Origin of the sequence: Aliiroseovarius sp., assembly GCF_030148435.1 — a bacterium.
GTDB lineage: Bacteria > Pseudomonadota > Alphaproteobacteria > Rhodobacterales > Rhodobacteraceae > JASBTN01.
The window spans coordinates 1-57,216 of the sequence record NZ_JASBTN010000061.1 but is presented as its reverse complement, the minus strand read 5'-3'; the positions used below and the strand labels follow the sequence as shown (position 1 = coordinate 57,216).

The 57,216-nt window shown below is 64.0% G+C and carries 50 protein-coding genes, 2 tRNA genes and 2 pseudogenes (1 of these 54 only partly in view); 30 read left to right on the top strand and 24 right to left on the bottom strand.

The genetic code is table 11. From position 1 onward, the window contains the following. The 6 genes from Q1V43_RS11185 to hflX form a co-directional block, all read left to right on the top strand. Positions 1 to 331: the 3' end of a PAS domain-containing sensor histidine kinase gene (locus Q1V43_RS11185; protein ID WP_300517801.1), read on the top strand. The gene continues 1,907 nt to the left of window position 1, outside the view; the window shows 331 of its 2,238 coding nt (coding positions 1,908–2,238); the start codon falls outside the window, past its left edge; it ends in the stop codon at positions 329 to 331. Positions 332 to 385: 54 nt separating this feature from the next. Next, positions 386 to 1,810, top strand: a complete 1,425-nt coding sequence (locus Q1V43_RS11180; RefSeq protein WP_300517799.1) for a sigma-54 dependent transcriptional regulator — start codon at positions 386 to 388, stop codon at positions 1,808 to 1,810. A gap of 94 nt (positions 1,811 to 1,904) precedes the next feature. Continuing rightward, positions 1,905 to 3,281 carry a Trk system potassium transporter TrkA gene (gene trkA / locus Q1V43_RS11175; protein WP_300517796.1) on the top strand — a complete coding sequence of 459 codons (1,377 nt, stop codon included), beginning with the start codon at positions 1,905 to 1,907 and terminating at the stop codon, positions 3,279 to 3,281. A 22-nt stretch (positions 3,282 to 3,303) separates the two neighbouring features. Next, positions 3,304 to 4,824, top strand: coding sequence for a potassium transporter TrkG (locus Q1V43_RS11170; protein WP_300517795.1), 1,521 nt, complete (start codon positions 3,304 to 3,306; stop codon positions 4,822 to 4,824). 122 nt (positions 4,825 to 4,946) lie between these two features. Next, the gene (gene hfq, locus Q1V43_RS11165) at positions 4,947 to 5,183 is read left to right on the top strand and encodes an RNA chaperone Hfq (protein WP_300517794.1); all 237 of its coding nucleotides are present in this window, start codon (positions 4,947 to 4,949) and stop codon (positions 5,181 to 5,183) included. Further along, entirely contained in the window at positions 5,180 to 6,478 is a 1,299-nt protein-coding gene (hflX, locus tag Q1V43_RS11160) for a GTPase HflX (RefSeq protein ID WP_300517892.1), read from the top strand. Before hfq ends, hflX begins: the two co-directional genes overlap by 4 nt. Before the next feature lie 57 nt (positions 6,479 to 6,535). Here hflX and Q1V43_RS11155 read toward each other — a convergent pair whose 3' ends face one another. Then, entirely contained in the window at positions 6,536 to 9,007 is a 2,472-nt protein-coding gene (locus Q1V43_RS11155) for a penicillin acylase family protein (protein ID WP_300517793.1), read from the bottom strand. 184 nt (positions 9,008 to 9,191) lie between these two features. Between Q1V43_RS11155 and Q1V43_RS11150 the strand changes: the two genes are divergently transcribed. Next, positions 9,192 to 10,064 carry an NAD(P)-dependent oxidoreductase gene (locus tag Q1V43_RS11150; RefSeq protein ID WP_300517792.1) on the top strand — a complete coding sequence of 291 codons (873 nt, stop codon included), beginning with the start codon at positions 9,192 to 9,194 and terminating at the stop codon, positions 10,062 to 10,064. Between the two features lie 12 nt (positions 10,065 to 10,076). Beyond that, positions 10,077 to 10,763, top strand: a complete 687-nt coding sequence (locus tag Q1V43_RS11145; protein ID WP_300517790.1) for an HAD family hydrolase — start codon at positions 10,077 to 10,079, stop codon at positions 10,761 to 10,763. Positions 10,764 to 10,820: 57 nt separating this feature from the next. Here Q1V43_RS11145 and Q1V43_RS11140 read toward each other — a convergent pair whose 3' ends face one another. Further along, complete coding sequence (locus Q1V43_RS11140) at positions 10,821 to 11,414, bottom strand: hypothetical protein (protein ID WP_300517788.1); 594 nt, start codon at positions 11,412 to 11,414, stop codon at positions 10,821 to 10,823. Between the two features lie 176 nt (positions 11,415 to 11,590). Here Q1V43_RS11140 and Q1V43_RS11135 point away from each other — a divergent pair, with 176 nt between their 5' ends. The 6 genes and pseudogenes from Q1V43_RS11135 to Q1V43_RS16620 all read left to right on the top strand — a co-directional run bounded on the left by Q1V43_RS11135 (position 11,591) and on the right by Q1V43_RS16620 (position 16,658). After that, the gene (locus Q1V43_RS11135; RefSeq protein WP_300517786.1) at positions 11,591 to 13,156 is read left to right on the top strand and encodes a trimethylamine methyltransferase family protein; all 1,566 of its coding nucleotides are present in this window, start codon (positions 11,591 to 11,593) and stop codon (positions 13,154 to 13,156) included. Positions 13,157 to 13,281: 125 nt separating this feature from the next. Then, on the top strand, positions 13,282 to 13,866 hold the full coding sequence (locus Q1V43_RS11130; RefSeq protein WP_300517784.1) for a heme NO-binding domain-containing protein: 585 nt from the start codon (positions 13,282 to 13,284) through the stop codon (positions 13,864 to 13,866). A 2-nt stretch (positions 13,867 to 13,868) separates the two neighbouring features. Further along, the gene (locus Q1V43_RS11125; RefSeq protein ID WP_300517782.1) at positions 13,869 to 14,948 is read left to right on the top strand and encodes a diguanylate cyclase; all 1,080 of its coding nucleotides are present in this window, start codon (positions 13,869 to 13,871) and stop codon (positions 14,946 to 14,948) included. A 273-nt stretch (positions 14,949 to 15,221) separates the two neighbouring features. Further along, positions 15,222 to 15,350: a hypothetical protein gene (locus tag Q1V43_RS11120; protein ID WP_300517780.1), complete on the top strand. Its 129-nt coding sequence runs from the start codon at positions 15,222 to 15,224 to the stop codon at positions 15,348 to 15,350. Between the two features lie 110 nt (positions 15,351 to 15,460). After that, positions 15,461 to 15,913 (top strand): annotated as a pseudogene (locus Q1V43_RS11115) (TRAP transporter large permease subunit); the annotation flags it as partial. A gap of 385 nt (positions 15,914 to 16,298) precedes the next feature. Further along, complete coding sequence (locus Q1V43_RS16620; protein ID WP_366146218.1) at positions 16,299 to 16,658, top strand: tyrosine-type recombinase/integrase; 360 nt, start codon at positions 16,299 to 16,301, stop codon at positions 16,656 to 16,658. Here Q1V43_RS16620 and Q1V43_RS11110 read toward each other — a convergent pair. Beyond that, a tRNA-Glu gene (locus Q1V43_RS11110) sits at positions 16,618 to 16,692 on the bottom strand. The two genes, Q1V43_RS16620 and Q1V43_RS11110, sit on opposite strands and share 41 nt — an antisense overlap. 167 nt (positions 16,693 to 16,859) lie before the next feature. Between Q1V43_RS11110 and Q1V43_RS11105 the strand changes: the two genes are divergently transcribed. Next, positions 16,860 to 17,513: a DsbA family oxidoreductase gene (locus Q1V43_RS11105; RefSeq protein WP_300517777.1), complete on the top strand. Its 654-nt coding sequence runs from the start codon at positions 16,860 to 16,862 to the stop codon at positions 17,511 to 17,513. A gap of 93 nt (positions 17,514 to 17,606) precedes the next feature. After that, positions 17,607 to 18,272: pseudogene (locus Q1V43_RS11100) on the top strand (aminotransferase class III-fold pyridoxal phosphate-dependent enzyme); the annotation flags it as partial. A gap of 19 nt (positions 18,273 to 18,291) precedes the next feature. Here the strand turns inward: Q1V43_RS11100 and Q1V43_RS11095 are convergent. Further along, positions 18,292 to 19,299, bottom strand: a complete 1,008-nt coding sequence (locus Q1V43_RS11095; protein ID WP_300517774.1) for an AraC family transcriptional regulator — start codon at positions 19,297 to 19,299, stop codon at positions 18,292 to 18,294. Between the two features lie 120 nt (positions 19,300 to 19,419). Between Q1V43_RS11095 and Q1V43_RS11090 the strand changes: the two genes are divergently transcribed. Continuing rightward, positions 19,420 to 20,565, top strand: a complete 1,146-nt coding sequence (locus Q1V43_RS11090; protein ID WP_300517771.1) for an acyl-CoA dehydrogenase family protein — start codon at positions 19,420 to 19,422, stop codon at positions 20,563 to 20,565. A gap of 154 nt (positions 20,566 to 20,719) precedes the next feature. On the opposite strand, the gene zwf is transcribed toward Q1V43_RS11090, so the two are convergent. The 15 genes from zwf to Q1V43_RS11015 form a co-directional block, all read right to left on the bottom strand. Then, positions 20,720 to 22,171: a glucose-6-phosphate dehydrogenase gene (gene zwf / locus Q1V43_RS11085; protein WP_300517769.1), complete on the bottom strand. Its 1,452-nt coding sequence runs from the start codon at positions 22,169 to 22,171 to the stop codon at positions 20,720 to 20,722. Positions 22,172 to 22,346: 175 nt separating this feature from the next. After that, complete coding sequence (locus tag Q1V43_RS11080; protein WP_300517765.1) at positions 22,347 to 23,273, bottom strand: carbohydrate kinase; 927 nt, start codon at positions 23,271 to 23,273, stop codon at positions 22,347 to 22,349. Beyond that, positions 23,270 to 24,787: a mannitol dehydrogenase family protein gene (locus Q1V43_RS11075; protein WP_300517764.1), complete on the bottom strand. Its 1,518-nt coding sequence runs from the start codon at positions 24,785 to 24,787 to the stop codon at positions 23,270 to 23,272. Before Q1V43_RS11075 ends, Q1V43_RS11080 begins: the two co-directional genes overlap by 4 nt. Before the next feature lie 42 nt (positions 24,788 to 24,829). Continuing rightward, positions 24,830 to 25,837, bottom strand: coding sequence for an ABC transporter ATP-binding protein (locus Q1V43_RS11070; protein WP_300517763.1), 1,008 nt, complete (start codon positions 25,835 to 25,837; stop codon positions 24,830 to 24,832). A gap of 12 nt (positions 25,838 to 25,849) precedes the next feature. After that, a complete protein-coding gene (locus Q1V43_RS11065) occupies positions 25,850 to 26,680 on the bottom strand; it encodes a carbohydrate ABC transporter permease (protein WP_300517762.1) in 831 nt (276 codons plus the stop codon). A gap of 12 nt (positions 26,681 to 26,692) precedes the next feature. Then, positions 26,693 to 27,559, bottom strand: a complete 867-nt coding sequence (locus Q1V43_RS11060; RefSeq protein ID WP_300517761.1) for a sugar ABC transporter permease — start codon at positions 27,557 to 27,559, stop codon at positions 26,693 to 26,695. Between the two features lie 115 nt (positions 27,560 to 27,674). Further along, entirely contained in the window at positions 27,675 to 28,979 is a 1,305-nt protein-coding gene (locus Q1V43_RS11055; RefSeq protein ID WP_300517760.1) for a sugar ABC transporter substrate-binding protein, read from the bottom strand. Between the two features lie 114 nt (positions 28,980 to 29,093). Then, positions 29,094 to 30,125 carry a LacI family DNA-binding transcriptional regulator gene (locus Q1V43_RS11050; RefSeq protein ID WP_300517759.1) on the bottom strand — a complete coding sequence of 344 codons (1,032 nt, stop codon included), beginning with the start codon at positions 30,123 to 30,125 and terminating at the stop codon, positions 29,094 to 29,096. 336 nt (positions 30,126 to 30,461) lie between these two features. After that, positions 30,462 to 30,536, bottom strand: a tRNA-Glu gene (locus tag Q1V43_RS11045). 74 nt (positions 30,537 to 30,610) lie between these two features. Next, on the bottom strand, positions 30,611 to 32,365 hold the full coding sequence (gene recJ, locus Q1V43_RS11040; protein WP_300517757.1) for a single-stranded-DNA-specific exonuclease RecJ: 1,755 nt from the start codon (positions 32,363 to 32,365) through the stop codon (positions 30,611 to 30,613). Further along, entirely contained in the window at positions 32,362 to 32,919 is a 558-nt protein-coding gene (locus Q1V43_RS11035; RefSeq protein ID WP_300517755.1) for a cysteine hydrolase family protein, read from the bottom strand. Before Q1V43_RS11035 ends, recJ begins: the two co-directional genes overlap by 4 nt. Continuing rightward, a complete protein-coding gene (glpX, locus tag Q1V43_RS11030; RefSeq protein ID WP_300517753.1) occupies positions 32,919 to 33,890 on the bottom strand; it encodes a class II fructose-bisphosphatase in 972 nt (323 codons plus the stop codon). Before glpX ends, Q1V43_RS11035 begins: the two co-directional genes overlap by 1 nt. Positions 33,891 to 34,267: 377 nt before the next feature. Beyond that, positions 34,268 to 35,203 carry a homocysteine S-methyltransferase family protein gene (locus tag Q1V43_RS11025; RefSeq protein WP_300517752.1) on the bottom strand — a complete coding sequence of 312 codons (936 nt, stop codon included), beginning with the start codon at positions 35,201 to 35,203 and terminating at the stop codon, positions 34,268 to 34,270. 178 nt (positions 35,204 to 35,381) lie between these two features. Next, positions 35,382 to 36,668 (bottom strand): homoserine dehydrogenase, encoded by a 1,287-nt coding sequence (locus Q1V43_RS11020; protein ID WP_300517751.1) that lies wholly within the window; start codon positions 36,666 to 36,668, stop codon positions 35,382 to 35,384. 92 nt (positions 36,669 to 36,760) lie between these two features. Continuing rightward, on the bottom strand, positions 36,761 to 37,048 hold the full coding sequence (locus tag Q1V43_RS11015; RefSeq protein ID WP_300517750.1) for a hypothetical protein: 288 nt from the start codon (positions 37,046 to 37,048) through the stop codon (positions 36,761 to 36,763). Between the two features lie 354 nt (positions 37,049 to 37,402). Here Q1V43_RS11015 and Q1V43_RS11010 point away from each other — a divergent pair, with 354 nt between their 5' ends. From Q1V43_RS11010 to rpoD, 8 genes are all read left to right on the top strand, one after another. Next, the gene (locus tag Q1V43_RS11010; RefSeq protein ID WP_300517749.1) at positions 37,403 to 37,990 is read left to right on the top strand and encodes a TetR/AcrR family transcriptional regulator; all 588 of its coding nucleotides are present in this window, start codon (positions 37,403 to 37,405) and stop codon (positions 37,988 to 37,990) included. 169 nt (positions 37,991 to 38,159) lie between these two features. After that, positions 38,160 to 39,413, top strand: a complete 1,254-nt coding sequence (locus Q1V43_RS11005) for a sarcosine oxidase subunit beta family protein (protein WP_300517748.1) — start codon at positions 38,160 to 38,162, stop codon at positions 39,411 to 39,413. Further along, a complete protein-coding gene (locus Q1V43_RS11000; RefSeq protein WP_300517747.1) occupies positions 39,391 to 39,894 on the top strand; it encodes a hypothetical protein in 504 nt (167 codons plus the stop codon). Before Q1V43_RS11005 ends, Q1V43_RS11000 begins: the two co-directional genes overlap by 23 nt. Before the next feature lie 3 nt (positions 39,895 to 39,897). Next, entirely contained in the window at positions 39,898 to 40,149 is a 252-nt protein-coding gene (locus tag Q1V43_RS10995; protein WP_300517746.1) for a sarcosine oxidase subunit delta, read from the top strand. A 2-nt stretch (positions 40,150 to 40,151) separates the two neighbouring features. Next, the gene (locus tag Q1V43_RS10990) at positions 40,152 to 43,097 is read left to right on the top strand and encodes a sarcosine oxidase subunit alpha family protein (RefSeq protein WP_300517745.1); all 2,946 of its coding nucleotides are present in this window, start codon (positions 40,152 to 40,154) and stop codon (positions 43,095 to 43,097) included. After that, a complete protein-coding gene (locus tag Q1V43_RS10985; RefSeq protein ID WP_366146217.1) occupies positions 43,090 to 43,626 on the top strand; it encodes a sarcosine oxidase subunit gamma in 537 nt (178 codons plus the stop codon). Before Q1V43_RS10990 ends, Q1V43_RS10985 begins: the two co-directional genes overlap by 8 nt. A 91-nt stretch (positions 43,627 to 43,717) precedes the next feature. After that, positions 43,718 to 45,679: a DNA primase gene (gene dnaG / locus Q1V43_RS10980; protein WP_300517744.1), complete on the top strand. Its 1,962-nt coding sequence runs from the start codon at positions 43,718 to 43,720 to the stop codon at positions 45,677 to 45,679. A 153-nt stretch (positions 45,680 to 45,832) separates the two neighbouring features. Beyond that, positions 45,833 to 47,842, top strand: a complete 2,010-nt coding sequence (gene rpoD / locus Q1V43_RS10975) for an RNA polymerase sigma factor RpoD (protein ID WP_300517743.1) — start codon at positions 45,833 to 45,835, stop codon at positions 47,840 to 47,842. Here the strand turns inward: rpoD and Q1V43_RS10970 are convergent. Continuing rightward, on the bottom strand, positions 47,836 to 48,405 hold the full coding sequence (locus tag Q1V43_RS10970) for a hypothetical protein (protein WP_300517737.1): 570 nt from the start codon (positions 48,403 to 48,405) through the stop codon (positions 47,836 to 47,838). The genes rpoD and Q1V43_RS10970 overlap by 7 nt on opposite strands. Before the next feature lie 36 nt (positions 48,406 to 48,441). After that, positions 48,442 to 49,332 carry a YghX family hydrolase gene (yghX, locus tag Q1V43_RS10965; protein ID WP_300517736.1) on the bottom strand — a complete coding sequence of 297 codons (891 nt, stop codon included), beginning with the start codon at positions 49,330 to 49,332 and terminating at the stop codon, positions 48,442 to 48,444. 157 nt (positions 49,333 to 49,489) lie between these two features. Between yghX and Q1V43_RS10960 the strand changes: the two genes are divergently transcribed. The 5 genes from Q1V43_RS10960 (at position 49,490) to ribD (ending at position 52,408) form a co-directional block, all read left to right on the top strand. Next, positions 49,490 to 49,768 (top strand): HlyU family transcriptional regulator, encoded by a 279-nt coding sequence (locus Q1V43_RS10960; RefSeq protein ID WP_300517735.1) that lies wholly within the window; start codon positions 49,490 to 49,492, stop codon positions 49,766 to 49,768. A 139-nt stretch (positions 49,769 to 49,907) separates the two neighbouring features. Next, positions 49,908 to 50,201 carry a hypothetical protein gene (locus tag Q1V43_RS10955; RefSeq protein WP_300517734.1) on the top strand — a complete coding sequence of 98 codons (294 nt, stop codon included), beginning with the start codon at positions 49,908 to 49,910 and terminating at the stop codon, positions 50,199 to 50,201. Between the two features lie 63 nt (positions 50,202 to 50,264). Then, positions 50,265 to 50,681, top strand: a complete 417-nt coding sequence (locus Q1V43_RS10950; RefSeq protein WP_300517733.1) for a secondary thiamine-phosphate synthase enzyme YjbQ — start codon at positions 50,265 to 50,267, stop codon at positions 50,679 to 50,681. A 159-nt stretch (positions 50,682 to 50,840) separates the two neighbouring features. Next, complete coding sequence (gene nrdR / locus Q1V43_RS10945) at positions 50,841 to 51,311, top strand: transcriptional regulator NrdR (RefSeq protein ID WP_300517732.1); 471 nt, start codon at positions 50,841 to 50,843, stop codon at positions 51,309 to 51,311. Continuing rightward, complete coding sequence (ribD, locus tag Q1V43_RS10940) at positions 51,308 to 52,408, top strand: bifunctional diaminohydroxyphosphoribosylaminopyrimidine deaminase/5-amino-6-(5-phosphoribosylamino)uracil reductase RibD (protein WP_300517731.1); 1,101 nt, start codon at positions 51,308 to 51,310, stop codon at positions 52,406 to 52,408. The genes nrdR and ribD overlap by 4 nt, the downstream gene beginning before the upstream one ends. 22 nt (positions 52,409 to 52,430) lie before the next feature. On the opposite strand, the gene Q1V43_RS10935 is transcribed toward ribD, so the two are convergent. The 3 genes from Q1V43_RS10935 to Q1V43_RS10925 form a co-directional block, all read right to left on the bottom strand. Next, on the bottom strand, positions 52,431 to 54,467 hold the full coding sequence (locus Q1V43_RS10935; RefSeq protein ID WP_300517730.1) for a capsular polysaccharide biosynthesis protein: 2,037 nt from the start codon (positions 54,465 to 54,467) through the stop codon (positions 52,431 to 52,433). Between the two features lie 4 nt (positions 54,468 to 54,471). Next, positions 54,472 to 55,569: a polysaccharide biosynthesis/export family protein gene (locus Q1V43_RS10930; protein WP_300517889.1), complete on the bottom strand. Its 1,098-nt coding sequence runs from the start codon at positions 55,567 to 55,569 to the stop codon at positions 54,472 to 54,474. A gap of 122 nt (positions 55,570 to 55,691) precedes the next feature. Continuing rightward, entirely contained in the window at positions 55,692 to 56,984 is a 1,293-nt protein-coding gene (locus tag Q1V43_RS10925; protein ID WP_300517729.1) for a capsule biosynthesis protein CapA, read from the bottom strand. Positions 56,985 to 57,216: the final 232 nt, after the last annotated feature.

Here is a 57,216-nt window from a genome sequence, read left to right as displayed (position 1 = left end):
CGCCGGAGAAGCAATTGAAAGCCTTCAGGAAAAAGGCGCACCCAAGGGCCATTCGCCAGAAATCCGCGTGCTGATGACCGTGGACGATAAAATGGCGGAAATCCGCATTTCGGATAACGGGATCGGCCTGCCGGAGGACCGGACGCGCCTGTTCGAACCCTATGTGACGACGCGGGACAAGGGCACCGGCCTGGGCCTGCCGATCGTCAAGAAGATCATCGAGGAACATGGCGGCAGCCTGGTTCTGGAAGACGCCGCACCCTTCACCGAGGGCGCGCGGGCCGGGGCCATGGCGGTGATCCGTCTGCCGGTCGGGGAGGAAGCCGCATGAGACATGAAGACAGAGTGGGAATTCGAGTGAGTGGGCATAGGAGAGGGCAAGGTCATGGGTGACATTCTGATCGTGGATGACGAACGCGATATTCGCGAGCTGATCTCGGATATCCTGGAGGACGAAGGCTACGCGACGCGCAAGGCGGGCACCTCGGACGAGGCGGTGGCGCAGGTCAAGTCCGAACTGCCCGCGCTGATGATCCTGGACATCTGGCTGAAGGACTCGGCCATGGACGGGATCGACATCCTGAAGATGGTCAAGCGCGAACATCCCGAGGTGCCGGTGGTGATCATCTCGGGCCACGGCAATATCGAGATCGCCGTCGCCGCCATCAAACAGGGCGCCTATGACTTCATCGAGAAGCCTTTCAACATCGACCAGCTGATGGTGGTGATCGGCCGCGCGATGGAGACCTCGCGCCTGCGCCGTGAAAATGTCGAACTGAAGCGCAAGGACACGGTCTCGGCCGATATGATCGGATCAAGTTCTTCCTTCAAGGCGTTGAAGTCACATCTGGAAAAGGTCACGAAGTCGAACGGTCGGGTGCTCCTGACCGGGCCCGCCGGATCCGGCAAGGAAATCGCGGCGCGGTTCATCCACTCCAATTCCGACCGGGCCAATGCGCCTTTCGTGTCCGTCAACTCCGCCTCCATCGACGCCGAGCGCATGGAGGAGGTCCTGTTCGGCCGCGAAAGCGCCGATCGGGGGGTGGAGCAAGGTCTGCTGGAGCAGGCCAATGGCGGCGTTCTGTTCTTCGACGAGGTGGCCGACATGCCCGCCGGCACCCAGTCGAAGATCCTGCGCGTGCTTGTGGACCAGGCATTCCAGAGGGTTGGCGGCAGCGACAAGGTCAATGTGGATGTGCGGGTGGTTTCCTCCTCGAACCGTGACCTTGAGGCAGAGATCACGGCGGGCAACTTCCGCGAAGAGCTCTTTCACCGCCTGAACGTGGTCCCGATCCCGGTGCCCGCCCTGTCGGAACGGCGCGAGGACATTCCGGAACTCGCGGCCTATTTCATTGACGAGTTCAACAAGTCTCAGGGCCTGCCGTTGCGCGACCTGTCGGACGAAGCCGCAGCGATGATGCAGACCATGACCTGGCCGGGCAATGTGCGCCAGTTGAAGAACGTGATCGAACGGGTGCTGATCCTGGGCGAGGGCACCGGGCCGATCGAAGCCGCCGAACTGCCGGGCAACGAGGGCACCGAGGAAAGCAGCGGGCAAGGCATCGTCGTGTCCGGACAGCTGGCCATGCTGCCCCTGCGCGAGGCGCGCGAGGCCTTCGAACGCGAATACCTGCTGACCCAGATCAACCGGTTTGGTGGCAATATCAGCCGCACCGCCAATTTCGTCGGCATGGAACGGTCCGCGCTGCACCGCAAACTCAAAAGCCTGGGTGTTGTCACCTCGGCCAAGGCGGGCGGTCGCGTGGCCCATGTTGCGGAAGATGCGGCCGAGGGCGAGGTCGGGGCCTGACGGTCGCAGCCACAAATCCGGGGCAGGGCAGGCAGTTGACGCCGCTCGCCCCGTCTGCCATGCCAGCAGGGCCGGTCATTGAAAGGGCACAGCGATGAAGGTCATCATCTGTGGCGCGGGCCAGGTCGGCTGGCAGATCGCGCGCCACCTGTCGGGCGAAAAGAACGACGTTACCGTCGTCGACAACAACCCCGAATTGGTGCATCGCGCCACCGATACGCTGGACGTGCAGGGCATCGCCGGGCACGCCTCCTACCCGGACATCCTGGAACGTGCAGGTGCGCGGGACGCGGACATGATCATTGCCGCGACCCATTCCGACGAGGTCAACATGGTCACATGTCAGGTGGCCCATTCGGTCTTTGCCGTGCCGCGCAAGATCGCCCGCCTGCGCGCGCAGAGCTACCTGGACGCGATCGTCGCCGACCTCTACCGGCGCGAACACCTGCCGATCGACGTGGTGATCAGCCCCGAACGCGAGGTCGCCGATGCCGCCCTGCGCCGCCTCTCGGCGCCCTCGGCCTTTGACACCGAAAGCTTCCTGGACGGACGCGTCCAGCTGATGGGCGTGGCGCTGGACGAGGACTGCCCGGTGCTGAACACGCCGCTGCGCCAGCTCACTGACCTGTTTTCCACCCTGCGTGCCATCGTGGTCGGGGTGCGCCGCAAGAACTCGCTCTTTGCGCCGGAACCGGGCGACCAGCTGTTCGAGGGCGATCAGGTCTATGTCATTTCGGTTGCCGAAGACGTCGAACGCACGCTGGAGATCTTCGGCAAGTCGACCAAGCGCCAGGAACGTGTGGTGATCCTGGGTGGTGGCAACGTCGGCCTGGCCGTGGCCCAGGCGCTGGAGAACCGCACCGACCGGATCCGCGCCAAGGTGGTCGAACTCAACCGCGACGTGGCCGAGCGCGCGGCGGATGAGCTGGAACGCACCGTGGTGCTGCATGGTGACGGGATGAACATCGACATTCTGAAGGAGGCCGGCGTCAACCGCGCCGACGCGATCCTGGCGGTGACGGATGACGACAAGGTCAACCTGCTGGCGTCGGTCCGGGCCAAGGCCGAAGGCTGCCCGATGTCGATCTGCCTGATCAACGACCCTTCGCTGACCTCGCTGATGGGGCCGCTGGACGTGGACGCCTATATCAACCCGCGCACCACCACGGTCAGTTCGATCCTGCGCCACATCCGCCATGGGCGGGTGCGCGGCGTCTATTCGATCGGCGATGCCGAGGCCGAGGTGATCGAGGCGCAGGTCCTGTCGACCTCGCCCATCGCGGGCCAGCAAGTGCGCAACATCGACTTTCCCGAAGGTGTGCTGGTCGGTGCGGTGCAGAAAGGGGACAAGGTGGTCAAGCCCACGGGGTCTCTGCGCATCGACGAGGGCGACGTGATCGTGCTGTTCGCCATGTCGCCGGATGTGCCCGAGGTCGAACGCCTGCTCCAGGTTTCGATCGACTTCTTCTGAGCCGAAAGGGGCCGCGCGCGCCATGTTCGATCGCATTGCCAAACTGCCGCTTCTGGTGATCCTGATGGGGATCGGCGTGCTGGCCATGCTGGTGCCCGGGATATATGGGCTGTTGGTGCGGGACCATTATGTTGGACGGGTGTTTCTGTATGGCGCGCTGTTTTTCGGATTCCTGACCAGCTTCATGGCGCTGGCGCTGATGGGACGGCCGCGGATCAATCACCCCTCGCGCCACCTTCTCGCGCTTCTGGGCCTGTTCGTGATCCTGCCCCTCATGCTGGCGGTGCCGTTCCACCAGGCGGTGCGCAACACCTCCTTCCTGAACGCCTATGTGGAAATGGTTTCGGCCCTGACCACCACCGGCGCGACGCTGTTCGACGATCCGGGACGCCTGCCTGACAGCGTGCATCTTTGGCGCGCTCTGGTGGGATGGATGGGCGGGCTGTTCATCTGGGTGGGCGCGATTGCGATTCTTGCCCCCATGGCCCTGGGCGGGTTCGAGGTGCGCGCGCAGCGCACCATGGGGGCGGAAAGCAGGGGCACCAGCCAGATTACCCACGTGGCGGATCTGGGCCAGCGCATTCGCGTCTACGGGGCGCAGCTTCTGCCGGTCTACACGGGGCTGACCCTGATCCTCTGGCTCGGGCTGGTTCTGGCCGGAGAAAGCCCCTTCGTGGCAATTTCCCATGCCATGTCCACGCTGGCGACCAGTGGCATTTCTCCGGTCGGCGGACCGGGCGGCGGAAATGCGGGCGTGGGCGGCGAGCTCATGCTGGCCGTATTCATGTGTTTCGCCATCTCGCGCCTGACCTTTACCCGCGACCGGATGAGCACGGACCTGACCAGCCTGGCAGCGGATCCCGAGGTGCGCCTGGCCGCCGTACTGATCCTGGCCGTACCGGGATTCCTGTTCGCCCGCCACTGGGTCGGGGCCTTCGAGGTCGACGAGGAAATGAACCTGCTCGCGGGCCTTGCCTCGCTTTGGGGGTCGGTCTTTACGGTGTTGAGCTTTCTCACCACCACCGGGTTCGAAAGCCGCGCCTGGGAGGCCAGCCAGACCTGGTCCGGGCTGGATACCCCGGGGCTGATCCTGATGGGTCTGGCCCTGGTCGGTGGCGGCGTGGCAACCACGGCGGGCGGGGCAAAGCTGCTCAGGGTCTATGCGCTCTACAAACACGGGATGCGCGAGATGGACAAGCTGGTGCATCCGTCCTCGGTCGGCGGGCACGGTGGCGAAGCGCGCCTCATGCGCGGGCGCGGGGCCTATATGGCCTGGGTGTTCTTCATGCTGATGACCCTGTCGGTGGCCCTGGTCATGGTGCTGTTCTCGCTGACCGGGGAAGGGTTCGAAAGCGCCATGGTGCTGACCATCGCGGCGCTGACCACCACCGGGCCGCTCGCCGGTATCGCCGCGGTCGAGCCGATCTCCTACGCCGATCTCTCCACCCCGGCCAAACTGGTGCTCACGGGGGCCATGGTTCTGGGCCGCCTGGAGACACTGGCCATCGTCGCGCTTCTGAACCCGGAAACGTGGCGCGGGTGATACATCCCTTTCCCAGCGCCTCATTTTTGGGCTGGTAACATCCGGAATAGTTTTTCATACTCGCGTGAAAGGTTAATTCCCTGCCGGGGTCCGGCAGTCCGATAGAAAAAAGGAAACAAGCGATGGCTGCCGACAAACAGAACCTGCAGGACGCCTTCCTCAATCACGTCCGCAAGACCAAGGTGCCGGTCACGATCTTCCTGATCAACGGCGTCAAATTGCAGGGCGTGATTTCCTGGTTCGACAATTTCTGTGTCCTGCTGAAGCGGGACGGCCAGTCGCAGCTCGTGTACAAGCACGCGATCTCGACCATCATGCCGACCCAGCCGATCAACCTCTATGACGGCGACGAAAACTGACCGATCCAACCCCGCGCGAGGCCACGCCCACACGGGCCTGGGTTCTCCATCCCGATATCAAATCCGAGCCTGACCGGCGTAAATCCGGTCCGGCGCTTGACGAGGCCGTGGCGCTTGCCGCGGCGCTCCCGCATCTGGAGGTTGCGGGGCAGGAAATCGTCCCCCTGCCGCGCCCACAGCCCGGCTACCTGTTCGGGTCCGGCAAGATCGAGGAGCTTGGTCAGCGGTTCAAGGCCGCCGAGATCGGGCTGGTGCTGATCGACGGTCCGGTGACACCGGTACAGCAGCGCAATCTGGAAAAGGCGTGGAAGGTCAAGATCCTGGACCGCACCGGGCTGATCCTTGAAATCTTCTCGGACCGCGCGCGCACCCGGGAAGGCGTGTTGCAGGTGGAAATGGCCGCGCTTTCCTACCAGCGCACCCGACTGGTGCGCGCCTGGACCCACCTGGAACGCCAGCGTGGCGGGCTCGGTTTCGTGGGCGGCCCCGGCGAAACCCAGATCGAGGCCGATCGCCGCGCGATTGACGACCAGCTCACCCGCCTGCGCCGCCAGTTGGAAAAGGTCGTCAAGACCCGCGAACTGCACCGCGCCGCCCGCGCCAAGGTGCCGTTCCCGATCGTCGCGCTGGTGGGCTACACCAATGCGGGGAAATCGACCCTGTTCAACCGGGTCACGGGCGCGGATGTCATGGCCAAGGACATGCTTTTTGCCACGCTGGACCCGACCATGCGCCAGGTCGAACTGCCCGGCACCGGGCAGGGTGCCGGACGCAAGGTGATCCTGTCCGATACGGTGGGCTTCATCTCGGACCTGCCGACGCAGCTGGTCGCCGCGTTCCGCGCCACGCTGGAAGAGGTGCTGGGCGCCGATCTGGTGCTGCATGTGCGGGACATTTCGGCCGAGGAAACCGACGAACAGGCGCGCGACGTGGAAACCATCCTGGCCGAGCTGGGGCTGGACGAAGACACGCCCAGGATCGAGGTCTGGAACAAGCTCGACCTGCTCGACCCCGACGCGGCCGAGGCGCGCCGGATCGAGGCCGCCCGCAACGATCATGTCTTTGCCACCTCCGCCATCACCGGCGAAGGGCTGGAGGCGTTGTTCGAAGCCATCGAGGCGGCGCTGCATGAGCCGCGTACGACCGAGACCCTGCATCTCGCCTTTGCCGAAGGGCGCCAGCGCGCCTGGCTGTTCCAGAAGGGCGTCGTGGAAAACGAAGCCCAGGACGAGACCGGCTGGCAGCTGACCGTGACCTGGACGGAGCGGCAGAAGGCGGAATACGCGGCACTTTGACACCGTTGATCTCCCGCGCGGGCGGGGACCAGGCGTGCCCGGGTCAGTCCGCCGGGGTCAGTCCGCCGGGGTCAGCACGGTCACGCCCACCGCCGCCGCGCGGGCCAGGTCCGGGTCCAGCGACATCGGGATATATTCGCCCCGCCGCCACAGTTCGCCCAGATCGTCGTAGTTGCGGCTCAGGAAATGGCCCGACTGTCCGGTCGACGTTATGAAGAGCGAACTGTCGGGATCGGCGAAATCATAGACCCCCCGATACCCCGCCGCATGCACGTTGCGGAACGGATCGCGCCCGGTGCCGCTGGTCAGGCCGCGGTTCAGCGTATTGTCCCCGCCCGATGTGGACTGGCGGATGTTCACCAGCCAACGCAGGCCCGGCACCTGACCCAGCACCGGGTGATCCTGGTAGGCCTGGTGCGCATCGCCCCAGCGCAATGCCTCCCAGGTGTCGCCATAGCGTTCGGCGATCCACAGAAGCGCATCGTCCAGCGCGGCCCGGGCCATCTCGGTGCAGGTCTCGGTCGCGGCCGATTGCACCACGTCGCACCAGATGCCGGCCCCGTCCACGTCGCGGTAGACGCGTTCGATGAACAGGGGCTCGACTTGGGTGAACTCGGCGGCCAGCGGGCCCAGCTCGTCGCGGATCAGGCGCGTCTGCAGCGCGCGCATCCAGGCGGCATAAAGCAGCGGTTCGGGCATGTGCTCGTTCATTTCGCCGTTCCAGTCGGCCAGCAGGGTCAGGGCACGCTGGCGGTTGCGCTCGGGTGTGCCCTCGGGGGCGGCGGCGCCGGTGAACCAGAGGTCCGCCCCGACCAGTGGCAGAAGCGTGCGCGCCGTGGTCGAGACCGTGTCGAGCTGCGCCTCGATGAAGCTTTCGCGCGTATGCACCTTGCGCCCCTGCATCAGGCGTTCCCAGCGCTGCACACGCTGGCTGTCACCCCAGTTGAAACTGACGTGGCGCGGGAAGGGGCGGTCGACGATCTTGTTGTTGGTATTGCCGACAATACCGCCGCGCGGGGCGATATATTGCGGATTGGCAGCATAGGGTTCGATGCCCAACCATTGGTTTTCCACGCGCCAGCCGGGGGCGGGCAGGCGGCCCATCGACTGGTGGCCCGCATCGCGCCGGGGCATCGCGCCGATGGTCTTCATCGCGATGTTTTCCGTGTCCACCATCACCAGGTTCTGGCTGGGGGCCGTGTACATGCGCCCCGCTTCGATACCCTCCTCGATCGACCCCGCGCGCATCAGGGCGAGCCCCGCGCTCATCGAGCGGTCTTCGCCGGTCAGAAGCGTCCAGCCAACCGCCGCGACATGGCCGCGTGGGGTCACAGTGTCGAGACCATAGAGATTGCCGGGCAGCACCGGGCCGTTGGCGCTCCATTGCAGGGTGATGGTGACAGGCGGGGCGTCTTTGACCCGGATGATCGTCGGACGTGTTTCCAGCGCGGCCCAGCCGTCAGGGGTGCGAACCTTGGAGGGATCCGCCGGGTTCAGTTCCTCGATGAAAATGTCCTGATCGTCGAGATAGGAGCTGGTCACGCCCCAGCCGAAATCGGCGCTGCGCCCGGCGAGCACCAGCGGCATGCCGGGAATCGTGCCGCCGATCACCCCGCCGGAAGAGAGCTCCAGCCGGGCCAGGTACCAGATCGAGGGGGCGGAGAGGCCCAGATGCGGGTCATTGGCCAGGAGCGTGCCCCCGGCGGCCGAACGGGAGGGGGCCGCGGCCCAGGCGTTGGAGGCGCCGGCCAGCCCGCGCGGCGCAACGGGAGAGAGAAAGGGTCGCGGCGCGGGCGTGTAGGCAGCAAAGTCGCGGGCCGGATCCACGCCGGGAAAGAGGCTGGCGAATTCGGGCAGCGCAGCCACGCCGTTGCCGGGCATGTCTGGCAGGATGTCGGCCAGCCGGGCAGGGGACAGGGCCAGCCCCACCCGGGCGCGCAGCACTTCCTCTTGCAGCTGGCCTGCCAGTTGCACCCCCATCAGCTTCTGGATTGCGATACTGTCGGCGGGCTGCCAGGGGGCGATCTCGGGCGAGAAGAGGAAAAACTCGGGCGCGCCACGGCCGAGCGCCTCGTCATTCACGCGCTGCAACCAGGCGTTCACCCCACGGGCATAGGCGCGCAGGGCGGATTTGGTGTCCTCGTCCTGCACCGCCACGGCCTGCTGCGCCAGTTGGTAGATGTCCAACCGGCGCATCAGCTCGTCCACCTCCAGGGTGCGCGGGCCGAACAGTTCGGACAGGCGGCCCTGGGCGGTGCGGCGCATCATGGTCATCTGCCACAGCCGGTCCTGCGCATGGGCATAGCCGAGGCCAAAGAAGACATCCTCGTCGTTCGAACCGAAGATATGCGGCACATTGGCATTATTGCGCACGATCTCGATCCCGTCGTTCAGTCCGCGGGCCGGTCGGGTGGTGTCATAGTCGGGCAGGGATTGTGCGGCGAGGTAATAGACCATCAGGACAGCCACGACCGACAATGCGATGAGGGTCACAATGATCCTGACAAGCCAACGAAAAAGGAGCGCCATGAGTTCTCTGTCCATCCCGGGGAAACACCTCTTTCCATAGCGGCCTTCGCGGGGTGTTTCAATCGGTTGGGCGAGGGGGCGGCGACAAGCGGTGCCTGCGCGCCCGTGCCGGAAAGCCCGGCTTGACCTTTGGTCCCGGCAAGCTAGGTAGGAAGCAAGTCGGATACACGCGGAGGAGGGCAAGATGGCGAAATGTGCATTTCTGGGGCTGGGGGTCATGGGCTACCCGATGGCCGGGCACCTGGTGAAGGCGGGCCACGAGGTGGCGGTCTACAACCGCAGCTTCGCCAAGGCCGAGGCCTGGGCAGGGGAACATGGCGGCAGCGCCCACCGGACACCGCGCGAGGCGGCCGAGGGGGCCGACTTCATCATGATATGCGTCGGGAACGACGATGACCTGCGCTCGGTTTGCAAGGGTGCGGACGGGGCGTTTTCCGGCATGGGGTCTGGCGCGGTCGTGGTCGATCACACCACCGTATCCGCCGAAGTGACCGAGGAGCTTGCCGCCGAGGCCGCCGCCCTGGGCGGGCAATTCGTCGATGCGCCGATTTCGGGCGGGCAGGCCGGGGCCGAGAATGGTGTTCTGGTAATCATGTGTGGCGGCGAGCAAGCGGCCTTTGACGCGGCCAAGCCGGTGATGCAGGCCTATGGCCGGGTGATCAAGCGTCTGGGCGACACGGGGGCCGGGCAGTTGACCAAGATGGTCAACCAGATCTGCATCGCAGGTCTGGTGCAGGGCCTGTCCGAGGGGCTGAACTTCGCCGAAAAGGCCGGGCTGGACATTCGTGAAGTGGTCGATGTGATCCAGGGGGGCGCGGCGGGTAGCTGGCAGATGGTGAACCGGCACGAGACCATGGCGGACGACCATTTCGAGCATGGGTTCGCGGTGGACTGGATGCGCAAGGATCTGCGCATCTGCCTGGACGAGGCCGAACGCAACGGCGCGGCCCTGCCCATGACCGCGCTGGTCGATCAGTTCTACAAGGACGTGCAGAAGCTGGGCGGCGGACGCTGGGATACCTCGTCGCTGATCAAGCGCCTGCGCGCGCTGGACTGAGGGGGAACAGCCATGCGCGTGGACGGAGTTCTTTTCGACAAGGATGGCACACTGTTTCAGTTCGGCGCCACCTGGGAGGCCTGGGCGCGCGCGGTGCTGGATCGTCTGTGCGGGGGGGATGCCGACCGGGCCCGGTCCGTGGGGGCGGCGATCGGCTATGATTGTGACGGCGCGGTGTTCGATCCTTCCAGCGTGGTCATTGCTGGAACGCCCGAAGAGGTCGTCACCGCCCTGGGCGACCATTTCGACATGCCGGGCGACGCGCTGGAACAGGTGCTGAACGAAGAAGCCGCCAATGCGCCCCAGGCCGAGGCGGTGCCGCTGGCGCCGTTCCTCGATGTGCTGCGGTCACTGGGGTTGAAGCTGGGCGTGGCCACCAATGACGCCGAAGCCCCCGCACTGGCGCATCTGCGAAGCGCCGGTGTGACCGAGAAATTCGATTTCATCGCGGGCTATGACAGCGGCCACGGATTCAAACCCGAACCGGGGCAGTGTCTTGGTTTTGCCGCCAAGCTGGGCCTGGATCCGTCCCGCGTGGTCATGGTGGGCGACAGCCTTCATGACCTGCACGCAGGCCGCGCCGCCGGGATGCAGACCGCAGGCGTGCTGACCGGCATGGCGGTCGAGGCAGAGCTGGCCCCGTTCGCCGATGTGGTCCTGCCTGACATCGGCCACCTGTTGGACTGGCTGCGGAGCTGACCTGAACCGGGCCGTCGCGTCCGCTTAAAAACACCTCCGGCTTTCCGGAGGGCGGTCCTACACCGCCCATCCCGCCTTCAATCCCTCCAGCACCGCTTCCTCCGCCGTGCGCGGAGCCAGGCAGTCGCCGATGCCGGTGACAGGCAGACCTGCGGCCTCGCATTGGGTCAGAAGCGCGTCCTGCGCGCGGTGTGCCTGGGCCAGGATCAGCGTGTCCATCTCTTCAAGGATCATGGCCTCGCCGGTGGCGATGTTCTGGAAATACCCGGTGGTGCCATCGGTTCCGAACAGGCGCGCATAGGGGATCACCTCGACCCCCAGCGACAGGGCCCGTTTCAGCATCGTGTCACGCACATAGCTCTGCAACAGCTCCCCCGGCCTGTACCGCCCGCGCCAGCCGCTCGAACCCGGGGATGCAGCCGTCCTCCACCCCATCAGCACATGCGAGGTATAGCGCGCGCTTTCATGCACGCCAGTGACCTGGGCAACGATCAGCCCGACACCGCCCGCCGCCCGTGCCCGGTGATAGGCGACCAGCGCCTCGTTGACCTTGTCATCTGTCGGCAGGGTCGTGTCGTGGCCGGTCGAGACGATGCGGTTGCGGATGGTCATCGGTCCCAGGTCGAGCGGGGCGAATAGCCTGTCTGTCATGGCGGTCCTCCTGACGCGTATCAAGAGATCTGGAGGTGCCGAAGGCAAGACATATTCGAAATGCCGGCGGCCCGGAGCGGCGCATCAATTGCCAAAAGCGACACCTTCTGTCGGAAACCGAATTGGCGTGGGCGGCGGCTCCGGCCATCGTGGAAGAAACGAACAGGAGACACGACATGTGTTCAGACCGACCCAAACGCCGCCGCTCCGCGACACGGAAGGGAGGCCGCGCGGGCCACGCCCGCCCCACCGGGGCCATCCAGCAGATGGATTGGCGTCTGCCGGTCAACATGGACCGGCCAACGGAACCCTTGAGCGAGGAGGGCGTGCAGGCGATCCACGACGGGGCGATGCGCATCCTGGAAGAAATCGGTATCGAGTTCTATAACCCCGAAGCCAAGGCGCTCCTGCGCGAGGCGGGCTGCATCATCGACGGCGACAATGTGCGCATGGGCCGTGACTGGATCATGGAAATGGTCGCCAAGGCCCCGTCGCAGTTCGACATCACCCCGCGCAACCCGGACCGCAAGATCACCGTGGGAGGCGGGCATATCCTGTTCGGAAATGTGTCCAGCCCGCCCAACTATTGGGACATGGAGATCGGCAAGAAGGTGCCCGGCAATCGCGAACAATGTGCCAATCTTCTGAAACTCAGCCAGTATTTCAACTGCATCCATTTCGTCGGCGGCTACCCGGTGGAGCCGGTGGACATTCACGCCAGCGTGCGCCACCTGGACGTCCTTTTCGACAAGCTGACCCTGACCGACAAGGTGGCCCATGCCTATAGCCTCGGCAAGGAGCGGGTCGAGGACGTGATGGAGATGGTGCGCATTTCCGGCGGCTGGAGCCACGAGGAATTCGACGCAAGCCCGAAGATGTACACCAACATCAACTCCACCTCGCCCCTGAAACACGACTTCCCGATGATGGATGGCTGGCTGCGCCTGGCGCGGCGCGGGCAGGGGCTGGTGGTCACGCCCTTCACGCTTGCCGGTGCCATGGCCCCTGTAACCATGGCTGGTGCCGTGGCGCAATCGCTGGCCGAGGGGCTTTGTGCCATCGCGCTGGCGCAATATGTGAACCCGGGGGTGGCCTGTGCGATCGGGACTTTTACCTCGAACGTGGACATGAAGACCGGCGCGCCCGCCTTTGGCACGCCGGAATACATGCGCTCGACCCAAATGACCGGGCAGATGGCGCGGTTCTATGGTCTGCCGATGCGCTCATCGGGCGTCTGTGCGGCAAACGTGCCCGATGCCCAGGCGACATGGGAAACCTCGAACAGCCTCTGGGCGGCGGTGCAGTCGGGCACCAACATGGTCTATCACGCCGCCGGATGGCTTGAAGGCGGGCTGATCGCCAGCCCCGAGAAATTCGTCATGGATTGCGAGATCCTGCAGCAGATCCAACGCTATATGGACCCGCAGATATGGGCTACGACACCCGATGACATCGCGCTGGACGCGATCCGCGAGGTTGGAGGCGACGGGCATTTCTTCGGCACCCAGCATACCCAGGATCGCTATACCACCGCCTTCTACCAGCCTTTCCTCTCCGATTGGGCCAACTATGAAGCCTGGGAGGCCAACGGCGGCGCGTGGACCGCCGAACGGGCGCATCGCAAGTTCAGGGAAATCATCGCCGAATTCGAAGCCCCGCCCATGGACGAGGCCATTCGCGAAGAGCTTGCCGACTTCGTGGCCCGGCGCAAGGCCGAGGGGGGGGCGCCCACGGACTTCTGATCCATTGCGCATGTGGTGATCTTCCGGTGGCCCCGCGGCGATCGGCATATATCCATATGAAAGGAAAGAACTGTTTCTTAACACCTGGTCCGTAATCTGCCGGAAAGAAGCAGAGGGTGAGACACATGCACGGTCTGATCAACAGGTCGTTGGAAAACTTCCTCCGCCGCACCTATGGCAACGGACTCTGGGTCGCCGTGATGGAGGATATTGATTGCGAGTTCGAAAGCTTCGAACCGATGTTCGTCTATGAGGATGCGCTGACGAACCAGGTGCTGGACGCGGCTTCTCTGCGGCTTGAGAAGACGCGCGCGGACCTGCTTGAGGATCTCGGGACCTTCATGGTGACGCACGAAAGCTCGGAGCGGGTGCGCCGACTGTTGCGATTCGGCGGCGTGGACTACGAGGATTTCCTGCATTCGCTGGATGAGCTGCCCGGGCGCGCCCGTTTGGCGGTGCAGGAGCTGGAATTGCCCGAACTGGAGCTGTTGGAGCACGGCAATGGCGAATTCACCCTGACCGTGTCCTGTCGGATCGCCGGCTTCGCCCATGCATTCATCGGCATGATGCGTGGTCTCGCAGATGATTATGGTGCCCTGGCGTTGCTGGATTACGTCGGCCGCTCGGGGGGCGTGGAAACGATTTCGATCCGTCTGCTGGACACCGGTTTCCAGAAAGGCCGGACCTTCAACCTGGCAGCGGGGACATGAGGATGAGCACACCCGTAATGCAGACCGGCAACATCGTGATGGGGGTCGCCAATCTCGACCGGTTGATGCCGATGCACCTGTTGGTGGATGCGCGTGGCCTGATCCGGCATGTCGGCCCCACATTGGCAAAGGTGCTGCCCCTGCCAGACATGGTGGGGCAGAGCTTTCTGCGTGCCTTCGCCCTGCGCCGCCCGCGTAAAATCCGGTCGATAACCGATGTCCGTGAAAACGAGGGGGTCAAGATTCATGTGCGCCTGCATGACGAACATGCAACCCAGCTGGTTGGCACAGCGGTCTGCCTGCCCGGTGAGGGCATGGTCCTGCTGAACCTCAGTTTCGGGATTTCGGTGGTAGAGGCCGTGGCCCGCTACGGGTTGGCGGGGTCGGATTTTCCCGCCACGGACCTGACGCTGGAATTGCTCTATCTGGTCGAGTCCAAGTCGGCTGCACAGGCCGCCAGCGGCCAGCTGTCCACGAAGCTGCGGGGCGAGAAGGACGCGGCCGTCGCGCGGGCCGGATCGGACATGTTGACCGGGCTGGCCAACCGTCTGTCGCTGAACGAAGTGCTGCATCGGTTGATCAGCCGGCGGATGCCCTTCGCGCTGGTGCATCTCGACCTGGATCACTTCAAGGCGGTAAACGACACGCTGGGGCATGCAGCCGGGGATCACGTATTGCAGGAAGTGTCCCGGATTCTGCTCGAAGAAACCCGTGCCGACGACACGGTCGCCCGGGTCGGGGGGGATGAATTCGTCCTGGTGTTCCCGGGCCTGACCGAACGTGCTCTTCTTTTGACCATCGCGCAGCGCATGATCTTCCGACTTGAACAGCCGTTCGACTTCCGAGGGGAACCCTGCCGCATCTCGGCCAGTATTGGCATGGTTGAAAGCACGCTCTATGCCCGACCGGTCGCCGAACAGATGCTCGAGGATGCGGATATTGCGCTCTACGCTTCTAAATATGGGGGACGGGCGCAGGCCACATTTTTCGAAAAGGCGATGGCGGGCGGCGAAGGCCATGCTGCCGGCCGGGAGGATGTCATTCTTTCGGATCTTGCCGACGGCAACGAAGCGGCCGTATAGGGGCGGAGACCCGAAAGAGGCTGCATCGTCAGGCGGGCGCAACCGGGATGCCCGGGTGTTGGATCACCCCGGCAAGCGCGGGACGTGAACAGGCGTGCGTTTGCATGCGGCCCCTTGACCCGTTTCTCAGGAATATTTTCTGTCGGGACAAAACGACCAACCCAAGCCGGATTGGCTGGCCGGTTGAGCGGCAGGAGCGGAATTGGCACCAGGACGCGATTTCCTTCATGCCAGACGGGCAGTTGCGGGCCACCATGTCTCTCATGCAACCGCATGAGCCGGGAGGAAAACCAAGCGACGCATTCTGAACCGGACGCCGGTCCCTTGCCCTTCCTGCGCAACGACGAACGACCCGCCGCCGTGCCGCTGGTGGCCAATGCCGCCACCCAGACCGGGATTTAAGCAAAGCATGTATCCAGGCATGTCCCAAGCTGCGACAGGCAAGGGGCAGGGATATGGAACCGATTGCAAACGGCCTTGTAGTTTCGGGCGGTCGGCTGGTCCCGGTGCGTCTGGGCATTGGCATGGCGGTCACGATCAAGGGCTTCGGCCCGGCGGATTCAGGTTTCACCCGGAAAGGGCGCCTTGTGTCTCTGCCGCCCGCGCGTCCCACCGTCTTTGTCGTCGTGATGATCTTCCCCTTCGTCTACACCCCCTTTGGCGGCGATGCCTGGGGCTGCCCGACCGAGGGCGGGGTGATCGGCGCCTTCGTCGTCGTGCTCAAGGCGCTCATTCGCGGCATCCGGTCGGCGGAACTGATGGACATGCATCCGCAGACCGCGATAATGTAGGTGATGATCTTCACCATCATCCGGGGAGTGCTGATTTACGTGCGGTTCCCGGGTTTTGCCGACCTGCCGGGCGCGTTTTCGCACTGGCTCACGTCGCTTGAGATGTCGCCGATGCTGATCCCTGTCATGATCCTGCTGGCCTATGCGGTTCCGGGCATGTTCATGGAAGCGATCATCATCGCCCTGCTTGTGGCCTTGCCGAGGATGGAAAACGGGGGGCTTGAAGCCATGGTGTATGAGTTGATGCACTGGAACCCGACACAGGTCGGATTGACGTGGGATAGCCTGCGGTATCCTCCGGTGACAGAACACCTGCGCCAGCAAGCAGGTATGGGTCTCCACGGTCCCGCTGAACGGTTGGTCGCAATCCTCGAAAACGGCGTGCTTGAGGGGCGTACGGGCGACGGCGATGTGTTCCACTACGACCTCTGTGAGGATGAGCCGGTCAAGGTCGCCCGCCACCATTTGGTTGCGGCGTTGAACACGAACGGTGAACGCGGGAACCGGTGACGAGACCTACATCGTAACTGAGTACGGCAAGCCGTTTTCGACGAAGGGGATGGGGAACAAGTTCCGGGATTGGTGCGATGCGGCTGGTCTGCCGAAAAAATGCGCGATGCATGGGCTTCGCAAAGCAGGATCGGTCGCCATGGCGGAGAGCGGAGCAACGGCGCACGAGATAATGGCCGTTACGGGGCATCAGACTCTTTCTGAAGCCCAGCGCTACACTGAAGACGCGAACCGCCGCAAACTTGCCTTCCAACAATTCGAACGCAGGGAGCCGGAACGCAAAAAAGTCCCACTTCCCAGCGTCGAAGACGATAGTGGGACTATTGCCGACGCTGACTCCTTGGAAAACAACGCTTTTCTGAAGGATGTGGCAGCCCGTAGGGGAATCGAACCCCTCTTTCCAGGTTGAAAACCTGGCGTCCTAACCGATAGACGAACGGGCCACGCTGTGGTGAGGCGGGTTCTAGGGAAAACACCGGTAGGGCGCAAGAGGGATTTTGTGCGAAAGCCGGTTTTTCTTGCCCGGGGCGTCGCCAGAAACCCTCGGGCGCCAGCTAGGTTTCCCGCTGCACCGGCCCTATGTTAGTCACATGTTTGCAAGGAACCCGCCATGACCGCTCAGGCATCGCTTCGCGTGGACATCGTCTCGGATGTCGTCTGCCCCTGGTGTGCGGTGGGCTATAACCAGCTGGCCAGGGCCGCCGAGGCCCGTGCGGTTGCCTTGGAACTGCATTGGCACCCGTTCGAGCTCAACCCGCAGATGCCGGAGGAGGGGGAGAACCTGCAGGAGCATCTGGCCGCCAAATACGGCACCAGCGCCGCGGAATCCCTGGCCGCGCGTGACCGGTTGACCGCGCTGGGGGCGGAGGTGGGCTTTACCTTCGCATTCTCCGACGACATGCGCATGGTCAACACCTTCCGGGCCCATCAACTGATCGACTGGGCGGCGGCGCAGGGCAGGGCGCATGAGGTCAAACTGGCGCTTTTCACCGCCTATTTCACCCGGCGCGCCGATCTGGCGGACCCGCAGGTGTTGGCCGATGTAGCGGCGGGCCTGGAGTTTGACCGTGGCGCGGTCCTGAAGATGCTGGAGGTCGGCAGCCATGCCGCCACGGTACGCGAAAAGGAGCAGTTCTGGACCAGCCGTGGCGTGACCGGCGTGCCCGCGATGATCTTTGACAAGCAACACCTTGTGAGTGGTGCGCAGGGTGTAAAGACCTACGGTCGCATCCTGGATCACCTCCTGTCCGAACAGTCCGCCTGACCTTCCACAAGCGCCGCCTGTGGGGATGCGAAACGACGTTCCGCAACGCATGGCGCTGCCGGATTCTCGATGGGAATTCGGCGCTTCGGGAGCGCGGGCAGGGGCGCGGGGTTTATTGCCGAAACATTCCCCTCGGTCGGCGGGCAGATCATCCCGCCAAAGGCCTATCTGACTGCGGTATATGAGAAAATTCGTGCGACGCGCGGGTTGTGCATCGCTGATGAAGTGCAGACCGGCCTGGGTTGTCTGGGCGGCTGTTACCTCGGGTTCGAACAGCAGGGCGCGGTACCGGACAATGTCATCATGGGCAAACCCATCGGTAATGGCCACCATCCGGGAAATTGCCGAAAGCTTCGACAACGGGATCGGGTTCTTTTTTTTCTTTCGGCGGCTTGACCCTGTCCTGCCGCATCGGCGAGGAGGTTCTGAATATCGTCGATGATGAAGGCTTGCAGGAAACGCGCGGGTGATGGGCGCGCGCCTGATTGCGGGCCTGCGCAAACTGGAAGCGGCATACGCCTGCGTCGGCGACGTGTGCGGCATGGGGTTGTTTCTGGGGGGGGTGAACTGATCCGCCCGCATGGGTCCGAGGCCACGGAAATCTGCGCCCATGTCAAGAACCGCATGTGGGATCACCTCATCCTGATCGGCAGCGCGGGGGGCTGGGACAATGTCCTGAAAAACCGTCCGCCCCTGACCATCAAAGCCGGGGACGTGGACGTGATCTTTTCCGTACTGGACCGTATCCTGCAAGAGGTCGAGCCGCGCCAGGCCCTAATCACGCCTTTGAATCCCGGGTCCGCATCGCCGTCGGGGTCGTGTCGAACCAGCGGTGAAAGGCACGGAAAAAGGCGCTGGGTTCGGCGTAGCCCACCCGCGCGGCGATCTCGGCCACCGGCAGGTCGGTCTTTTTCAGAAGCGAGACGGCGAGGTTACGGCGGCGTTCCTCCTTGATCTCGCCAAAGCTCTGGCCTTCCTCCTTCAGCCGCCGGTGCAGGGTCGAAGGGGACAGGCCCAGCCTTGCGGCAATCTCGTCCAGGCTGGCCCAGGCCTCCGCATCGCCGGTCGACAGCTCCGCCACCACCCGCGCCTTGATCCCGTCCCCATGGCGATAGCCGGACAGAAAAGCGGTCGGGGCGGTGCGCAGGAAGCTCTTCAAGGCGCGCTCGTTTCGGTTCACCGGCTTGCGCAGGTATTTACGCTCGAAACTCATGCGCCCTTGCTTGGCGCCGAACCGGACCGGTACGCCGAAGAAATCGCCGTAGTCGTTGGTGCCGTCGGGTTCGGTGCAGCGAAACTGCATCTGGCGGATCGGGATACGTTCGCCGACCAGCCAGCAGTTCAGGCTGTGCAGGATGATGAAATAGACCCGATAGGCGAAGGCCGACCGGGGCGGGCCGCTTTCGGACAGCGTGACATGGGCCAGACGTCCGTCGATGGTGAGCCGCCCCGAGGGCTCATCCAGCAGGATTGTCAGGAAACGCAGGGCGCGCGCCAGGGCGACTTCCAGGCTGGCGGCCTGCCGGGTGGCATGGCCCAGCAGGGTAAAACTGCCCGGTCGCATGGGGCGGGCACCCAGCCCGAAGAACTCGTCCTGCATGCGAAAGGACAGCTCCAGCCAGATGCGCCCGAACCCATCCGCATCCAGCCGGTCAAGGGCGTCGCCATCCAGGCCCAGCTCGTCCAGCAGCGCGGCCATGTCGACCCCCGCCACACGGCCGCATTCGATCGCCTCCGCGACGAAGGCGGGTGGAATCAGGCTTGGAAGGGGCGGGGTCTGGGGCATGGTATTTTCTGTCAGAATTCTGAAAGATATTGGCATCGCCTGCGACAGGTTTCAATTCTATCCTTGACCCGAACCTATTTCCGCGCCGGATCACCGCCCGGATCACCGAAGGAGACCCACATGCTGGACGAAACCCAAGCCGCCATCCGCGACATGGCCCGCCAATTTGCCCGCGACCGCCTGTGGCCGGGCGCCGAGGAACGTGATCGCACCGGCGAGTTTCCCCGCGAAGTCCTGAACGAGATGGGCGAGCTGGGCTTTCTGGGTATGGTCGTGCCCGAGGAGTACGACGGCATCGCCTTGGACACTGTCACCTATGCCAGCGTGATCGAGGAGATTGCCGCGGGTGATGGGGCCTGTTCGACTATCCTGTCGGTGCATAGTTCGGTCGGCTGCGGGCCGATCGTGAAATACGGCAGCGAGGAGCAGAAGAAGAAATACCTGCCGAAACTGGCCAGCGGTGAGTGGATCGGCGGCTTTGCCCTGACCGAACCGCAGGCGGGGTCCGACGCCTCGAAGTTGCGCACCACGGCGGTGCGGGATGGCGATCATTACGTGCTGAACGGGTCGAAGCAGTTCATCACCTCGGGCAGCCAGGGCGGCATGATCATCGTCTTTGCCGTGACCGACAAGGCCGCCGGGTCCAAGGGCATCAGCGCCTTTATCGTCGAAACCGATACCCCCGGCTACGAGGTCGTGCGGGTCGAGGAAAAGCTGGGCATTCACTGTTCGGATACCTGCCAGCTGTCCTTCGAGAACATGCGCGTGCCCGCCGAGAACCTTCTGGGCGCCGAGGGCCAGGGCTATCGCATCGCGCTGGCCAACCTCGAGGCGGGCCGGATCGGCATCGCTTCGCAGGCGGTCGGCATGGCGCGACGGGCGCTGGAACTGGCGATCGAATACGCCCAGGAGCGCAAGGCTTTCGGCGTAGAGATCGCCAAGCATCAGGCGGTCGGTTTCCGTCTGGCGGACATGGCCACCAAGGTCGAAGCGGCACGCCAGATGGTGCTGCATGCGGCCCGGGTGAAGGACGCGGGCCTGCCGGCGCTGCGCGAGGCCTCGATGGCCAAGCTCTTTGCGTCGGAAATAGCCGAAGAGGTCTGTTCGGCCGCGATCCAGACCTATGGCGGCTACGGCTACCTGCGCGACCACCCGGTCGAACGCATCTATCGCGACGCGCGCATTACCCAGATCTACGAGGGCACCAGCGACATCCAGCGCCTGGTCATCGCGCGGGACATCCTGGCCAATCCGGACAAGCTCTGAGCGTTCATTTCGTGTGATTACAGGGCCTTGCGTGGGAAACCTCGCAAGGCCCTTCTGTTTTCACCCGCGTGCAAACGCAGCGTGACCCACTTGCAGACCTGTTTCCGCCGGGGGCGCCCGTTACCGGCCAGGCCGCCCAAAGCCACTGTGTGACCTAGCCCTCGACCTCGCGCCAGCGTCGGCCATCGCGATGCAAAAGCATCAGAGCGTCCTCGGGGCCGGAGCCGCCGGGGTCATAGGGCGCGGGGACAAGCCCCGCCTCGTCCCAGCCGGAAATAAGCGGATCGGCCCAGGCCCAAGCCGCCTCGACCTCGTCGCCACGCATGAACAGGGTCTGGTCGCCGCGGATCACATCCATGATGAGGCGCTCGTAGGCATCCTGCGGTTCGGCAGGCTGGTCCAGCGCGTCGGCAAAGGTCATGTCCAGCGACACTTCGGCAAGGCGGAAACCGCCGGGGCCGGGCTCCTTGATCGTGTTGCGAAGCGTGATGCCTTCGTCCGGTTGCAGCCGGATGATCAAGGCATTGCCGCGCCGCCCTTCCATCTTGGGAAAGATCATGTGCGGCGGGTCGCGGAAAACGATGGCGATCTCGGAGGCGCGGGCACGGAGCTTTTTGCCCGTGCGCAGGTAGAACGGCGTACCCGCCCAGCGCCAGTTGCCGATATTGACCTTGATCGCGACGAAGCTCTCGGTGCGGCTCCTGGGGTTGCCGGCATGATCGCGATAGCTGCCCGCCGCGCCTTGCGCCCGGTATTGGCCACGTACGATGTCGGATTGCGCCACCGGCTCCAGCGCCTCGATGATCTTCACCTTTTCGTCTCGCACCGAGTCGGAGGTGAATTTCGACGGCGGCTCCATGGCGGTCAGGCACAGGAGCTGCATCAGGTGGTTCTGCACCATGTCCCGCATGGCACCGGATTGATCATAATATTCGCCGCGCCCCTCGACGCCGAGGCTTTCGGCGACGGTGATCTGGACATGGTCAACATGGGTCGAATTCCACAGCGGTTCCCACAGGGAATTGGCAAAACGCAGCGCCATCAGATTCTGCACGGTTTCCTTGCCGAGGTAATGGTCGATCCGGTAGATCTGATGCTCGTCGAAGCTCTGGCGCAGATCGGCATTGAGCGCTTTGGCCGAGGCCAGGTCATGGCCGAACGGTTTCTCGACCACGATGCGGCTGTCCCGGGTGGCGATCCCGTGATCCTTCAACCGGCTCGCAATCGGGCCGAACAGGGCGGGCGAAACCGACAGGTAGAAGGCGCGCACGGTGTCCGGGCGCAGCGCCCCTGCCAGCGCGTTCCAGCCGTCCGTTCCGGCCGCATCGACCCGCACATAGTCGATCTTGTCCAAAAAACTCTCGAGCAACTCGCCCCGGTCCAGGGCGACGGGAGAAAATTCGAGAAGGCTCGTCCGGGTCAGGTCGACAAAGGCCTCCCGGTCCATGTCGGATCGCGCCGTGCCGATGATCCTTGCCTCCTGTGGCATCTGCCCGACGACGAACCGATGGAACAGCCCCGGCAGGATTTTCCGACGGGCCAGATCCCCGGTCGCGCCGAAGAGGACAAGGTCAAAGGGATCAACCGGTATGACGCGCGATACCATGGGTCAGCTTACCTGTTCGCGTGTTTCGGCAGACCGCAATGGCGTTCCGATCCGGCGGCCGCTGCTGATCAAGACGCCACGGTCAATGCGACCAAACCTGTTGATGACAGTCCCAGTCGTCAGGCCGGAGGTGGCGCTGGTATTGCCGCAGTGGAAAGCCAGGGAAATCGGCATGTCACAGCTCTCTCGCCCAGGGGGGATTGGCGCCGGTGCGCGATACGGTAACAGCGGCCACCTTGGCGCCGTGTTCCATCGCCAACCGCAGCGTGTCAGTGGTCAGGTTTTGCAGATGTGCCTTGGTGAGGCAGCCCAACTCGGACAGCTTGGCCAGCACCCCCGCGTTGAAAGTATCGCCCGCGCCAACGGTATCCGCGATTTCGGCCCGTTCCGCGGCAACCCGCACTTCCGAGCCATCCGCGAGGAAGCCGGTCGCGCCTTCGCCGCCGCGGGTCAGGATGACGGCGGACGGACCCTTTTCGAGAAGCACCGACACTTTCTCGTGCAGGGAAAGCGGGCTGGGCAGAAGCCAGTTGAGGTCTTCGTCCGAAACCTTGACGATATCCGCATGTGATATCATGCGGTCCAGCCGGGAGCGGTAGCGGACGATATCCTTGATGAACCGGGGGCGGATATTTGGGTCGATCATGACCGCGCGCCCTCTGGATTCGCGCGCCAGAAGCGTCGAATAGGCGTCGGCCGCGGGTTCGCAGGCAAGGCTGATCCCGCCGAAAAACAGGGTCGAGACCTCGCTGGACAGTGCAGGGAAATCGGCCTGGTCCAACATGCGCCCGGCAGAGTTTTCATCGAAGAAGCAATAGGTCGCGTGGCCATCGACGAGGCGGACAAAGGCCAGTGTCGTGGGCCTGTCCGAAAGAACCACATGCGACGTGTCGACATGGCTGGCCTTGAGGGATTCCGCAAGCTGGCGCCCGAACATGTCGCTCGACAACCCGGTCAGCATGCCGGTCTGCACGCCAAGCCGCCCCAGGGCAATCGCGGTATTGAACACCGCCCCGCCGGAATGGGGGACGAACCCGTCCGGGCCGGACCCGGTCGGGGTAGGGATCATGTCGATCAGGGCTTCTCCGCAGCAGAGGATCATTGTACCGCTCCTGTTTGACAGTCTCGGATATAGGCCTCGAGGGTAGCCGCTGTGCCCTGGTTCCAGATCATGTCGAGCCAGCGGCAGAAATCCGCCGAAAATCGCGGGTTTTCGGCAAGATCGCCATAGATCGCCGACTGTTCGAGCCATGCCATCGGACGCTCTCTTGCGGCCTCGGCGGCGGCGGAGAGCCGCGGCCAGATCGGATCGTTCGCTTCGATCACCGAGCCATCCTCGCGCGTGCCCGCGCACATGCGCGCCCACAGGGCCTCGACAAGGGCAAGTCCGGCGACCGGCCCTCCCGCCGCCAGCGCATCGCGCAGGATCGGAAAGATGAAACCGGGATGACGCGACGACCCGTCAAAGGCAACGCGGCGGGTCGTGTCAAGGATAGCGGGGTTGGAAAACCTGCGCGCGATCAGCTCGGCGTAAGCTGCCGGCGTCATGCCCGGCACCGCTGCGACATAGGGCGCGATCTCTTCAAGTTCGACCTTTTGAAACAGCGCGGAAACCAGCGGGTGGGCCATGCAATCCGCGATCGTCGCGATCCCCAGAAGTTCGCCCGCACCGGACAGAACCTGGTGCCCGGCGTTCAGGATGCGGATTTTCATGGTCTCGAAATCATGCACGGCGTCGGTGAAGATCGCCCCGGCCCTGTCCCAATCCGGGCGGCCTGCGCAGAAGTCGTCTTCGATCACCCATTGGCGGTAATTTTCATGGGTGACGGGGGCGGCATCCTCGATCCCCATCTTGCGCACCAGGTCCAGTTCGGCCGGGCCGGTGGCAGGCACGATGCAATCGACCATCGAATTCGGGAAGCTGCAAGACGCGTCGATCCAGGCGGCCAGTTCCGGGTCGCCAGCCCGTGCCAGCGACACCACCGCCTGCCGGGTAATGGCACCGTTGCCACGCAGATTGTCACAGCTTTGCACGGTTAGGGGGCCATGGCCCGCCGCCCGGCGCAGGCGCAGCGCGGCGACAATGGCGCCAAACACGGTGCGGGGGCGATCGGGTTGCGCGACATCATGTTGAATGTCGGGATGCGAGGCATCAAAGCCGCCATCGACCTGGTCCATGAAATAACCGCTTTCAGTGACGGTAAGGGAAACGATACGGATTGCCGGATCGGCGATCTGACCGATCAGCGGACCGTTGCCTTCTTCGATCGGCAGGTAGTCGATCATGGGGCCGATGACCTCGGCCGAGGTGTTGTCTGGCGACAGCTCTATCAGGGTGGTCAGGCAGTCCTGTTCGATCAGCCGGTTTCGCATGTCGGCATCATAAGGGCGCACCCCCGCGCCGATGATTGCCCAATCCTGCGCCAGCCCGTGCTGCATCAGCCGATGCAGATACCAGGCCTGATGTGCCCGATGGAAATTCCCCAGACCGACATGCACGATCCCGGGCCTGAGCGCCGCGCGATCGTAGTTCGGGCGCGCGACCGCATCCGGCAAGGCATGCAGCGATGCATTCGAAAGCGGGAGGCCCGTATGATGTGTCGGGGAGGGTTCCATCTGCTCACCTTTCGTCAAACAATGGCTGGGAAGGCCTGTGCCTTATGGAATTCTCAGCCCCTCGGCGTCGAACTTGTGGATCAGATCCTCGCGCGGGGTCAGGAAGACGGTGTCGCCATGGCGCACCGCGAATTCTCCGTCGACACGCACGGTCATGGTTTCCCCTTCATTGCCCTCCGGGTGGACATAAAGGAACGTGTCCGACCCAAGATGCTCTGCAACGCCGACAGTCGCTTTCCATGCGCCTTCGTCGGTCGAGATGTTCAGGTGTTCGGGACGGATGCCGATGGAGTGCGCCCCGTATTTGGCAGCCGCTTCCCCCTCCAGGAAGTTCATCTTGGGCGATCCGATGAAACCGGCCACGAAGCGGTTGCAAGGCGTGTTGTAAAGCTCAAGCGGGCTGCCGACCTGTTCGATCACGCCGGCCTGCAACACGACGATCTTGTCGGCCATGGTCATGGCTTCGACCTGGTCGTGGGTGACGTAGATCATCGTGGTCTTCAGCCGTTCGTGCAGTTCGGAAATCTCCAGGCGCATCCCGACCCGCAGCGCGGCGTCGAGGTTCGAGAGCGGCTCGTCGAACAGGAAGGCGGCGGGTTCGCGGACAATGGCCCGGCCAATCGCTACCCGCTGACGCTGGCCACCCGACAACTGGCCGGGACGGCGATCAAGATAGTCCGTCAGGTTCAGCGCCGTGGTGGCGGCTTCGATGCGTCTGTCCTGTTCGTCCTGCGCAATGCCGGCCATCTTCATCGGAAAGGCAATGTTCTTGCGCACCGACATGTGCGGGTAGAGCGCGTAGGACTGGAACACCATGGCCAGGCCGCGTTTGGCGGGGGGCACGTTGGTGGCGTCCTGGCTGTCGATGCGGATCTGTCCCGAGGTGATGTCCTCCAGCCCCGCGATCAGGCGCAGCAGGGTGGACTTGCCGCAGCCCGAGGGGCCGACAAAGACCGTGAACTCTCCGTCCTCGATGGTCAGGTCCAGCGGCGGGATGACTTCAACGTCTCCGAAACTCTTGGAGACCTGATCCAGTGTGATGCGTCCCATGTGTCTGTCTCCTTATTTCACGGCGCCGAAGGTCAGGCCGCTGACGAGTTGTTTCTGGCTGAACCAGCCAAGGACCAGGATTGGCGCGATGGCCATGGTCGAGGCCGCGCTGAGCTTGGCGTAGAACAGGCCTTCGGGGCTGGAATAGCTGGCGATGAAGGCTGTGAGCGGGGCCGCCTTGGCGGCGGTGAGGTTGAGCGTCCAGAAGGCTTCGTTCCAGGCCAGGATCACGTTCAAGAGAAGCGTCGAGGCGATGCCGGGAATGGCCATCGGGGTGAGGATGTAGATCACCTCTTCGCGCAGGCTGGCGCCGTCCATCCGGGCCGCTTCGAGGATTTCGCCGGGGATCTCCTTGAAGTAGGTGTAGAGCATCCAGACGATGATCGGCAGGTTGATCAGCATCAAGACGATCGTCAGGCCGACCCGGGTGTCCAGGATCCCCAGCTTGATGAACAGCAGGTAGATCGGATAGAGCACGCCAACCGCAGGCAGCATCTTGGTCGACAGCATCCACATCAGGATGTCCTTGGTCCGTTTCGAGGGCACGAAGGCCATGGACCAGGCCGCCGGAACGGCGATGATGATGCCAAGGATGGTCGAGCCGCCGGCGATGATGATCGAGTTCCACAGGAAGCGGGCGTAGTTCGAGCGCTCCAGGACGGCGGTATAGTTTTCCAGCGTCCATTCGAAGCCCACGAAGACCGGCGGGTCTGCGATTGCGGTGGCCTCGGTCTTGAAGCTGGTGAGAATGGTCCACAGGATCGGGAAGAAGATCAGCAGGCCAATGCCCCAGGCGAAGGCGGTGTTCAGGGCCTTGCGTTGCGTTGTGGTCGAGCGAGCCATGAGTAACCCTCCTTATGCGTCCAGGTTCTTGCCGACGATGCGCATCAGGAAGATCGCAACGATATTGGCGAGGATGATGGCGTAGACACCACCGGCGGAGCCGAGCCCGATGTTCTGGCTTTCCAGCACACGCTGGAAGATCAGATAGCTGAGCGTCTTGGTTCCAAATGCACCACCTGTGGTCACGAAGATCTCGGCAAAGATCGACAGCAGGAAGATGGTCTGGATCAGGATCACAACGGTGATCGCGCGGCTAAGATGCGGCAGGGTGATATAGCCGAAACGTTTGATCGGCGGGGCGCCGTCCATCTCGGCGGCTTCAAGCTGTTCGCTGTCCAGCGACTGGATTGCGGTGAGCAGGATCAGCGTCGCAAAGGGCAGCCACTGCCACGATACAATCATGATGATCGAGGTCAGCGAAGCCTGGCTCAGCCATTCAATCGGCGTCGCGCCAAACAGCTTCCACAGATGCGCCAGCAAGCCATAGTTCGGGTCCATGAACATGTTCTTCCACACCAGCGCCGAAACGGTCGGCATGACGAAGAACGGTGCGATGACCAGAATGCGCACTGCGCCCTGTCCCCACATCGGTTGGTTCAGCAGGGTCGCCAGGAGCACACCGAGGATCACGGTGATGGCCAACACGCCGCCGACGATGATCAAGGTGGTCTGGACGGACGGCCAGAAGGCGCTTGAGGTCAGGAAACGAGTGTAGTTTTCAAAACCAACCCACCCAAGGTCTCCACCACGCAGGGGCAGGTATTTCTTGAAGGAAAAGTAGAGTGTCATGGTCAGGGGGACAAGCATCCACCCCAGGAGCAAAACCACCGCCGGTGCCATCATGAGCCGCGCCGCTGATCGGGAATGTTGGGTCGCCATCGGGCACACCTCCTCTGTTTGCAGCAAAGCGCCGCCTCAGATGAACAATAACATATTGGGGTGGTCTGGGAGTGCCGGGGGCGGTCGAGTGTACCGCCCCCAGCTGGGAGAAAGCTTAGCGGTAGCCTGCTGCTTCCATCGCGTCATTTGTCAGAGCCTGCGCTTTTGCCAGGGCTTCTTCCACGGTCTGTTGGCCTGCATAGGCCGCCGAGAATTCCTGGCTCACCTCAGTGGCAATGCCAGCAAACTCCGGGATGGCGGCGAACTGAACACCAACATACGGGGATTCTTCCACGGTCGAGTCGTTCGGATCAGCCGACAGGATCGAATCCAGGGTCATCTGAGCGAAGGGAACTGCTTGGTAGTTCGGGTTCTCGTAAAGCGAGATACGCGCGCCCGGCGGGACATTTGCCCAACCTTCTTTCGCGGCCACGAGCTCGATATATTCTTTCGACGTGGCCCATTCGATAAATTGGGTGGCGGCATCCTGTTTCTGAGAACCTGCCGGAATGGCCAGAGCCCAGGCCCAGAGCCAGTTCGAACGTTTGCCCAGGCCGGTGTCCGGCGCAAGGGCAAAGCCGACCTGATCGGCCACGGTGGAATCTTCCGGGTTGGTCACGAAGGATGCCGCAACGGTCGCGTCGATCCACATGCCGCATTTGCCCTGTTGGAACAGCGACAGGTTTTCGTTGAACCCGTTGGTGGCGTAACCGGCGGGGCCGCTTTCATCCATCATGCCCTTGTAGAAGTTCAGGGTGTTTGCCCAGGCTTCACTGTCAAACTGCGCGTTCCAGTCCATATCGAACCAGCGTGCGCCGAAAGAGTTGGACATCGCGGTGATGAAAGCACCACCCTCGCCCCAACCGGCCTTGCCGCGCAGGCAAATGCCGTTGATCTCATTGTCGCGATCGGTCATTGCAGCCGCCGCTTCACGGATGAAATCCCAGGTCGGGGCCTTGGGCATGTCCAGACCGGCTTTTTCCATCAGGTCGGTACGGTACATGATCATCGAGCTTTCGCCATAGAAAGGCGCCGCGTAAAGCGTCCCTTCGTGGCTCAGACCACCCGCCATTGCCGGCAGGATGTCCGCAGCATCGTATTCCTCCGACAGGTTGTCGAGGGCAACAAGCCAACCATTGGCGCCCCAGATCGGGGTTTCGTACATGCCGATGGTCATGATGTCGAACTGACCGCCCTTGGTGGTGATGTCGGTGGTGACACGCTGACGCAGGACATTTTCCTCGAGCGTGACCCATTCGACCTCGTGGCCGGTTTTGGCCGTGAAGTCATCGGTCAGACCCTGCATGCGGATCATGTCGCCATTGTTCACGGTCGCAATAGTAATGGTTTCGGCGGATGCGCCGCCTGCAGCAATCAGCGAAATGGCGGTCGCCGCACGAAGTGCGTTCTTAACAAACATCCTCTACCTCCTCGTTTGTAGATGTCCCGAGAACGATAGCGACAAAATGCCGCTTGCGTCAATTATAAAATTTACGCGCGTAAAGTTTTGACATTTGCGGATCAAAACAATCCGTTACGCCGATCCCCTCATGATCAACCGGCCATCAAAAACTGTCTCCGTACGCGAATCAGCGGGAATGCCTGTGTCGATCCGCTGCATCAGTATCTCTGCGCTCTTCTTGGCGATCGCCTTGTAATCCTGCGAAACCGTCGTCAGGGTCGGGCAGGAGTACCGCGAGAACGGGTGGTCGTCGTGGCCGGCGACGCGCATGGCGCAGCCCTGGCCAATGCCGACACGCAGCCCGGCCTCATAGGCCGCCGACAGGAAACCGATGGCAAGACGGTCGTTGCTGCACAGGATCGTATTGGTTGGCAGGGTCCGGTCACGCACAACCCGCGCGCCTTCGCGAAACCCGATCTCCTCGAACTCCCATCCTTCGCCGGGCGCCTGGATCAAATGCGGCTTGTGGTCGAGCCTTTCCATGGCGGCAATATAGGCATTGCGTCTCTTGTGGGCGTTGGGGTTCGTCGGGTTCTCCATCTCGAAGAACACAGGAGGCTCACCGGTGCGGCACAGGTATTCCACTATGAGACCAATGCTTTGGTCGTTGTTCGAGCCCACGAAAGCCTCTCCGACATTTTCGATGTTGGCGTCGAACAGAACGGTGGGGACCTCGTCGCAGAACGCGGCAATGGCGTCCCGGTCCGACGTGCGCCCCGAGGGCGCCAACAGAACACCTGCCGGTTTGATCAGGCGCAGGTTTTCGAGGTTTTCGATCTCCAGTTCCGGGCTGCCATGCGAGCCCAGAAGGACCGGGCGATACCCGGTCTCAAGAACATGTTCTTCCACGGTACGCGCGATTTCCGCGAAGAACGGGTCGGCAAGATAGGGAACAACAATGCCAATATTGCGGGTCAGCTTCCGGTTCTGATTCATCGCATAGAGGTTGGGCCGATAGTCGAACCGCTCGACCGCGTCTTCAATGCGTTTGCGGGTGGATGCCCGGACACTGGTCGGGTCGTTGAAGTATTTGGACAACGTCGGGCGGGAAATCCCGCTGACCGATGCGAATTCCTCCATGTTCCTGATTTTCTTACCGCCCATTCGTGTTCTCTCTCTTCCTGAGTGCCGGGCCTGTTCCGGATGCTGTGCCGGTCCCGGTGGCCCTCATATTAATTGACGCGCGCAAAATTTCACCCCAAATCTGACCGCGCCCTGCCAACCCTCCCCGGGGCTGGTCCCCTGACGGCACAAACCTACTTCCAGCGGTAGACCCCAGCATTGCCAAGCCCGTCAAGAACACCACCCGGGCGCAGCTTGCCATCCAAACAGCGGAGCGTTGGAGGAAAACCGGATGAAGCGCTGGTGTCCGACGGCACGGAAGTCGTGAGACACTTCCATGTCGCAAGCACAAAAAGGAGAGGTATTTCGGGGGAAGAATGGCAGCCCGTAGGGGAATCGAACCCCTCTTTCCAGGTTGAAAACCTGGCGTCCTAACCGATAGACGAACGGGCCACGCTGTGGTGAGGCGGGTTCTAGGGAAAAGCCGCGGGGGGCGCAAGTGGGATTTTGTTCCTGGGGCGAAAAAATCAACCCCCGGCGCGGGCGGCGTCTTCCAGCCGCAATTGGGGGGAAACCCGGCCTTGCCAGACGTTCAGCTCCAGCCGGCCTGCCAGGTGGAATCGGGCGCCGTCATGGGCTTCCAGGGCGGGGCCCAGATCGGTGTCGAATGCGCCGAAAGCGATGGCGTCGAGCCGCGCGGACAAGCCGTCGCCGAAGGTGACTTTCAGGTGGCCGGTGCCAACCCGTTTGGTGAAATGGATCTTCACGTCCGGAAAGGCGAAACGCGGGCCGGGGGCGCCCGCACCGAAGGGGCCGGCGGCCTCGATCTGTTCGATCAGTTCGGGCGTGACCGCGCCGGGCATCATCAGGCTGTCGAGCTTCAGGTCCGCCGGTCCTGCATCCCCCGCGCCCTGTTTTGCCAGCAGTTCGGACAGCCGTTCCATCGCCGGGTCAAGCTGCGCGCGCGACAGGGACAGGCCAGCGGCCATCTTGTGCCCGCCGCCCTTCTGGATCAGCCCTTCGGCGGCCAGGCGTTGAATGGATGCGCCCAGGTCCACGCCCGAGATCGAGCGGCCCGAACCCTTGCCGTCATCGCCGTCGAAACCGATCACCACGGCGGGCCGGTTGGTGGTCTCCTTGAGGCGCGAGGCGACAATGCCAACCACGCCCGGGTGCCAGCCGTCATCGGCGGCCCAGACCAGCGGCGCCTCCGGCCCGCGTGCCTCGGCTTGCGCGAGCGCGTTCTGGCGCACCGCATCCTCGATCTCGCGCCGCTCGGAGTTCAGCTGATCGAGCCGTTCGGCCAGCGCGGCGGCCTCATGCGGGTCCTGCGTGGCCAGCAGCCGCGCGCCCAGGTCGGCCTGACCGATGCGGCCACCAGCGTTGATGCGCGGGCCCAGCAGAAAGCCCAGGTGATAGGGTTTCGGCGCCTCGTTCATGCGGCTGACATCGGCCAGCGCCACCAGCCCCACGCGGGCGCGCCGGGCCATGACCTTCAACCCCTGGCGTACGAAGGCACGGTTGGCATCGACCAGCGGCGCAACATCGGCCACGGTGCCAAGCGCCACGAGGTCCAGCATGGACATCAGGTCCGGCCCTGGCTTGCCCGCCTCGCGCAATTGCCGTCCCATCTCGACCAGCATCAGAAAGACCACCCCGGCGGCGCAGAGGTAGCCGGGCGCGTCGGCCTCGTCCTGGCGGTTGGGGTTCACCACGGCCAGCGCGGGGGGCAGGGTCTCGCCGCCCAGGTGGTGGTCCAGAACAACCACGTCGGCGCCCTTGGCCCTGGCCGCCGCGATGGGCTCGTGGGACAGCGTACCGCAGTCGACACAGATGATCAGGCTATGACTGGCGGCCAGCTCCTCCATCGCCGGGACATTGGGGCCGTAGCCCTCGTCGATCCGATCGGGGATGTAGAGCGTGACGCGCTGGCCCGCCTGACGGAACCAGTCGATCAGCAGCGTGGCCGAGGTCGCGCCGTCGACGTCATAATCGGCAAAGATCGCGATGCGCTCGCCCCTGTCCAGCGCCGTGAGGGTGCGGGCGGCGGCGGCCTCCATATCCTTCAACCCGCGCGGATCGGGCAACAGGTCGCGCAGGGTGGGTTCGAGGAAGCTCTGCGCGTCCTCGGTGGCCACGCCGCGCCGGGCCAGCACGGTACAGACTGGCGCGGGCAGGGTGGTCGCCTGGGCCATCGCTTCGGCGGCGCGCTGGGTTTCGAGGTCAAGCCCGACCCAGCGGCGGCCGGTCAGGGAGCTGGAAACATTCAGGAAATCACTCAAGACAGGGCCTCTTCGGTGGAGATCACACAGGCGAATTCACCATGCAGATGGTCAAGCGCGGCCTGATGGATCAACGCGGGATCCGAGCCCGCTCCACCACGCCAGGACGCATCCGCCCCTGCTGCCACAGCGGCGCAGGCGTCATGGACCAGTTCGACCTGAAACCCAAGGTTTGCAGCCATGCGGGTGGTGGTGGAGACGCAATGCGGCGTGGTCAGCCCGCAGATGGTCACGGCTTCGGTCCCGCCGCCCCGCAGGCGCGCGTCCAGATCGGTGCCGATGAAGGCGGAGTTCACCTGTTTGCCCAAAACCGTTTCGCCGGGCCGGGGGGCGACCTCTGGTTTGAAATCGATCCGCCCTCCGTCCGGGTTCAGCGGGCTACCCGGTGTGACCGATAGGTGCTGGATGTGAAAGATGGGCCACGAACGGGCCCGCCAGTGGTCAAGCAGCCGCGCGGCGTTCGCCTCGGCCCCCGGATTGTTGCGCGCGCCCCAGACGGGGGCGTCGAACCCCTGCTGGATGTCGATCAGGATCAGCGCGCGCGGGGACGCCATCAGTGGTCGTTTACCGGGTTCTTGTAGATCATGCGGCGCACCGAGCCGGTTTTCGACCGCATCAGCAGGGTTTCGGTGGTCAGCCAGCCGGGCTCGCGCTTGATGCCCTGCACGACCGACCCGTCGGTCACGCCGGTGGCCGAAAAGATCACGTCGGCCGTGACCATCTCGTCGCGCGAATAGACGCGGTCCAGATCGGTGATGCCGGCCTTCAGGGCGCGGCCGCGTTCGTCGTCGTTGCGGAAGGTCAGCTGCCCCCACATCTGTCCCCCCATGCATTTCAGCGCGGAGGCCGCCAGCACACCCTCGGGCGCACCGCCACGGCCCATGTACATGTCGATACCGGTGATGTCGGCCTCGGCACAGTGGATCACGCCAGCGACGTCGCCGTCGGTGATCAGGCGGATCGCGGCGCCGGTCGAACGGATGTCGGCGATCATTTCCTCGTGGCGCGGGCGTTCCAGCACGCAAACGGTGATGTCGTTGGACTTGCAGCCACGGGCGGCGGCAAGCGCCTTGACCCGCTCTGACGGGCACATTTCCAGGCTGACCACGTCTTTGGGATAGCCCGGGCCAATCGCCAGTTTTTCCATATAGACGTCCGGGGCATGCAGCAGCGTGCCGCGCGGGGCCATGGCGATGACGGTCAGCGCGTTGGGCATGTCCTTGGCGGTCAGGGTGGTGCCTTCCAGCGGGTCGAGCGCAATGTCCACCTCGGGGCCTTCGCCGGAGCCGACTTCCTCGCCGATATACAGCATCGGCGCCTCGTCGCGTTCGCCTTCGCCAATGACGACCGTGCCCTTGATGTCGAGCAGGTTCAGCTGGTCGCGCATGGCGTTCACCGCTGCCTGGTCGGCGGCCTTTTCGTCACCATGGCCGACCAGGGTGGCCGAAGCGGTCGCGGCGGCTTCGGAAACACGGGCAAGGCCCAGCGAGAGCATGCGGTCGGCAAAGACGACTTTGTCAGCCATGGGAGGACGTCCTTTCAAATAAGCGTTAAAGGCCGGTTTAGTGCGCACGTGGCGCCGGGGCAAGCGGGAAGGGGTGTTTTCGGTTGGGTGATTTGGGGGGCAAATCGTCCTCGCCTGCGGCTCGCGCCCCAGCAAGGCGCGGGCGCTCGGTCCCCGCGGGACCTTCGCGGTGGCGGCCTGGTGGGCGGTGTGGCCTGTTCGGACGTTGCGCCCGCAGCCCCGGTGGGGGGAAAGGCGGCGCTGCTAAACTGTGCGTGTCGTCGGGGAGGTTTCCTGAAGAGATGTGGAAGATCCTGTTGGAGCCTGTGGAATTGGACAAGTCTCAACGGCGGGTTCGAGCCCGAAGCGGTCATCCTACGTGGTGTTCTTTTGGCGATTCAGTTGGTGATGGCCGACTTCGCGATCTGGTTTAGATGGCGCATGTCTGTGCCGCAGCATCCCCCTAGAATGCTGATCTGGGAATGATTTCCGTGAATTTCGGCGAGCTGTTGTCCAAGTTCCACCGGGTCACCGTCATCAAGCTCTGTTGCTTCGTCTAGTTCCGCATGGCTGCATCGCGATGCGTTTGCCATGACGCCTCGTAGGCGCTGCATCCAAGGCTCATCCGAGAGGATGTCGACGAAGTGGTCGGGATGTGCGCAATTGATCATGAAATAGCTCGCAAAACCATCGGTGGCGGCGTCCACTTGTTCGATTGCTTCGCCCACCGTCTCGCCTGTGGGTAGCCTGCCGTTTGTCTCAACGGTGAATGAAATCATCGCGGGCATGCCAGTTTTCTTGATCGCCTGAACCATGCCGATTGCCTCAGCAGGATATGCAACAGTGTAACCCCCGATGATGTCGGCCTCCGTTTCAGCCAGAACATTGACCTGTTCCGCGTGATAGGCCTCAGCCTCCTTTGCAGTCATTTGTTCCGTGGGGGCGTAGGCGTCGTCACGCGGCCCGATGATGCCGCAGATAATCGTGGGAAGATCGCCCGCCTCTGAGCGAACTTTTGACACGAGTGCGATGGCCTGCCGGTTCAGAGCAGCTAGGTCTTTTGGCGAGTAACCCAATGGCGCCGCGCGGTCCCTGTTGGCTAGCCAAGTCGGGCTTTCAATGATGACGCCTGCACCGTGGGACCTGCTAACCTCTATGAATGCCCGCATGTATTCGGCGAGCATCTTGCGCCCATCTTCCGATTCCAAAAGGGGGTAGGACGCAAAGCCGGGCAACTCCATGCCCTTGGAAAAGATTATGTCAGTTTCCATGCCAGCATAGTCGAGGAACACGCCGCCATTGATCTGCGGAATACTGTCTCTGTGAAGAGCCATGGCCACCTCCAAGTTGCCTTCGGATAGCAAATAGTACCATGGGAATTTCGTTAGAACAAAAGAAGTCCCGAGGGGCAGCTTCGTCCCGCATTTCGGACTCTAAAATGGAAAACACCCCCGCGGCGGCTGCGGAGGCGTCTGACTATTTGGGGATGGCGCGAGTAGCGGAGCTGCGCCCTCAGACCTCTTCGATCCGGATCGCCACCGGCGCCCCTTCGACCACGCCGGTTTCCTCCAGGCCGGACAGGGCCATGTCCAGGCTGTCGCGGGTGGTCTTGTGGGTGACGATCAGCACAGGCGCGGTCTTGTCCTCGTGTCCGTACTGGCGCATGCGGTCGATCGAGACACCCGCGTCGCCCAGGACCGAGGCGACCTTGGCCATGGCGCCCGGCTTGTCCAAAAGCGTCATGCGCAGGTAGTAGGGCGCGGATTTGGTCGCCTTCACGCCGCGCACCGGGCGCAGGGTGTCTGCCGGCTGGCCGAAAGTCGTCACGGCAAAGCCGCGCGCCAGGTCCATCACATCGCCCATCACGGCGCTTGCGGTCGGACCTTCGCCCGCGCCGGGGCCGCGCAGCACGACCTGACCGATCGAGTCGCCCTCGATCACCACCATGTTGGTGCCGCCCTCCAGCTGCCCCAGCGGCGAGCTTGCCGGCACCAGGCAGGGCGACATGCGTTGTTCCAGCCCACGGCCGGTCATCTGCGCCACGCCCAGCAGCTTGATGCGGTAGCCCATGTCGGCGGCGTGCTCGATATCGGCGATCTGGATGCGCTGAATGCCCTCCAGCTCCATCGCGTCGAAATTCACCTGGGTGCCGAAGGCAATGGCCGCCAGCAGCGCGAGCTTGTGACCCGCGTCGATCCCGCCCACGTCGAGGTTCGGATCGGCTTCGAGATAGCCCAGCTGGTTGGCTTCCTCGAACACCACGTCATAGGGCAGGTCGGCGTCATACATCCGGGTCAGGATGTAGTTGCAGGTGCCGTTCATCACGCCCATGACGCGGTCGATCTCGTTGCCCGCCAGCCCTTCTGTCAGGGCCTTGATCACCGGGATACCGCCCGCCACCGCGGCCTCGAACCGCAGGATCACGCCCTTGGCTTCGGCAGATCGGGCCAGCTCCTGGCCGTGATGCGCCAACAGCGCCTTGTTGGCGGTGACAACATGTTTGCCCGCCGCAATGGCGGCCTCTACCGATGCCTTGGCCGGACCTTCCGAGCCCCCCATCAACTCGACAAAGACGTCGACATCGTCACGGGTTGCCAGGGCGACCGGATCGTCTTCCCAGGCGAACTGCGAAATGTCGATGTCGCGGTTCTTGTTTCTGGACCGCGCGGAAACGGCACTGATCGTTACCGGACGGCCGGAACGGGCCTCCAGCAACTGGGCGTGTTTCTTGACGATCTTGACCACGCCGATACCGACGGTGCCCAGTCCGGCAATGCCAAGGCGAAGGGGTTGGGTCATGTCGCTCTCCCGTGGAATTGGCTGATCTGTTCGCAGGTCTGTTACCCAAAGCGGGCAGGGGGTGCAATGAGAAGAACGGGGTGAAGGCTGCCCTATCGGGCGTGCCGGGCGATGGCGGCGCGCATTCGGTCACGGGCGGCGGTGTCCACGACGGTCCCCCGCAGGCGGGCGGCGCGGGCACGCAGGGCCGCAGCGCGGGCCGGAAGGTTGCCGGTCAGGAGAGTAGGGCTGTAGCTGCCGGGCTCCTGCGAAATCCCCGCCAGCAAGGGACCAAGCGGCACAAGCGCGGGGTAGGCTGCCGCCCGGGCACGGGCAGACATGCCGGTGTCCAGGCGCGGCGCATTCGAACAACCGGTGGCGAAGGCCAGCAGAGCTATCATGATGATCCGGCGCAAGGTTTCGGCTTTCCGTCCGCAATTGCTCGTCGTTGCGACCATAACGCTGCGCGGCTTGCCGGGGCAAGCAGGTTTCGGAACCCGGCAGGGATGCCAGCGGAGCGCCTGCAAATTATCACGCGATGCAAGTGCACCCGCCTCTCGACCTTCCGCCATGCCCTTCATCTTTCTCCAAATATCCCCGCCGGAGGCATCAGGCTCACGCGTGAGCGTGAGCCATGCCCAACCGGCGCGGCTGCCGTCAGGCAGCCCCGGCGGGCGGGAGCCCACACCCTGCCGCCACGGGGGTGCCGCAACGCGGCGGCTTGATTTGAACAATCGTTCAGTTACGATGGTCCCATGGCCCGAAAAACAGGATCTCACAGCGAAATCACCGGACCCAGGGTGCGCGATGCCGCCCTGCGCCTGTTTGCGCGCCACGGGTTTGCCGCCGTCTCCATGCGCCAGATCGCGGCAGAGGTGGGGGTGCAGGCGGGCGCGCTCTACCTCTATACCAAGGACAAGCAGAGCCTGCTCTTCGACCTGATGAAGAGCCACATGGAAGAGTTGCTCGACGCCTGGGCCGCCGAACCCGGGGGGGGCAGCCCTGCCGACCGGCTGGAGGCCTTTACCCGTTTTCACATCCGCTTCCACCTCGATCGGCCGGACGCGGTGTTCATCGCCTATATGGAGCTGCGCAACCTGGAGCCGGACAATTTCGCCATCATCGAGCAGTTGCGCCGCCGCTACGAGGACGGGCTCGAAGCCATCCTGCGGGATGGCGCTCGGGCCGGGGAGTTCACCGTGCCCGATACAAAGCTGGCCACCTGGGCGGTCATTGCCATGCTGACCGGGGTGAACACCTGGTATCGTGAGGGTGGCCGCCTGTCGCCGGAGCGGATCGAGGAAATCTATTGGGATATGGTGCGCCGCTCGGTCGCCGCATGAAGGTGCCGCGCGGGTTCCCGGGATTGGGTATCGTCCCGGCCGGTCGCACCGAAGGTCACAGCTTGAAATCGACGTTTTCTGTCGCAAAGCGGCATTCGTTTCGCCATCCACCCGCTTGATAATCCGTCCAAGGCGCGGTTCACTCGACCGTGACTCGAAGGAGAGCGACATGCGATATTCTGCCTGGGCCGTGTTCAAACAGGGGCTCACCGGCAACAAGGGGTGGGAGAAGGCCTGGCGCAGCCCCGAGCCCAAACCCGAGTATGACGTCATCATCATCGGTGGCGGCGGGCACGGGCTGGCGACCGCCTATTACCTGGCGGCCAAACACGGCATCGCCAATGTCGCGGTGCTGGAACGCGGCTATCTGGGGGGCGGAAATGTCGGGCGCAACACCACCATCGTGCGCGCCAATTACAACCTGCCGGGCAATTCGGAATTCTATTCGCATTCGCTCAGCCTCTGGGAGGGGCTTGAGCAGGAGCTGAACTACAACGTCATGCATTCGCAGCGGGGCATCATCAACCTGTTCCATTCGGACGGGCAGCGCGATTACGCGGCGCGGCGCGGCAACTCCATGGTGAACCAGGGCGATGACGCGGTGCTTCTGGACCGCGAAGGGGTGCGCAAACACGTGCCTTTTCTGGATTTCGACAATGCGCGCTTTCCGATCTACGGCGGGCTTTTTCACCCGCGCGGCGGCACTGCACGCCACGACGCGGTGGCCTGGGGCTATGCCCGAGGGGCGGACCGGCGCGGCGTGGATCTGATCCAGCAATGCGAAGTGACCGGCATCGACGTGGAAAATGGCCGCGTGACCGGTGTGCAGACAACCCGCGGCCCGATCCGCGCCCGGAAGGTCGCCATGGTCGCCGCCGGCCGGTCGGGTCAGGTCGCCGCCATGGCGGGCATGCGCCTGCCGGTCGAAAGCCACGTGCTGCAGGCCTTTGTCACCGAGGGGCTGAAACCCGCGCTCGACACGGTGGTCACATTCGGCATGGGGCACTTCTATATCAGCCAGTCGGACAAGGGCGGGCTGGTCTTCGGGGGCGATCTCGATTTCTACCCGTCCTATGCGGCGCGCGGAAACCTTCCGATGGCCGAACATGTGATGGAAGCCGCGATGACTCTCATGCCCGCGATCGGAAAATCTCGCGTTCTGCGCAGCTGGGGTGGTATCATGGACATGTCGCCGGACGGTTCACCCATCATCGACACCTGTCACATCGAGGGGCTGATCGTGAACACCGGCTGGTGCTACGGCGGCTTCAAGGCGGTGCCTGGTTCGGGCTGGGCGACGGCCCATCTCTTGGCCAACGGCCAGCCGCATGACAGTGCCGCGAAACTTCGTCTCGACCGGTTTTCGACCGGCCGTGGCCTCATGGACGAGGAGGGAACCGGTGCGCAACACAATCTTCATTGAGGCGGCACTGGCCGCTGTCCTGATGACCGGGCCTGCCCTGTCACAGGAGCTCGACGGCTGCTGGACCCGGGCCTATGACAAGGATCATCTGCGCGGACAACCGGGCCAGGTGGTGGAAAAGATCATGTTCGGGGCTTTCCCCGGATCGGACGGAAAAACGGCCACCGCCGACCTGGTTGTCGTCGCCGCCAACCAGGGCCACGCCGCCCGCGCGGGGCTTGGTGGGCAGAAACTGGTGCAGTACCTGTTCTGCCAAGCCGACAAGACTGCCGGGGCGGGGTGGCGCTGCGCGTCGGAATGCGACAGCGGCAGCCTGGAAATTACCCGGATCGACGACAAGATGCTGGAAATCCGCACCGACTATCTGATGGTCGATGGCTCCGAAACCTGCGGCGGGGCGCTGGACCTTGCCGAAAAGCCCGGCCAGTTCGTCACTTATCGTCTCTACCGGCCCTCGGGGCCGAATTGCGGTTGGGAGTAGACCATGCGCCTGCCTTGCCCCCTCTGCGGGGATCGTGATCATCGCGAGTTCACCTACAGGAGCGTCGCGCTCGACCGCCCGGCGGACGAGGGCTGGAGCGACGCCTGGAACGATTACATCCACCTGCGTGACAACCCCGCAGGCCCGCAGGATGAGCTCTGGTGGCACGGCGCGGGCTGTGGCGCCTGGCTGGTCGTGACACGCGATACGAAAACCCACGAGGTGCTGGGCGCCAAATTGGCCGGGGAGAGCTGACAATGCGCGTACAGGGCAAGGGCCTGATCGACCGCAGCCAACCGGTGCGGTTCAGCTTCGACGGGCGGGGCATCGTCGGGTTCAAGGGCGACACAGTGGCCTCGGCGCTGCTGGCAAACGGTGTGCGCCTGATGGGGCGCTCGTTCAAGTACCACCGCCCGCGCGGGGTGATGACCATGGGGTCCGAAGAACCCAATGCGCTGATCACCACCGGGCGTGGCGCGGCCCGGACCCCGAATGTGCGCGCCACCGTGCAGGAGGTTTCCGACGGGCTGGAGGTGCGCAGCCAGAATGCCTGGCCCTCGCTCGACATGGACCTGTTGGGGCTGAACGACCTGATGGCGCCGTTCTTTTCGGCCGGGTTCTACTACAAGACCTTCATGTGGCCGCAGAAATTCTGGGAACGCCTCTATGAACCCATGATCCGTCGCGCCGCCGGTCTGGGCGCGCTGTCGATGGAGAACGATACCGCGCCGATGGAAAAGGCCTTTGCCCATTGCGACCTGTTGGTGATCGGCTCGGGGCCCGCCGGGTTGATGGCCGCGCTGACCGCCGGGCGGGCGGGCGCCGATGTGATCCTCTGCGAAGACGAGGCGCATTTCGGCGGGCGCCTGCGGTCCGAGGCCGAGGAGGTCGGCGCCATGCCCGGTTCGGTCTGGGTCGACGAGGTCCTGTTCGAACTGGGCCAGATGGACAATGTGCGCCTGATGCCGCGCACCACGGTGACAGGCGCCTATGACGGCGGCACCTATGGCGCGTTGGAGCGGGTGGGGCTGCATCTGGAGAACCCGGACCTGTTGCCGCTCGAATGTTTCTGGCGCATCGCCGCGCGCCGCGCGATCCTGGCCTCGGGCGCCCTGGAGCGACCCGTCGCCTTTGCCAACAATGACCGGCCCGGGGTGATGATGGCCAGTGCGGTGCGCGGTTATTTGCACCGCTACGGTGTGCTGGCGGGCCAACGTGTGGCGGTCTTTGGCAACAATGACGATGCCCATCGCACCGCGCGCGATCTGGCCGCCGCCGGGGTGGATGTGGCCGCGCTGGTGGACAGCCGCCCCGACGCGCGGGTCGCCGGATGGAATGCGGGTGACTTCCCGATCTATACCGGGGCGCGGGTGGTGGACACGAAGGGCCGCAAGGGGCTGACCGGCGTGACCGTGCAAACGCAATCGGGGTTGCAAGTCATGGACGTAGATTGTCTTGCGATTTCAGGCGGGTGGAACCCGACCTTGCATCTGGCCTGCCATATGAACGGCCGCCCGGTCTGGGACGAGGCGCGCCAGGCCTTCCTGCCGCGCCCGAACATGGTGCCGGGGCTGGAAGCCGCGGGGGCCGCCAGCGGTGTATTCTCCACCCATGGCGCGCTGACCAGCGGCATGGAATCTGCGAAGAACGCCCTTCAAGCGATTGGAAGGAAAGTCATTTCCTCCGATGCTCCCCGGGCCGAGGACACGCCGTTCGCCATCGCGCCGCTATGGCACTGCGAGGGTGGAAAGGGCCGCGCCTGGCTCGATTTCCAGAATGATGTCACCGTGAAGGACGTGAAACTCGCCGCGCTTGAGAACTACGCCAGCGTCGAGCACATGAAACGCTTCACCACCCAGGGCATGGCGCCGGATCAGGGCAAGAACTCGAACGTGAACGCGTTGGCGATTCTGGCCGATGCGACCGGTCGGGGCATTCCGGAAACGGGAACAACGACTTACAGGCCGCCCTTCATCCCGGTTTCGATCGCTGCCATGGGGGCGGGCGCGCGTGGCAAGGGGTTTGCGCCGGAGCGGTTCACCACCTCGTACAAAGCCGCCACCGAGGCCAGGGCGCCGATGATCGAGGCGGGGCTGTGGTATCGCCCCAGCTATTTCCCCGCCGCCGGTGAACGCAGCTGGCGCGAGAGCTGTGATCGCGAGGTGAGCATGGTGCGCCATGCGGTCGGGGTCTGCGATGTCTCCACCCTTGGCAAGATCGACATTCAGGGCAAGGACGCCGCTGAGTTCCTTGATTTCGTGTATACAAATACGTTTTCCACCCTGAGGCCCGGACGCGTGCGCTACGGGCTCATGCTGCGCGAGGACGGTCATGTCATGGACGATGGCACCACCGCGCGTTTCGGGGAAAACCACTTTGTCATGACCACGACCACGGCGGCGGCGGGTCAGGTCATGGCGCATCTGGAGTTCGTGGCCCAGGTTCTGAGGCCCGACTGGGACGTGCACCTTGTGTCGGCCACGGAACAATGGGCGCAGTTCGCCGTGGCCGGTCCGAAGTCGCGCGCGCTTCTGAATGCGGTGCTGGATCAGCCGCTGGATCCGGAGGCCTGGCCCTTCATGGCCTGTGGCGCAGTCTCGGTCGCAGGCGTTGCGGGGCGGCTTTTCCGCATCAGCTTTTCGGGCGAACATGCCTATGAACTGGCGGTGCCCGCGCGCTATGGCGAGGGGCTGTGGCGGCTGCTGCTCTCGCAGGCGGCGGCCTTTGGCGGCGGTCCCTACGGGATGGAGGCGCTGAACGTTCTGCGCATCGAAAAGGGGTTCATCACCCATGCGGAAATCCACGGCCGGGTGACGGCGGACGACATCGGCATGGGCCGCATGGTTTCGGCCAGCAAGGACTGTATCGGCAAGGCGGCGGCCTCGCGCCCGGGTCTGTCAGGGGCGGAGCGCGAGCAGCTCGTGGGTCTGAAACCCGTGGGCGCGGTGCGACAGCTCACTGCGGGGGCGCATCTGTTCAATGAGGGCGAAGCGCCGGTGCGGGAGAACGATCAGGGCTATGTGACGAGCGTGGGGTTCTCGCCCACTCTGGGCACGATGCTGGGGCTTGGATTCCTGAAAAACGGCCGGGCGCGGCATGGCGAAACTGTGCGCCTGGTCGATCATGTCAGAAATGTCGAAGCGGTCTGCGAGGTCTGCGGCCCGGTCTTCTTCGACCCCGAAGGAGGGCGCGTACGTGGCTAACCTGGTGGAAATGACCCCCTGCCGGGGGATGGAGCCGGTCACGATCGGCACCGTGACCCTGTCGGAGGTTCTGCCGGGGCGCATCACCTCGCTGTCCCCCCGGAAAACGGCGTCGCGGGACGTGCTGAAACAGGGCCACGGCATGGCCTTCCCCGCACCGAACCGCGCGACGGGCAAGGCCGGTGCGCGGGCGATCTGGTCCGGTCGCGATCAGGCGATGCTGGTCGGGCCGACCCCGGCGCCGGAGCTGGCAGAGGCCTTTGCAATGACCGATCAGTCGGACGCCTGGGCCATCCTGCGTCTTGAAGGGGCCGGATGGCGCGATGTTCTGGCGCGTCTCACGCCGCTCGATCTGCGCGAGGGAGTGTTCAAACGCGGCCATACGGCGCGCAGCCAGCTGGGGCACATGAACATGTCGCTGACCCGCACGGGGAGGGATGTTGTTGAAATCATGGTGTTTCGCTCCATGGCCGAAACAGCGGTGCATGAGCTGACCGGTGCCATGACGGGTCTGGCCGCGCGGGGCTAGCCGGGTTTTTCGAAATCCCGGACCGGAAAATTCGAGTTTTCAGGGGCCGTGCCGCTGGACTTCACCCTCCGCAAATCCGATATTGTCCGCCATGTCCCTGCCGCCCGGTTTCCTTGATGAGCTTCGCACCCGCACGAGCCTGTCTCAGGTCGTAGGGCGAAAGGTCATGTGGGACAGCCGCAAGTCGAACCAGGGCAAGGGCGACATGTGGGCGCCCTGTCCGTTCCATCAGGAAAAGACCGCCAGCTTTCACGTCGATGACCGCAAGGGGTTCTATTACTGTTTCGGCTGCCATGCGAAAGGGGACGCGATCAGTTTCGTGCAGGAGACCGAGAATGTCTCGTTCATGGAAGCGATCGAGATCCTGGCGGGGGAGGCCGGCATGCAGATGCCTGCCCGCGACCCCAAGGCGCGCGAGAAAGCAGACCGGCGCAGCCAGCTGGCCGAGGTCATGGAGCAGGCGGTGCAGTTCTTCCGTCTGCAACTGAAGACCGCGGCAGGGGCGGCAGCGCGCGATTACCTGGCCGGACGGCGCCTGTCCGAACCCGCGCAGGAGCGGTGGGAGGTCGGCTTTGCCCCCGATGCCTGGCAGGGGCTCTGGGATCACCTGAAGGGCAAATCCGTGCCCGACGACCTGATCCTGGGTGCGGGGCTGGCCAAGCCCAGCCAGAAGGGCGGCAAGCCCTATGACACGTTCCGCGGCCGCATCATGTTCCCGATCCGCGACGCGCGCGGGCGCTGCATCGCCTTCGGCGGGCGGGCGATGGACCCGAATGACAATGCCAAATACCTGAACTCGCCCGAAACCGAGCTCTTCGACAAGGGCCGCAGCCTCTACAATCACGGCCCCGCCCGCGAGGCGGCGGGCAAGGGGCAGCCGCTGCTGGTGGCCGAGGGCTACATGGACGTGATTGCGCTCTCCGAAGCCGGGTTCGGCGCGACCGTGGCCCCGCTGGGCACCGCCATTACCGAGGATCAGCTGCGTCTCATGTGGCGGTTTGCCGACGAGCCGATCATCGCGCTGGATGGTGACACCGCCGGGCTGCGCGCCGCCATGCGGGTCATCGACCTGGCGCTGCCGCTGCTGGAGGCGGGCAAGAGCGTGCGTTTCGCCATCATGCCCGAAGGGCTGGACCCCGATGATCTGATCAAGGCGCAGGGCGCGGGGGCCATGCAGGCGCTGATCGACGGGGCCATGCCGATGGTCAGGCTGCTCTGGCAGCGCGAGACCGAGGGCAAGGTGTTTGACAGCCCGGAACGCCGGGCCGCGCTCGACAAGCAGCTGAGACAGGTGATTTCCCGTATTCAGGATCCCTCGATTCGCGAGCATTACGGCTTGGCGATCAAGGAGTTGCGCTGGGAGCTGTTTCGCGGCAATCGGGGCGGTGGCTCCGGCGGCGGGCAGGGCCGTTTCTCTGGTCCTCGCAAGCCCTGGCGCAAGGGTCCGGCCCCGGTGCAGCAGTCGACCAAGGGCTCGGCCCTGGCCTCCGGGGACAATGCCGAGCTGGTTCGCGAAGGCGTGATCCTGGCGGTGCTGGTCACGCGGCCCGACCTGTTGGGCGAGGTGGAAAGCAGTTTCGAGCGTGCGCGAATGTCCACGCCCGACCACCAGCTTCTGCAGACCCTGATCCTGCGCCACGCCCATGAGGGCGCGGAAGTACTGCGCGAAAAAATCAACGAATTTGCCCCCGGAGCCCTTGAAAAACTCTTTGCGCCCAGCCACATCCGCATTGCACCCGCGATCCGACACCCGGACGATGCCGAACTGGTCACGACCTGCCTGACCGAAGAGCTCGCCAAACTCGAAGCGATCCGGGGTGCGCGCGCTGAAACCGACGACGCGATGCATGATATCGAAGCGATGGCCGACGAGGGCCTGACCTGGCGCCTGTCCCAGGCCGCCGAGGCGCGCAACCGCGCGATCCGCTCGGAAGGGGAGGACAAATCCGTCTTTGACGTGGCGGACAATGGCGCGCTGATGGATCGCGAGGAACGCCGGGATTTCGACGCGCTTCTGTCGAAGCTCAAATTTTCCAAGCCGGATCGCCGCTGACGGGGCGACGCAATGGCCACAGGGTAAAGACGCCGCACCGAATTGGGGATAAATCGACTTGGCGAATCAGTGAAACCCATAAATGATTCGAAAACTTCGAATCGGTGATTCGCCGACCGGACCCGCGACCGACATATAGCCAAGGAGAGCCGCATGGCCGCCAAGGACACCGCCACCGACCGCAAGGACGACGACCAGGAAAACGAACCGATGGTCGACATGAGCCAGACCGCGGTCAAGAAGATGATCGCGGAGGCCCGGGAAAAAGGCTACATCACCTATGACCAGCTGAACCAGGTCCTGCCGCCGGATCAGGTCTCGACCGACCAGATCGAGGACGTGATGTCGATGCTGTCCGAGATGGGCATCAACATCATCGAGGATGAAGAGGCCGAAGAGGCCGAGGATGACGGCAAGTCCACCGCCGTCGCCACCACCGGCCAGGGCGGGCGCGATGTCACGGTCTCCACCGCCGAAACCGAAAAGCTTGACCGCACCGACGACCCGGTGCGCATGTATCTGCGCGAGATGGGCTCGGTCGAACTCCTGTCCCGCGAGGGTGAGATCGCCATCGCCAAGCGGATCGAGGCCGGGCGCAACACGATGATCTCGGGTCTGTGCGAAAGCCCGCTGACCTTCCAGGCCATTACCATCTGGCGCGACGAACTTCTGTCCGAGGACATCCTGCTGCGCGACGTCATCGATCTGGATGCCACTTTCGGCAACCAGATGGAGGATGAAGACGAGGAAAAGGAAAGCGTGCTGGACGGCGCCGCCGCCAACACCAATGCCGCCACCAAACCCGAAAAGAAGGACGACAGCCCGGAGCTTGACGCCGACGGCAACCCGATTGCCAAGGACGACGACGAGGATGACGAGGAAGAACAGGCCAACATGTCGCTTGCCGCGATGGAAGCGGCGCTGAAGCCCAAGGTCCTGGAAACCCTCGAACTGATCGCGCGTGATTATACCAAACTGTCCGAAATGCAGGACCTGCGCATGTCCGCCACGCTGAACGAGGATGACAGTTTCTCGAAACGCGAGGAAGACGAATACCAGAAGCTGCGCGCCGAGATCGTGCTCCTGGTCAACGAACTGCACCTGCACAACAACCGGATCGAGGCGCTGGTCGACCAGCTCTATGGCATCAACCGTCGCATCATGTCGATTGACTCGGCCATGGTGAAACTGGCCGACCAGGCGCGCATCAACCGGCGCGAGTTCATCGAGGCCTATCGCGGCTATGAGCTGGACCCGACCTGGCTGGACCGCATGTCCGAGAAACCGGGCCGTGGCTGGCAGGCGCTGATCGAACGCTCCACCGACAAGATCGAGCAGCTGCGCGGCGACATGGCCCAGGTCGGCACCTATGTCGGCGTCGATATTCCCGAATTCCGCCGCATCGTGCAGCAGGTCCAGAAGGGCGAGAAGGAAGCGCGTCAGGCCAAGAAGGAAATGGTCGAGGCCAACCTGCGCCTGGTAATCTCGATTGCCAAGAAATACACCAACCGCGGCCTGCAATTCCTTGATCTCATTCAGGAAGGTAACATCGGGCTGATGAAGGCGGTGGACAAGTTCGAATACCGTCGCGGCTACAAGTTCTCGACCTATGCGACCTGGTGGATCCGCCAGGCGATCACCCGCTCGATCGCCGACCAGGCGCGCACGATCCGTATTCCGGTCCACATGATCGAAACGATCAACAAGCTGGTCCGGACCGGTCGCCAGATGCTGCACGAGATCGGTCGCGAACCGACCCCCGAGGAACTGGCCGAGAAGCTGCAGATGCCGCTTGAGAAGGTCCGCAAGGTGATGAAGATCGCCAAGGAGCCCATTTCTCTGGAAACCCCGATCGGCGACGAGGAGGACAGCCAGCTCGGTGATTTCATCGAGGACAAGAACGCCGTCCTGCCGCTGGATTCGGCGATTCAGGAGAACCTGAAGGAAACGACAACCCGCGTGCTGGCCTCGCTCACGCCGCGCGAAGAACGCGTGCTGCGCATGCGCTTCGGCATCGGCATGAACACCGACCACACGCTGGAAGAGGTGGGCCAGCAGTTCAGCGTGACGCGCGAACGGATCCGCCAGATCGAGGCCAAGGCGCTCAGGAAGCTGAAACACCCCAGCCGCTCGCGCAAGCTGCGCAGCTTCCTGGATCAGTGATCAAGACGCCCCCGCAAGGGGGCGTTTTTTGTTGCAGTTAAGGGGTTTTGCGAATGCCCTATGAGGCCGGTCTTGGATGTGTAACGGAGTTTCTTTACAGGGAAGTTGGTGCGGCGGATGACCAAATCGGGCGCGTGTTTCTTGCCTGCGCCTTTGGGATGGCCGGTCTTTCGGGCTTCGAGTTGCGTTGCGGTGGGCACGGGTACATTTCTACCGAGGTAAGAGCCTATCGCCATGAAAAGGCTTATCTGGCCGCCGTTTTGAACAAGAAGTGGGTTCGCCTCTATATACGCAAACCTGCGCTGGTCTGGGATAGTCTGGATGTACCCTCTGTCCTGCATGCCTTTGACGATGCCGTGTTCGTTGAGCATTGCGGGGAAATCGCGCTCAATTTGAGCGATTTCCAGCGGGCATGTGACGTCATGCAATGGATCTGTTCGAGATTGTCCCTCAGCGCCACATAGGGCGTTTTGAGAACACCCTGAATCGCGGCTTTTGCTCGAAATGCCCACAACAATGAATGCTTTCATGGCGTTTCCGCTCAAACCTGTCTCAGGTTTCATTAGAAACGCCTGGGTGTTGTCCCCGCCGCGGAAAAGCTACCCCCTCAAATGCTCCTCGAAAAACGCCATAGTACGCGACCAGGCCAGTTCCGCCGCCGCCTCGTCATAGCGCGGCGTGCTATCATTGTGGAACCCGTGGTTTACCCCCGGGTAGATATGCGCGGTATAGGTCTTGCCGTGTTCGATCAGCGCGGCCTCGTAATCCGGCCAGCCTGCGTTGATGCGCTCGTCCAGCTCGGCGTAGTGCAGAAGCAGCGGCGCCCGGATGCGGGGCACGTCGCCTGCCGATGCCTGGCGGCCGTAGAAAGGCACCGAGGCCGCCAGTTCCGGGTAGGCCACTGCCAGCGCGTTGCAGACCCCGCCGCCATAGCAGAAGCCGACGGCTCCGACCTTGCCGGTGCTGTCAGGCCGGCTCATCAGGTGCTCGGCGGCCGCGAAAAAATCGTTCATCAGCTTCGAGCGGTCCACCGTGCGCTGCAGATCGCGCCCCTCGGCGTCATTGCCCGGATAGCCACCGACCGAACTCAGCCCGTCCGGTGCCAGCGCCAGGAAGCCCGCCTTGGCGACCCGGCGGGCGACGTCCTCGATATAGGGGTTGAGCCCCCGGTTTTCATGCACCACCAGCACAGCGGGCAGGGGACCGGTCGCCTTGGCGGGTTTCACCTGGTAGGCGCGCACATCTCCATGGCCGTTGGGCGAGGGATAGGCGACATATTCCGGAAGGATGTCGGGATCGTTGAACGAGACCTGCTCGGCCAGCGCATAATCCGGGCTGAGCATGTTCAGCAGCATCGCGGCAGTTAACCCGCCCACGGCGAACCGTCCCGCCTTGTCGAGAAACTCTCTCTTGGTAATGATCCCGTGGGCGTAGAAATCGTAAAGGTCCAGAAGCTCCTGATCGAAATCCTTGGCTGTCATACGTGCCATGTCGGTCCTCCCTTCCATTTGAGCATGACTTTATCACGAGTGGCCGCGCGGAGCCGGTTACGATCCCGTGAGCCTCCGGGCGGCGGCGGGGTTTCGCCGCTTGCAACCCCCGCACGCGCGCTGCACATTGGGAAGGTGCGACAGATTGGGGAATGACATGTCACTCTTTGGCAAACTCTTCGGCGGCAAAACTGCTGGGGCCGGGAAAGAGGTCGAACCGGAACTTTACGAAGGGTTCCGCATCTACCCCGAACCGGTGCGCGAAGCGGGCGGGTACAGGGTCAACGCCAGGATCGAAAAGGACGTGGGCGGACTGCTCAGGACGCACCAGATGGTGCGTGCCGATGTGGTGCAGTCCGAGGACGAGGCGCGCGCGATCACTCTGCGCAAGGCCCAGAGCTTCATCGACCAGATGGGGGAACGGATTTTCAACTGACTCGACCCAGAACGCCGTCGAATTCGGGATGGTGCGCAAGTGTGGTATTCTATCCCCCTCAATTTTGTGGGGGATAGATATGACACCTGAACTGAGAACTCAGCTTTCACTGGGTCGTTTGGATCACTACTTCAGCATTATGCGCACCGTGGTCTTTGCTTTCGTGGCGGTTGCGGCGACCGATGCTTTCGGGGCAGGTGGGTATTCTGCCCCGCTGATGGCGCTGGTGGTCCTGGTGACGACATACGGCATACTGGCCGGGAACACTTGCCTGGATGACCTCGACAACCTGCGTGGCGACCTTGGCGAAGAGATGGCAGCGACACATTACGGCAAGGGGATACTGGACCGAAATATCAGTGCTCTGAAAGCGATCTCGTCGGTGCTGATTGGGTTGGTCGGTCTGGCCGAGCTTTTTGCCATTCTGACTTGACCGGATGGGGGGTGCTCCGCGACCTTGGCGCTGAGGTCGAAATTCCGAAGGGGCCAGCACAGCATGTTCACGATCCAGACCCGGGGCCAGGGGCTTTACGAATTCACTCGCGAGGCGACGCGCTGGGTTGAAGGGCAGGGCGTGGGGGACGGGCTTCTGACCCTCTTTGTGCGGCACACCTCCTGTTCCCTGCTGATCCAGGAAAACGCCGACCCCGAGGTGCAGAGCGATCTGCGCAACTTCTTTCATCGTCTGGTGCCGCCCACGACCGACCCGTCGATGACCTACCTGACGCATACCTACGAGGGCCCCGACGACATGCCCGCCCATATCAAGGCGGCGATGATGCCGGTGTCGCTGGGTATTCCGATACTGGACGGGCGGCTGGCGCTGGGGACCTGGCAGGGCATCTACCTGTTCGAACACCGCGACCGGCCGCACAGCCGCCAGGTAGCGGCTGTGGTAACGCGGGGGGAATGATCGCACCCCTTTCCCTCTGGACGCAAAAAATCTTCATCTGGGGGAGTGGATTACCCCCTACACAAGACCTAGCATCGCGCCTATAGTCACTGTGGATAACTCGGGCCTCAGACCCGACATGAAGAGGCAATCGGTCCAGAAAAGAGAGGGGGGACGCCCATGCGCTGCCCGTTTTGCGGTAATATCGACACTCAGGTGAAGGATTCGCGTCCTGCCGAGGATCACGTGGCCATTCGCCGGCGGCGCTTTTGCCCGGCTTGCGGCGGGCGGTTCACCACCTACGAACGGGTGCAGCTGCGCGACCTCGTGGTGATCAAGTCCAACGGACGGCGCGAGGATTTCGATCGCGAGAAGCTGGAGCGTTCGATCCGCATCTCGATGCAGAAACGTCCCGTGGAGCCCGAGCGCATCGACCAGATGATCTCGGGCATCGTGCGGCGGCTGGAAAGCATGGGCGAGACCGACATCCCCTCGAAAACCATCGGCGAGATCGTGATGGAAGCCCTCGCACGGATCGACACCGTGGCCTATGTGCGCTTTGCCAGCGTCTACAAGAATTTCCAGGCGGCGGATGATTTCGACAAGTTCGTGTCCGAGCTGCGCCCAGGTGTGGCCCCGGAAGACGAGTGACCCCTTCGGACACCCGCTATATGCGTCTCGCGCTGTCCCTGGGACGGCGCGGGCTTGGCAATTGCTGGCCCAACCCGGCGGTGGGCTGCGTTCTGGTGCACCCCGACGAACATGAGGACCGGGTCATCGGGCGCGGCTGGACCCGGCCCGGCGGGCGGCCCCACGGCGAGGTCGTCGCGCTGGCACAGGCAGGGGATGCGCGCGGCGCGACCGCCTATGTCACGCTGGAACCCTGCGCCCATCACGGCCAGACCCCGCCCTGCGCTCAGGCGCTGATCGACGCGGGCGTGGCTCGGGTGGTGGTGGCGCTGGAAGATCCGGACCCGCGGGTGAACGGTGGCGGCATCGCCATGCTGCGCGCCGCCGGGATCGAGGTCGAAACCGGTGTGCTTCGCGACGAAGCGGCGCGCGATCACGCGGGGTTTCTGAACCGGATTACCGAAGGTCGTCCCTTCGTTACCCTGAAACTCGCCAATTCCTTCGATGGGCGCATTGCCACGGCCACCGGTGAAAGCCAGTGGATTACCGGCCCCGAAGCGCGCCGCTATGTGCATGCCCTGCGCGCGCGCCATGACGCGGTCATGGTGGGGGGCGGCACGGCGCGCGAAGATGACCCCTCGCTGACCGTGCGCGGTCTGGGCGTGACCCGCCAGCCCGTTCGCGTGGTGCTGTCGCGCCACCTGGACCTGCCGCTGGACGGCCAGTTGGCGCGGACCGCGCGCGAGGTGCCGGTGTGGCTCTGCCACTCCGGCCGCGCCGACCCGGCCCTCGTGTCGGCCTGGCAGGGCCTGGGGGCCGAGACGCTGGAGGCCGGCGTGGCCCAGGGGCAGCTCGACCCGGTCTCGGTGCTGCAGGCGCTGGGGGAGAAGGGCCTGACCCGGGTTTTCTGCGAAGGCGGCGGGGGGCTCGCGGCTTCGCTGCTCAATGCCGGTCTGGTGGACGAGCTGATCGGCTTTACCGCCGGTGTCGCGCTGGGGGCAGAAGGGCGGCCGTCGCTGGCCGCCATGGGGGTGGACCACCTGGCCGAGGCGCCGCGGTTTTCCCTGCTTGAAACGCGCGGTCTGGGGGGCGACGTGCTGCATCGGTGGATCAGGTAAACGGTTTCTTCGAAGAAAACGGTCAACCCCGCCAGCGATGCGCCTGACTGGCGAAAAGACCCTGCAGTTTCGACAAGGCGCGATTGACCCGCCCTGGGTGCGGCAGATCGCCCGAGGCGAGCCGCTCCACCACCACTTCGACCGGGCAGGGGGTGCCTGTCACCGGATCGACGTATCGCGGATAGTCCACCAGCACCGCGTGGGCGAGCTGTGCGATCGTGACCCGCGCGTTGCGCCGTTCCGGCACCTCACCCAGGTCGCGGGTCAGCCCCCAGCCCGCATAGAAAGGCGTGCCCAGACAGGTGACGGGTTTGCCGCGCAAAAGCGCCTCGAACCCCATGAGCGAGGTCAGCGTCCAGAGCGCGTCGCAGGCCTCGACCAGAGCCATTGCGTCGGCGTCATCCGCCACCACATCCGCCAGTTCACGGGCCCGGTCCGGGTCCACACGGCCCGCCCGCAGCCCCGCCTCGACGTCCGGGTGGGGCTTGTAGATGATCACGGCCTGCGGGTTCTCGGCCCGGGCACGCTCCAGCAGGCCCAGATTTGTTGCCACCCCTGCACAGCCCGTCCGGATCGAGGCGTCATCCTCCACCTGGCCCGGCACAAGGATGCGGTGCCCGTCCGGCAACGCGGGCGTTGGGCGATCCAGATTGTATTTCGACAGCCGCGCCTGCGTGATGCTCAGGATCAGCCGTTTGGCGCGGGCGACCGCAGGCGCGGGCAGGGCCGGGGAGGCGTTGATCAGCCGCTCCAGGCGGCTTTCGTGGGTCGGATCGTAATAGATGCCCAAATCGTCGCAGACGAGGCTCAGCGGCGGGACAAGGTCTGCGCCCAACCCGCGTGAGCGCAGGAAGCCGTCCTCGACGCGGCCCACGTCCCCCGTGGCCTGCCCCGCCCAGGCGATCTGTTTTCGCCCCGTTTCCCGAGCCCTGTCCCGGGCGCGTGTCCGGTCGTTTTCGAAGATCAGCGGTTTAACCGATCCGAAGAACCGGTTCAGCGGCTTTCTCTTCCACAGCCGCATGCCGGAAGCGACATAGCCCTGCCGATCCTCCCGCCAGGCCCGGGTGCGGGCCTCCAGCGTATCCAGCACCTGCTCAATCCCGCACAGACGGTCGCGATAGGGATCGTACCAGGTCGGGTACAGCATCATCGCGCCGGCAAAAAGCTGCGCGCGCGACAGTTTGCGTTCGCGCCGCGCCACCGGGTTTTCGTCCTGCGTGAGGCCCCAGCCCGAGTAAAAGGGCTGACCGAAGACGCGTGGCTTGTGACCCGCCAGGATCGCTTCTAACCCCATGCCGGAACTGACCGTATAGACGGCTTGCGCGCCGGAAAACAGGCTCCAGGGGCTGACCGGATCCGTCAGCAGGGTGACATTGGGGGTTTCGTCCTCCGGGCCATAATGCCCCGTCCGGTGGCCGGACTGGGCCTCGGGGTGGGTCTTGATCAGCACCTTGGCCCCGGGGTTCTCCGTCTGCGCAAAGACCAGCATCTCGCGAAATGTACCGGCGCGCGCGCCTGCGTGTTCGATCGCGGCATCGCCCCGCGTCTGGTCGATCACCACCACGTGGGGCACGTCCTGATGCGGGATCGGCAGGTGCGGATCGAAGGCATTGTATTTCGACAGCTGGGCGGACTGCATGCGCGCCATCGCATCGCGCGCACGGTTCAGGATTGCGCTGTCATCGAGCGGGTCGGTGGCCAGGATATGTTCCAGCCGCGAGGGGGTGGCGCTGTCGAAATGCACCCCCATGTCATCGAGCATCAGCCCAAGCGGTGCCTCGCCCTGCCGCCCGGGCAGAATCGAACGCAAAAGCGCGTCCTCGACCCGCAGGACAGGGGCTTCGCGCCGGGCGGCCACGGCCTCGCCGCGCCCGGAGGTCGGGCTCTTGCCCCAGGTGCCGACCCAGTCGCCGTCCCCGGGAAGGCCCAGCGAAATGTCCCAGCCCGAGAGCTCCAGAATGCGCCGTACCCGGCCCTGGCTCAGAAATCCGCCGTTGTAAACGCAAAGCCGCCGAGGGGTTTCCCCCCCGGCGGCCGGGTTGTTCGTATCGGGCCTCATACGGTCAGTTCTGGCCCAGGCTGGACAGCGTGTCGGCCCCGTTGATGGTCGAGGTCACTGCGGTCAGCACCTTGGTCCACTGCACGTAGGGTGCCTCGGTCACATAGACGGTGTCCCCGTCGCGAATGACAAAGTCGCGTGCGTTGAACATGCCGTTGGGTTCGGTCAGGTTCAGCACGTAGACCATGCGCTGTGCTCCGATCAGGTCGCTGCGGCCCAGCACCGCGTTGGCGATCTCGGCCGCCTCGTTGCGGAAGACAAAGACACCGGTCGGGTCGGCGGTCTGGCTCTGCAACCCGCCCACGGTGGCGATGGCCTCGATTGCCGACAGGGTCTGGGTGTCGAAACCCACGCGGCTTTGCGAGCCGGTGGCGCCGAGCGCGGTAAAGGCGCGGGTGTCTTCCTCGACCAGGATGCGGTCGCCGCCGCGCAGGGCGATGTCGAAATCGGGATGTTCGAACAGGTCCTCGAACCAGATCTCGCCGGTCTGGTTGCCACGGATGATCTTGACGCGGGCGATCTCGGGTTCGATCGACACGCCACCGGCGCGCGCCAGCATGGCGTTCAGCGTCCGGGTCGGGCGTTCGATCGCATAGACACCCTGGCCGCCCACGGCCCCGGTGATCGACACGGTCGAGCCGTCACCGGCCATGCGGCGCACCTGGACCTGCGGGTCCGGGGTCTGGCTTTCCAGCTTCTCGGTAATGATGCGGCGGATCGCTTCGGGACTGTTGCCCGCGGCGCGGATACGGCCCGCGTAGGGGATGAAGATGTAGCCCGCGCCGTCCACCTGCACCTCTTCCAGGCCCGCGGGGGCGCCGGCGGTGGCCAGGATGCCGTCCTCGACGTTTTCCCAGACGGTCACGCCCAGAACGTCGCCCGCGTGGACCGTGTCCGACCCGACGGCGCCTGCGCGGATGAAGCTTTCGGAAAAGCCCAGGGCAGGGACCACGGCGGTGGCGCGCGCCACCCGGTCGTCGACCGAAACAATGAAGGCATCGCCCTCTTTCTGCACGGACCCCGCAAAGATTTCGGATTTCGTCGGGCCAACCCGGGGCAGGCCACAGGCCGCCACACCGGCGACAAGCGCGGCCAGGGCCATGCGTCGGGCCCAGAATTTGCCAGTACTGCTCACTGCTCGCTCCTTTGCTGGAGATCTGCCTGTTTTTGTTTTTTGTTAACCTACGTGGGTTTGCAGGGGAAATCCAGCGCCGATTCGCGGAGTCATTTGACGAGGCGCAACTGTTGCCGCGGCGCCGCGGTGCCGCGTGCCAGCGCGTCATAGGGGTCATCGGCGACCAGCATCATGTCGACGACCTGCCTGAGCAGCTGACGCCGCCCGCGCGCCGAGTAGAACCCGCCCGCCACCTGGCTGGTTTCCAGCAGGTAGTGGCGATAGTCACGATAGGCACGGCTGTCGGGCCGGGTGGGGTGGGCAAAGAACTCCGCCAGAGGCTGGGTCGAAACGAACTCGGGCTTGGCATAGACCGCGTTGCCGAAGACCCTGATCGGCTGGCCGCGCCACAGCACCTGCTGACCGGCGGTGGAGTTCACCGTGACCGAGCTGCGCGCATGATCCAAAAGCTGCGCCAGCTTGCCACCGCGCACGTAATGTACCCGGTCGGACACTTGAAAAAACTCCGCCAGGCACATGATTTCATGACGTAAATTTACACGGCCATCTTCCGGCGGATGGGCCTTGAACACCAGGTGGTGATGTGGCGGCGCGCCGTCCCGGAACCCTTCCATCACGAGTGACAGAAACTCTGTCATGGTGGAGAACGGGCTGTGTTCCCGGAAGCTGGAGTCATGTTCCAGCTGCAAGAGAGCCAGATGATAGGGAAACCCGCCGTGCTTGATGCGCTGGGTCGCGGCGATCCGGTTTGCTGCCAGCGCGGGCATCAGCATCAGGCGTTTGAGATACAACAGGAATTCCTTGCCCACCGACAGGTCGCGATGGGGGCGGAACCCGTCATAGCGGGCGTTTCGGAACATGACGAACCAATGGTAGAGCGCGCCGTAGAACACATGCTGGCGCATGTCCCCCCAGTGGGCGGGAGCTTCGGGAATGTCCAGTTCGGCATCGGCCAGAACATGCTGCATATGGTCGACCGAAAACTCCATCAGCCGCGAATTTCCGTTCGACCCGCCGCGCTCGTATGTCACCCAGTAGGGGCGCAGGTAGCCCTCTTCGAACACATGGATGCGAAGGCCGTTTTCTCGTGCGATTTCAATTGCCTGTGCGTGGATGACGCGCACGTCTCCATACAGCGCGATATCGGTGATCCCGTGGTCGTCCAAAAGGGTGTGGAAACGGTCCGGCCAGGCCTCCTGAGGGTCGGTGAAGGGGACGTAGCTGGCATCGTCGAACCAGAAGGCCTCGTCCCCGCGGTTGAAACCGACGCGCCAGACTTCCGCGCCGGCCGCGCGCAGCATCTTGGCAAGTCGCCAGAAGAACGGCCCATGCGGTCCCTGCAGAAACAGGAACCTTCGGTTCTGGCCAGAAATCTGCTGCATTCCGATTGTCTCAAACTCCGCCGAAGTCTTCCTGTTGGCGCGCCCTCGTTTTGCGCATAAATCTGCCGCTTGTCACGCCAAACGTAGGGAATACAGGCGCAGATGGCCATTTTGTGGCCAACCGTTGCCGGTTTGAGCCCTGTCCGAAGGCCAGTCTGGCGCGGAAGTGGTTAACGAAGGGTTGCGTGTGGCGCCGGGCAGGGGCATTTTCGGCCAGAAATCTGCCCGACCC

Coding starts and splice junctions, on each gene's coding strand:
- Q1V43_RS11150 (WP_300517792.1), top strand. CDS start 9,192: ATGGCGAAATGTGCATTTCTGGGGCTGGGGGTCATGGGCTACCCGATG.
- Q1V43_RS10960 (WP_300517735.1), top strand. CDS start 49,490: ATGTCACTCTTTGGCAAACTCTTCGGCGGCAAAACTGCTGGGGCCGGG.
- yghX (WP_300517736.1), bottom strand. CDS start 49,332: ATGGCACGTATGACAGCCAAGGATTTCGATCAGGAGCTTCTGGACCTT.
- Q1V43_RS10990 (WP_300517745.1), top strand. CDS start 40,152: ATGCGCGTACAGGGCAAGGGCCTGATCGACCGCAGCCAACCGGTGCGG.
- Q1V43_RS11015 (WP_300517750.1), bottom strand. CDS start 37,048: ATGATAGCTCTGCTGGCCTTCGCCACCGGTTGTTCGAATGCGCCGCGC.
- hfq (WP_300517794.1), top strand. CDS start 4,947: ATGGCTGCCGACAAACAGAACCTGCAGGACGCCTTCCTCAATCACGTC.
- Q1V43_RS10930 (WP_300517889.1), bottom strand. CDS start 55,569: ATGGCCCTGGCCGCGCTTGTCGCCGGTGTGGCGGCCTGTGGCCTGCCC.
- Q1V43_RS10950 (WP_300517733.1), top strand. CDS start 50,265: ATGTTCACGATCCAGACCCGGGGCCAGGGGCTTTACGAATTCACTCGC.
- Q1V43_RS10955 (WP_300517734.1), top strand. CDS start 49,908: ATGCGCACCGTGGTCTTTGCTTTCGTGGCGGTTGCGGCGACCGATGCT.
- glpX (WP_300517753.1), bottom strand. CDS start 33,890: ATGGCTGACAAAGTCGTCTTTGCCGACCGCATGCTCTCGCTGGGCCTT.
- Q1V43_RS11135 (WP_300517786.1), top strand. CDS start 11,591: ATGTGTTCAGACCGACCCAAACGCCGCCGCTCCGCGACACGGAAGGGA.
- Q1V43_RS16620 (WP_366146218.1), top strand. CDS start 16,299: ATGGGGAACAAGTTCCGGGATTGGTGCGATGCGGCTGGTCTGCCGAAA.
- Q1V43_RS10970 (WP_300517737.1), bottom strand. CDS start 48,405: ATGAAACCTGAGACAGGTTTGAGCGGAAACGCCATGAAAGCATTCATT.
- Q1V43_RS11095 (WP_300517774.1), bottom strand. CDS start 19,299: ATGCCCCAGACCCCGCCCCTTCCAAGCCTGATTCCACCCGCCTTCGTC.
- Q1V43_RS11055 (WP_300517760.1), bottom strand. CDS start 28,979: ATGTTTGTTAAGAACGCACTTCGTGCGGCGACCGCCATTTCGCTGATT.
- Q1V43_RS11080 (WP_300517765.1), bottom strand. CDS start 23,273: ATGATCCTCTGCTGCGGAGAAGCCCTGATCGACATGATCCCTACCCCG.
- Q1V43_RS10995 (WP_300517746.1), top strand. CDS start 39,898: ATGCGCCTGCCTTGCCCCCTCTGCGGGGATCGTGATCATCGCGAGTTC.
- Q1V43_RS10935 (WP_300517730.1), bottom strand. CDS start 54,467: ATGAGGCCCGATACGAACAACCCGGCCGCCGGGGGGGAAACCCCTCGG.
- Q1V43_RS11145 (WP_300517790.1), top strand. CDS start 10,077: ATGCGCGTGGACGGAGTTCTTTTCGACAAGGATGGCACACTGTTTCAG.
- Q1V43_RS11035 (WP_300517755.1), bottom strand. CDS start 32,919: ATGGCGTCCCCGCGCGCGCTGATCCTGATCGACATCCAGCAGGGGTTC.
- Q1V43_RS11130 (WP_300517784.1), top strand. CDS start 13,282: ATGCACGGTCTGATCAACAGGTCGTTGGAAAACTTCCTCCGCCGCACC.
- Q1V43_RS11010 (WP_300517749.1), top strand. CDS start 37,403: ATGGCCCGAAAAACAGGATCTCACAGCGAAATCACCGGACCCAGGGTG.
- dnaG (WP_300517744.1), top strand. CDS start 43,718: ATGTCCCTGCCGCCCGGTTTCCTTGATGAGCTTCGCACCCGCACGAGC.
- zwf (WP_300517769.1), bottom strand. CDS start 22,171: ATGGTATCGCGCGTCATACCGGTTGATCCCTTTGACCTTGTCCTCTTC.
- Q1V43_RS11005 (WP_300517748.1), top strand. CDS start 38,160: ATGCGATATTCTGCCTGGGCCGTGTTCAAACAGGGGCTCACCGGCAAC.
- Q1V43_RS11025 (WP_300517752.1), bottom strand. CDS start 35,203: ATGGCTCTTCACAGAGACAGTATTCCGCAGATCAATGGCGGCGTGTTC.
- Q1V43_RS11125 (WP_300517782.1), top strand. CDS start 13,869: ATGAGCACACCCGTAATGCAGACCGGCAACATCGTGATGGGGGTCGCC.
- Q1V43_RS11070 (WP_300517763.1), bottom strand. CDS start 25,837: ATGGGACGCATCACACTGGATCAGGTCTCCAAGAGTTTCGGAGACGTT.
- Q1V43_RS11020 (WP_300517751.1), bottom strand. CDS start 36,668: ATGACCCAACCCCTTCGCCTTGGCATTGCCGGACTGGGCACCGTCGGT.
- Q1V43_RS11065 (WP_300517762.1), bottom strand. CDS start 26,680: ATGGCTCGCTCGACCACAACGCAACGCAAGGCCCTGAACACCGCCTTC.
- Q1V43_RS11140 (WP_300517788.1), bottom strand. CDS start 11,414: ATGACAGACAGGCTATTCGCCCCGCTCGACCTGGGACCGATGACCATC.
- rpoD (WP_300517743.1), top strand. CDS start 45,833: ATGGCCGCCAAGGACACCGCCACCGACCGCAAGGACGACGACCAGGAA.
- Q1V43_RS11155 (WP_300517793.1), bottom strand. CDS start 9,007: ATGGCGCTCCTTTTTCGTTGGCTTGTCAGGATCATTGTGACCCTCATC.
- Q1V43_RS11180 (WP_300517799.1), top strand. CDS start 386: ATGGGTGACATTCTGATCGTGGATGACGAACGCGATATTCGCGAGCTG.
- Q1V43_RS11120 (WP_300517780.1), top strand. CDS start 15,222: ATGAGCCGGGAGGAAAACCAAGCGACGCATTCTGAACCGGACGCCGGT.
- Q1V43_RS10925 (WP_300517729.1), bottom strand. CDS start 56,984: ATGCAGCAGATTTCTGGCCAGAACCGAAGGTTCCTGTTTCTGCAGGGA.
- nrdR (WP_300517732.1), top strand. CDS start 50,841: ATGCGCTGCCCGTTTTGCGGTAATATCGACACTCAGGTGAAGGATTCG.
- Q1V43_RS11090 (WP_300517771.1), top strand. CDS start 19,420: ATGCTGGACGAAACCCAAGCCGCCATCCGCGACATGGCCCGCCAATTT.
- Q1V43_RS11170 (WP_300517795.1), top strand. CDS start 3,304: ATGTTCGATCGCATTGCCAAACTGCCGCTTCTGGTGATCCTGATGGGG.
- Q1V43_RS11105 (WP_300517777.1), top strand. CDS start 16,860: ATGACCGCTCAGGCATCGCTTCGCGTGGACATCGTCTCGGATGTCGTC.
- Q1V43_RS11050 (WP_300517759.1), bottom strand. CDS start 30,125: ATGGGCGGTAAGAAAATCAGGAACATGGAGGAATTCGCATCGGTCAGC.
- Q1V43_RS11060 (WP_300517761.1), bottom strand. CDS start 27,559: ATGGCGACCCAACATTCCCGATCAGCGGCGCGGCTCATGATGGCACCG.
- Q1V43_RS11075 (WP_300517764.1), bottom strand. CDS start 24,787: ATGGAACCCTCCCCGACACATCATACGGGCCTCCCGCTTTCGAATGCA.
- trkA (WP_300517796.1), top strand. CDS start 1,905: ATGAAGGTCATCATCTGTGGCGCGGGCCAGGTCGGCTGGCAGATCGCG.